A 55,337-nucleotide genomic window follows, 5' to 3' on the forward strand; every position below is an offset into this window, starting at 1 on the left:
AACTGCTAGTGCAAAAAATAGGCAAGACTTTGCACTGAGCCAAGCTGAAACCCGCGCCGTTGCTGGGTATGAAAACCGCCCAGTGCAAACTTTTGCCCTAATTTTGGTTTTGGGCGTTTTTCGGTGCGGCTTTGAGTAGGTAGTAGAGCTTCCGCCGACTGATCCCGAACTCGGCGCAGGTCTTCGAAGCATCGCCGTGTCGGTTGTAGTGGCTGACGATCTTGTCGATCAGGTGCTTCCTGTCTGCGGCAGGAATGTACAACCGCTGTCCGCCGTGAACGCTCTGCAAGAAGGCGAACGCGGCCTCTGCGTAGGGCATCGCCAGTTCCTCGCGGAGTCCCGTGTCGCGGCAGATCGCGCCCAGAATCTCCCCGAACAGCTCCTGGGCCTGGTCAGCTTCGCGATTCACAGGCGGCCACTCCAACCGGCGCTTCCGAAACCCGGCGCCGAAGTTGATGTTTCACGGGAAGCAGGTGACGCGGTCGACGAAGGCGGCGAACCTTGTGTTTCACGGGAAGCGTTGGGCGTAGAGAACAGATCCTCTGCCGGTGGGCCGAACTGCGCCTCCAAGGCTTCCCACTGCCACTCGCGCATGGCGTCGACTTTCACCGCGGGGCTCAGCGAGGCCCAGAGCGCATAGACGAGCGTGTCGAGCGGCTCGTTGCGCGCACCCTTCGGCGTGATCCACTGCTCGGCGTCCAGGTCGAAGTACTCGCAGGTCAATCCCTTGAAGTAAGTCGGCGGCAGCATGCCGGCGTCAGGCTTCATCGCGTTAAAGGGTTCTCCGCGACCACCGGGGAAACGGAGCATTCGCTGCTCGATGGGATCCGCGGTACCCGCTTTGTCAGCCTCCGCGCGGGCAGTCACCGCACTGCTGAGCCAGCCGAAAATGATGTGCTTGAGTACGCTCGTGCCGACACCCCACAAGCCCACGCTGCGTGCCACCGTCTTGTCCCGTTCGTTGACTTCCGTTTTCGCCGGGCGGTACACCGCTCGCTCCGACTTGTGCTCTGAGCGGCCACGCACCAGGTACACCGATTGCTTCCGAAACTCTTCGCCCACCTTGACCATGCGGTGGTGCCCTGAGAAGCCGACTTTCGACTTCACGAACTGGGCCACCATTTCCGTCCAGTTGCCCCCGTCTATCGCGAGCGCGCTGATGTGCATGTCGTGGCCGTGCACATTTCGCCAGAGCCCCTGCAGATGGGCGTCGAGATCCGCATAGCCATCGGGCCGTGACGGATCGCCGTCGACGACGGTGTAGTCCACCACGCGGGCATGCTGGCCACGTCCGATGCCGATGAGCTGCACTTCGAAGCGGTCATGTTGGCAGTCGACGCCGCACACCAGGACGAACGATCCCGCAGGCACCGCGCCGCGGTGCACGCCGGGTTCTGCGAGCGCTTCGATCTCCGACGAGTCTTGGGCCTTGCGCTCGCCCTCGTGGACTTCACCGCACACCAGGTTGTCGTAGGCGGCCTGCTTATCCGGGTTCGCTTCCGCGTCCGCACGTCGGCCCGCAATTTCGACCCAGCTCATTCCCAGACCTTCCGGCGTGTAGGCGGCCCAGCTGTGATAGCTGCGATGCAACGCCTCGGCGTCCGGATTCGTCGGAAGCCAGAAGGCGCCGTCCGGTGGCGAGGGATTCTCAACGGCCCCGCACATGCACTCGTCGGCGTAGGTCAGGTGGCCCTGGGCATCTCGGTTGCGGATGACGCGTACCGGTACCTCGCCGCACCCTGCGCACGCGGACCGCTCCACGAGCATTGCGGCCTTGTGGTGCTCTTCGATCACGCATCCATTCACCGCGCAGGCGAAGGTGCCGTTCGGCTGAAGTTGATCGCGCTGCAATCTCTGGTGCGCCAAGCAACTCGGGCAGCGCACCTGGTAGTACCGCTGGTCGCCGAGCTGGAATCCGGCATCGATCTTGCTGCGGCCCGCAACGGTCGGCGTGCACGCGCGGTAGATCTTGGCGCGATCGCCGTACGACATGGCGCGGGCAGCCAGCTGGTCGTCGGCGCCGCCCTGCCCGCCCAGGTCCGCGGGGTATTCGTCGAGTTCGTCCATGAACACGAATCGCGCCGTGCGTTGCCGCAGCTGGTTCGAGGAGTTCGCCCAGATGACCCAGAGCGTGCCACCGGGAAACCGCTTCTCCAGCGTGTTGTCGGATTCGATCTTTCCTGCGAGCGACGGCATCAGCTGCACGGCCGGCTCGAACTTGCTGGTCGACCAGCTGCGCGCCAGGTCCTTGACTGGCTGCGCGACGATCATCGAGTCGAGGCCGCGATCGATGACGTAGCAGGTCCAGTTGATTCCGATCTCGGTCGCACCGATCTGCGCGGACTTCTTGAAGTCCACTTCGCGGACCGGCGAGTGGTCGCTGAGCGCGTCCTGGATCTCGCGCAGCATCGGATTGCGGCTGGTGCGCCACGGGCCCGGCTCAGCGCCGGCGCCCTTGGCGATCATTCGCGTCTGGTCCGCGTGCTGGCTCACGGTCACGCGCGGTGGCACCGTCATGCCGCGCACCCACGCCTCGGTCACCGTCCGAGTGGCATCGGCAAGAATGACGTCGTAGTCGATCGAGAAGGAATCCAGCATCACGCGGCGGCCTCGCGGTGCGCCGGCGTCGGCTCCTTCGTGCGGTCGAACATCGCGGTAGCCGACTTCTGCAGGTCCTCGCAGACCTTCGCAACTTCCGCATCCAGCAACGCCTCGCAGGCGCGAGGATCTGTTTCCGCGGCGAGCTGGGAGCGGAGGCGGCTGGGGATGGAACGCAACCGTTCCAGCGCCTGACGCGCCAGCGTGAATACATCGCGGTCGACCTGATCGACTCTCACGAGCTGCTTGGCCGTTTCGCCGAGCTCGAGTTCTGCCATCCGGGCCCTGGCCAGGCGCTCGCGCCGCATGGCTTCGCGCAGGCTGAAAGGATCGACCTCAGGCGCAGCGCCGGCGGCCGTCGGTGCGGCGGTCTCGGCCGGGGCCTCTGTGGGCGCACTGCGGTCACCGCCGCGCGTGGGGTCGCTGGTCTCGTCGAGCAGCGCATCGGATGCCGCTACATCGATCAACTTGTCTTCGCGCTCGACCAGGCGCCGGTCGCGACGCATCCGACGGACGTAGGAGTCGCTGACCCCGCGGTGCGCGGCGTATTCCGCCGTGGTCATGAAGGGCTTGCCGGAACTCATGCAGCCACCCCGGGACCAGAACGGAACCCCGGAACCAAACACGGAACAAGAAACATGCACGCAAATCGCGAGCCATATTGCCCGCGGAACATCCGCCCAGGGAGGACCCGCGAATGTGCCTCGGTCTCGGTTCCGCTTGAGAGCTGCACGCCCGTCCAACGCCCTTCGAGGGTTGGACGGAGGTTGGACGCGCTGAGACCCGCGCCGTTGCTGGGCGCGTCATACCGTCCAACCATGTCCAACCGATTTGTTGTGTATAGAGAAAAGCGGGCTACTGTCTTTTGCTTACGCGGGTACGTGAAACAGGTTGGACGGTATGACGGCCCCGCGTCCCGCCTGCATTTGAGGTTGGACGGGGTTGGACATTCGGTTGGACGGGGTTGGACGGACCTATCCACGGCCTTCCTCCTGCGGACGGTAGTAGCACCACACGCGCTCACCGCGCTTCACGGGTCGGTACTTGTCCCAGCCCAGGCGCCGCATGATGGAGCCCACACGCGTCTGTGCCGTGCGGTCGTGGCGCGCCGTGTCGATCCTCAGGCAGTCGCCCAGCAGCTCAGCCACCGAGCATTCGTCCACGCGCCCATCTTTGTCGCGCTCTTCCATGCTGATGTGCTCGTAGTGGCTCGCGGCCGCCTTACCCTCCAGCCATCGCACGATCGTTTCGATCCAGACGTCCTCGCTGAAACGCGCGTCCTGCTCGCGCTTCGCGCCTGGGGGTAGCTGCCACCACTCGAAGCCATGCTTGAACAGGTGAACCGCCTCGGCCCACAGTTGGTCACGCGCAGCCACGACTGCCTGGATGTCGATCATGCCCACGGTGACGGGCAGGAAGCGCCGAGCGCCCGTGGCGTCACGCAGGTAGTCATCGCCATTGACCGTGCCGACGAACACGCACTCGCGACGGAATGACCTGGCGGTGCGCCCGTAGCTGGGGCGGTAGACGTCGAAGCGCGTGGTGATGGCCTGCTTGACCTTCGAGACGTCGGCCTTCGAGAACGAGTCCATCTCGCCAATCTCGATGGCCCAACGTCCGCGCAACGTCTGGTAGAAGTCCTTGTGTGCCGGCGACTCGGTTGCCTCGGCGTACCACTCGGCCGTGAACAGCTCCAACACCGACGTCGTCTTGCCCGCACCCTGCCCGCCCTCGAGCACCACCATGAAGTCGACCTTGGAGCCCTTGCTGGGCTGGGTCGGGTCCTGCCACAGGATGCGGGAGACTGCCGATACCATCATGCAAGGAGCAGCGCCCAAGGCGTACTCGCTCTCGCTCGCCCCGAAGAGGTCGACGAACATCCGCGACACGCGCGGTGTGCCATCCCAGACCAGGCGTTCGAGGTATTCGCGCACCGTGTGTCGCTTCTTGCGGCGGGCAATCGCCTCGACACCCTGCATCACCAGGTCGATACCGACAGCCATCGTGTAGCGATCCGGACTGCCCAGCCACGCCGAGAGTTCGAGAGCGTCTACCTCGGTGAATTCGTCGCGCGTACCTCCACTCCATGGCGGCAGGCGATCCAATGCGATGCGATTGCCGAATTCATCGAGCCAAAACAGATTCTTCAGCGCGGGGTCGTTGTCCAGGATGAGCATCACGTTGTGGCTCACACCCTTCACGGCGCCGGTGTTCGTGCGGACGAGACCTGCGCGCCAGTCACCCGGCGCGTTGAATCCACCGCCACCGGAGCCGTCGCTGCCGCCAGCATCGTCGCCTTTGCCACCGGCGATCACTTTCATCTTTTCGCGGGCCACGTTCATTGGTCTCCCGCAGGTTTCTGCCGGCGGTTCGCTTCGCGCCGTGCTTGCGCCAACAAGGACTGCGACTGCGGGATTTCTCGCACCAGGCGCTCGATCAACAGCAGGAGGTCCGCATCGGAGAGTCGCTGAACCGAGGCAGGTGGAAGTGGCTTCATGCTGCCCTCCGACTGTCGTCGAGCACGATGTCCAACTCGCACACGCGCGTTGCGGCCCAGGCCGCGAGCTGGCGTGGCGTCCAGCCGTCGACTTGCAGGGCGTCGGCGATGTCCCAGCCCTTGGGCTGGCCTTCGGGATCCACCAGGCGAATCGAACGCGCCCCAACGCGCCATGCAAGCTGCGCGACACCATCGAACAGGCGACCGGTGTAGTCCTCGCGACCCAGCATTGCTTCCATGCCCGGCTTGTCCGCGTCAGGCCAGAGCACCAGGTCGCGGCCTTTCAATGGCTCGAAGTTCACGTGCCGCATGCCTTTGCTGCCGCCGGGCCAGCTGATAACCGCATACGGTGGCAACGCGTCAGCGCCAGCTAGCGCGCATTTCTCGCCTTCGACGATCAGCACCGGCTTCTCGGGATACGCAGCAAGCCGATCGAGACCGAACAGTGGCCGCGGCTCGGGAAAAGGCCGCACGCACCATTGGGAGAGCCCGTCGGGCCCAATGCACCAGGTGACCTGTGGCGTGATCTTGGCTCCATCGCGCATTTCGATGCGGAGGACGTACCCCAGCAGCTTCCCTTCGGCGTTTCGATACGCATCAGCACGTGCGGGCGTGCAGGTCCAGTAACGGCCGCGCTTCGGATTGAACATGGTCGCCTTGCCGTCGGCCGCAATCAGCGGCGACGCATCATCCGGCACCACGCGCATGGGTATCCAGGTTGCACCTGCCGCAAGTGGACGTCCGTACGAAGTGCGTTTGATCCGGGCTGGCGCAGACTCGCCGCCTGAGAGCTGGGCGCAAGCCTCGACGAAACTCTTTCCCGTCAACGCCATCACGAAACCGATCGCGTTGTGGTGCGCCCCGCATCCAAAGCAATGCACGAACCCTTTGTCCGGGTTCACCGTGAAGCTTGGCGAGCGTTCGTCGTGGAAGGGACACAACCCGGTCCACTCCCGACCGGCCCGGCGCAGTTTGACCGTAGCGGCCACGAGCGCCACCAAGTCGATCTCAGCAAGCAGGGCGACGCTGTCGATTCGCTTTGCCGCGCCGGACGTCATGCTGCGCGCTCCAGCGGTAGCGGCTGCTGAGGATCGGTGAGCACGTCCTCGCGGCCAAGAACGCGAGCAATGCGCTGCCGCTCTTCCTCGGTGGGCGGGTTGAACAATTCCGCTGCCATCTCGCGCTCGCGCTTCAGGACCTCAGCGCGGTGAACGGGGTCACGGCGTCCTAGACGCATGTTCGCGCACCCCGCTTGCGTAGTTCGGCTTCGAAGGCCTCCTGGTGCATCACGCACAAGCGCGCACCGAGACTGCGACGCAGTGGACTGATGGAGTCACCGCATTCCTCGCATTCGCACAGGCCCACGCGCTGCCTGTTGAGCTGGTCACGAAGCGCGAATTCACGGTCCAACTGCTCGCGATCCTGTGCTCGATCGATCGAGTCACCCATGGGGCATCTCCTGCAGCAGGCCCGCGACATTGCGGCGCGTGGCAAGCACAGCTGAAATCAGGTCATCCGCCTCGGCAACGATGCGACGAGCGTGCGGCAAGTCCGATTCGGTGATCCGACCGTCCGACAAGGCAGGCCCGAGAGCCGTCACCAGCTCACCGAACTGGGTCGCCAGATCCGCCAGACCAATGGCTTCGCCGTGTGCGGTCGCCTCGATGCGTTTCTCGGAGTAGCGACCGCGGCGAGCGGCCAACTCACGCTCGCAGTCGCTGCGATAGGGTTCCGGCAAGGCGTCAACCCAAGCGTCCTCGAGATCGGCCGGCAACACCTTGACGGTGCCCTTCATATACCGATCGAGGATCTGCGCATTGCTCTTCGCGCTGGCAACCAGGTCTTCCCGAAACTTGACCTGGCGGAAATCCGGGTGCACCTGTTCGAGGTAGCGCTCGGCCACGTGCATAGCGAACGTCATCACGTTCTGTGCGGTCGCGTTGAGCATTTTTCGCGTGATGTCGTAGATCACCGATGACCGCGGTGGCAGGAAGTGAGAACTACGCTTCATGCGGAGAACCTCCGCGTTGCCACAAGCTGCGCGGTATGAAATCCGCGCCCTCCCCTTTCCGGTTCGTCGCATTGCGTGCCTGGTCCACCTCGAACGGTCCGGGAGACGTAGTCGCGTTGCTGATGTATCTGCGCGTCACGGCGACGCCAACGGTTCCATGCCGAGTCGCGCTCAATTCAAAAGTCGCTGCGCGAGGCATGTCAGGCCGCCTCCGCGCTGGGCGGATACAGGACATCAACCACACTGATGTCCAGCAGCTCCGCGTAACGCTTCGCCACGTCGACGTCAGGCCGGATCTCGCCGGCCTCGTACTTGGAGATGCTGCTTTGATCCCTGCCCAACGCCGCAGCGAGCTCGGCTTGGGTCAGCCCTTTTTTCTTTCGTGCTTCGCGCAGGAGAGTGCTCATGGACCCTAATATGCATTATCTGCATATTAGGCGTCAACTGCATGCGCATTCCGCCCTTTATGCGCCGGGCTCATACGCGGACACTGCCCGAATGGACAGGAATCAGCAGCTAGGGGCCGCACTGGCCCAGTTTCGCGCCGCAGCGGGCCTAAAACAGGTCGACGTTGCAGACCGCATGCAAGTGGACCAAACCACTATCTCGCGGATTGAGAGGGGGCGCCAAGGCGTCGACCAGGACACCCTAGCCCGGCTGGCCGAGATCTACGGCGTCAGGGTCTCGGAGATATTTGAGGCCGTGGAAACGGACCTCAAAGTCCGCGATTCTGGTGCAGCGACCTATCGCCCTCGAGCTGAGTCTGGAACGACGCTTGTTCCGCTCATCGGCTGGGTTCAAGCCGGAACCTTCACCGAGTCTGATGAACCCCTCGCACCCGAAGACGTGAAGGAGTGGGTTCCAACGCATGCTCGCGTGTCCACTCGAGCTTATGCGCTCCAGATTGAGGGAGAGTCGATGGTCAATCCTCGCGGAGCTCCCAGCTTCCCTCCGGGCACCAGAATCGTCGTCGATCCGAAAGCAACCGCTACCTCAGGCGATTTTGTAGTTGCCCAGATCGATGATGAACCAGCTGCCACATTCAAGAAATTGACGCAGGATGGCGGGCGCATGTACTTGACGCCTCTAAACCCTCAGTTCCCCGCGCTGTTAATCGACAAGACCGTGATCATTCTTGGCGTGGTGCGCACGATTGCCGAACACGCCTTCCGCAACTAGTCGAGGAGAGCATGGACGAATCAGACACCAAGGCTGTGGCCAGCCGAGCTCGCGAAGCAGTCGCGACATCCCGAGGCCGCGCCGCCGCTCGAAAGGATGTAAGAGCTCTAGTGGTGCTTGCCATTTTGGCTGGGGCGCTCTATTTGTGGTTTCGCTCGAATGAGCGCGTCACTGCGGATCCGGCGAGCGTTAACTGCGAACAGACCGACAGCCGTTGTATGGCCGCCAAAGTCGCGTCAAAGATCCAGATCCCCTGCAGTGACGCAATCACCAGTCAGGCACCTCCTGGTGCCGCATGGGACCACCTATTGGACGCACGGCTCACCTACACGAGCGTCTACGACCCCTCGACAGGGTCGCTGATCTTCAACGGCAATTCCCTAGAGCATCCCGCCAAAGGCCAGACGCCTGCGCGCCGCCTGTCCTACTTCTGCGTGGTCGATCGCTGGGGCGCCGTCCTAAAAGCGGACATCAACGACTAGGCGCATTTCGCCATATGCGCTTGACACATATGCGGTATATGCATATTGTCCCCCTGCCGGCCTCCCCGCCGGCAGGGTAGCCCCGGTGTTCCACCCCTAGAGCACTGGGGCTGCCCTCCACTTCGGAGGGCACATGCGCACTCGTTCCGTTCGCACTCGCATCGCGTACTGCATAGGTCTGACTCTCGCCACGCTGGCCGGGGTCGGCATCGCCATGTCTGCTGACCTGGTGCGCATCACTGCCTCGTCGGCCGGCGCGATTGCCATGGCTGGCGCGTGCCTGTTGGTCGGCGGTTTCGCGCTGGGCTTCGCCTGCGCGCTCTGGGCCGACAACGTCTCCCAACGCCGAGCCGCCTCACGCGACCTGCGATACGTCGCGCCGCCGGCGCCGCGCCCGAATCCCACCCTCTGGTCCTGACTCGGAGTCCGCCATGCATCTCTCGCATTGCACCACCGCGTTCGTCGCCACAACTGCACTACTCACCAGCAAGCCGTCGCGGTCCGATGCGACCGACATTTCCCGCGCGGTCGATCGCCACTGCCGGCAGATCGGATGTGACGAGTCCAACACCATCGCCGCGATCGCCTGGGCGATGCGCGAACCGGGACACACGCTGCTGGCCATCCGCGCCGGCAAGAAGCGCGCCGAGCAGCTGCGTCGCCGGCAACCCAACGAACCCGAGCTCGCGTGATCGTCATGTGCGACTTCGCCGCCGCCACCGCCCACCTTCGACAACTGGAGAAAGACAACATGGCTGATCAAGATGAAATCACCGGCCCGGATTTTCTGGACACCTACGCGGACCGCCTCGAGGCGAACGGCTTGAACATCGAAGCCGGACTCATGCGCAAACGCGCCCGCGAGTGGAGCCTCGAACGCCAGGCGTTCGCAGACGGCGCTCCGCCACCGGCCAACGTCAAACCGACGTCGGGCAAAGCGTTCAGCGCCAATGTGTCCCAGGTGAACTTCGACCAGGGCACGGTGACGTTGCGCCCCGAGGGCAAAGAATGGCTCGGACGCACGGCGGGCCGTTACCACCTGATTCCCGTCGCGAACGCCGCCTGAGGTCTGCCATGAATCTCGAATTCAGCAGCCTCAGCGAATTGCAGCGCGACGTCCTGCTCAGCGCGAGCAATGTGTCCCATCTCAAACGCGCCCGCGGTGGCTACGTCGCCATCGCCGGCGGCAAGGCTTTCACCACGCGCACTGTGTTCGCGCTGCAGCGCTGGGGCCTGCTCACGCTTCAGCAGGACGGCCAGCGCGCCATGATCACGCGCAGCGGAAACGAGCTGCTCAGGACGGGGCACACCACCGTCCTCGAGGAGCAAGCCGGATGACCTACTACGCGATCTGCGAAGGCGCCGACATCAAGATCTGTGGCACCTGCCGGCGTTTCGCCGAGTTCAATCCCGACGCCGCACAAGACCCTTTTCAGGCGCGCATGGCGCCGCAAGCAGACCTCGAGCGCTGCCCGGCTTGGATGCCGAAACCCGCGACGAATCCTCCCCGCGCCCACACCGGCGACTGACGCCGACTCCTTCGACAGGACCTCCGATGAATCTCACCACCCTCCCGCTTTCCGCGCTGCAACCGTCGCCGCAGAACGTCCGCAAGACCGGCGGCAAATCCATTCCCGAACTGGCCGCCAACATTCGCGCGGTCGGCCTGATGCATAACCTGGTCGTGCGCACAGGCATCGATGGCAAATACGAAGTCGTCGACGGCTCGCGCCGCGTGGCTGCGCTCCGCGTCCTCATCGAACAGGACCACCTGCCGGCGAGCTATGAGGCGCCGTGCGCAATCATGGCGGCCAACACCGACGAGCGCGCTACCGAAGCTTCGCTGTCCACGTTCATCATGCGCGAAGCACTGCACCCCGCCGACCAGTTCGAGGCATTTCGCGACCTGGTGGAGCGCGGTACGTCGATTGCAGACGTCGCGGCCCACTTCGGCGTTACGGAGCTGTTCGTGAAGCAGCGCCTGAAGCTGGCCAACGTCAGCCCCCGCCTGTTCGACCTGTATCGCCAGGGCGGTATGGACCTGGAGCAGCTGCAGGCGCTCGCACTGACGGACGACCACGAGGCACAGGAGAATGTCTGGGACAAGACCACGCACCGGCACGAGCGCGAGCCCATGGAGCTGCGTCGTCGACTCACGTCGGCCGAAGTGCGTGCCAATTCGGAGCTGGCCGTGTTCGTCGGCCTCGACGCCTATGTCGCCGCCGGCGGCGCGGTGCGCAAGGATCTATTCTCCACGAACGACGACGCTTATCTGACAGACCCCAAGCTACTGCGCGAGCTCGCCCAACAAAAGCTGGCCCTGGTCGCCGCGGCCGTCGAGAAGGAGGGCTGGTCGTGGGTGGAAGCGCATCTGACCCTCGATCACAGCCAGCTTTACGAATACCAGGCCCACCCGTCGCGCCCGATCGTGACCAAGCCCAGCAAGGAAGTCACCGATCGCAAAAAGGCCATCGCTGCGAGGCTCGAACAGATCCACCAGGAAGTCGGCGACCTCGAGCAAGTCGAGGAATGGGACGAGGAGGCGATCGACGCGCTGCGGCACGAAGAGGACACGCTCAAGCTCGAAGTCGAGCGGCTCGATCGAGACCTGGAGAAGTGGTCCGACAAAGCGAAAACCGAGGCCGGCGCTTTGGTGTTCCTCAGCCACTTTGGCCTGCAGGTGCACCGTGGCCGACTGAGGCCTGGGCAGCAGGCGAAGGGCGACAAGGTCACCGGCACTCCGAAGGCGGACAAGCCCGCCGCGCCGAAGAAGACCGAACTCGGCGAGCCGATGATCCGTCGCCTGTCGGCGCACCGCACGCTCGCGCTGCAGGCGCTGGTGTCGACCAACGTCGACGTCGCGCTGCCGCTCCTGATTCACGCGATGGCAAACCGCCTGCTGTTCAACAACAGCGGCGGCTCCGCGTTGCACATCAATCCGACCAACAGTTTCGAGTCACACGACCTGCACATCCGCGCCGGCGCGAAAGACCTGGCAGACGGCGTGGCATGGAAAGCGATGAAGGCGGGCGTCGACGTCTGGCTCAAGAAGGGCCTCCCGAAAAACTCGGACGCGATGCGCGAGTGGATCTTCAAGCAGAGCCGTGACACGCAGTTGCAGCTGCTCGCGTTTCTCACTGCATTGACGCTGGAAGCTGGGCACGGCAAGAACGGCCGCGTTCCGGCAGCGGACGCGATCGCCGGCATCTTGAAGCTGGACATGGCCAAGTACTGGCAGCCGACGCCGGATACGTTCCTCGCCCAGGTGCCGAAGGCTTTGGTTATCGAGGCCATCAAGGAAACCTGCGGCAAGGCCGATGCAGACAAGCTGTCCGATGCAAAACGCGACGAGGTCATCGCCAGCGCAGGCAAGTTACTCCAGGGCAAGGGCTGGCTGCCGAAGGTACTCCGCGGCCCGAACTACGGCGCGAAGCCTCAGCTTGCGGCGCCCGCACCCAAGTCGGCGAAAGCACCGGCGGCGAAGAAGGCGCCCGCGAAGAAGGCCAAAACCGCGGTCAAGAAGAAGCCAGCGAAGAAGTGACCGCACCGTCGGCCACCGCCTTCGCACCCCGACGTGTTCGGCGCCAGGCGCCGAGCACGTCCTCTCCCGCATATGACTGAGGCATCGGCGTGAACCACTCTCGGACTCTTTTCCTTTTGCTTGCCGAGTTCGGCACCGGGCAGATTCCCGTCGACCAATGCGCGCACCACTTCGGAATGTCGAGCGAAGAGGGAAAGCGTGCCGCGGCACGGCAGAGACTGCCCATCCCAACCTTTCGCCTGGGAACACAAAAGTCGCCCTGGCTAGTCTCGGCGGAATCCCTCGCAGAATACATAGACTTGCGTCAGACCACGGCGGCTGCCGAATGGCGGAAAATCAACGCTGCTTAGATACCCCCTGCTTAGTCTCTGCAAAAGCGACGAGCTTTTTGCTGGCTTCGAGCCCTTTCTCAGCACTCAACTGCGTGTGCTTTGAGAGATTTTTTAGATGGTCCCCAGAGATTTGCGGCACCGCCAGCGCCCAACGCTGCAATCCCGCATTTGCCATAGCAAAAAGTGCGTACGCGGACACCACCTCTCCGATCAGCTCACTGGGAACTGCATCGGGTCTATCACAGACGCGCGAGTAGAACAGTGGGGTTCCCGTCAGCTCCGCTTTGAGCAGAGCCGTATCCAAGGCGTGCCCTTCCTCTACAAACCGGGCAAACGCATTGGTGATTGCCTGGTTTTGCGCTGCCATCATTTTGAGTTCCGCGGCGAGCGCCAGAGACACTGCGACCTGCTCACGGAGTCGTTGTTCGGCGAGCTTCTTACGTTCGGTATGGGAACTCAGCCACGATCCAAGCATGGTGGCACCGGCTCCTAGTACCGAGCCGACGAGGCCAAAAACTGCAGCGATCCACGCATCGTTCATGAGGGCTCCATGGGAAGAGCCGCAGCACGCGTGCAGAGCGAACCTCCCCCGTCTTGGACAAAGAGCTTCAATTTCTTGGTTCTTAGGAGGAGGAACACGTCAGCGCAATCGACACAGACTTTCAACCATCTTCCGTCGGGAGGACGTTCGACGCATCGCTCGGACTATCCACGGCCCAGCGTTTTGATGAAATCCGCGAAAATTTTTGCCAGCTCCACATTGGGGGTTTTGATGTCGGCAACTTCCCACTTGTCGTCAGGCTTTTCCGTAATCATTTTCACGAGAGCCATCGCCAAGGTAAGCGGGATGGCCGCAAAGACGATAAGGACAATCCCAACCAACACGTACACGTGCCAGTTCCACGCGTGCGAAATAATAGCCGGGGCCTTTTCGGCATTGAAGAAGCCGATGAGGATTACAAGTAGCGCAACCAAGTACGCGAAACTCATGAGGCCCAATAGGCGAAATGCCGAACCACGAAGCTCGCGATTGGCCTTTAGGTTGAGCTCGACTTGGCTGCGATAGTCCTCTTTTAGCGCGGTCGACGGCAGAGGAAGCTGCTCGACCATCGAGGCGGCAGACGGATCGTTATTGTCACCGGCTTTCGCGACGTCGAGCTCGATCTCGGGAAAACGGCCGGTCGGAGCGTCGGACGTCGCTTCTAAGATATCGGCCGCAGGGGCCGCAATCTTAGGCGGCTCTGTTGGCACGGACCCATCATCGGATTTCTTTGGTTCCGATTTGCCCTTATGTGCATCGCTTTGCGGAGGCGAAGCAGCGCCTTCGTCAGATCCCTGCGCTCCGCCGCCATTCACGCTAATGCCGCCTCAGGTCGCGACTGGCTGATCTTCTGCTTGTAATGACGCTCAATAACGTCATCGGAGATTTCAGCAAAATATTGGGAGCTGCCACCTTGGAGGTGCCACGCCTCGTACCAAGGCGTGTCAAGTTGATGGGTCATGGCAGACAGCTGAATTCCGCTGAAACCGGCGTACGCCGACCACACGCTATCCAGCAAGGATTGCGTCTGAGCATCGAGTGTGTCTCTGGACCATGGAACGGAAGTCGTTTGCACCGGCTCGCTAACAGCGCCGCTGCCGTATCGCTTAACTTTGTCGTACAAGGATTTGACGACGGGGCCATAACGCCAAGCCTGCACGGTTTCGTTGATCAGCGGTTTGCTGAAGTAGCCTAGATGCCACCCATGGGCTATGTAGACCAGCTTGATCAATTGCATGGGCGTAACTGCCCGTCCCTCGCTCGAGGCCTTGTCGATAAAGAAGTTGGCGACTGTGGATGCCGAGTAGGCCATGCTCACCTCCAGAACGGGCCGGGACAAAAGCCCAGTTAACGAAACAATATAGGGTCGGCCTCGGCAAATTGCCAGCGGCAACATCGCACCACAAGCCGTTATGGCGTGTACCAGGTGCCGGTGGTTTTGTCGTTCACTTGGATGCCGGGAGCCGCTGCGATGACCATGCGAAGCCCAGCCAAGCAGCCTTCACGAGTGGTGTAGCCCTCGCCGGAATCGGCAATCTTGCGCGAATTGGCGGCGTACATAACCCAGCGGTACTGTCCAGCAGCGTCTTTATAAAGGACGAATTGCTTGGGTACGCCAGCGGTCATGGTCGGAACCTCATACTGGAGAGCATACGACGGAAAGGTCTCAATTCTTGGGGCATGGCCACGCGAGTTCAACGCATAGAGCTTGCCCTTTTCACGCTTCGCGAAATGTGAAGCGCCTCGTGCGTGCTACATACAACTTTGGCAAGCTCCGAAACCAATGATTTATATAGACCTTTTTTTTATGTCTGTCCAATCCATCATGGGGGCCACGGACAGGCGGTCGAACGGGGAGCGGGCGGGCGAAGTCATAACGACAGTCTAGCGGCCGCCTTGATTTCCAGCCCCTGTTGACAATTATTTATGTGTTTAATTATTATTCGCCGCATGACCCGCCCCCGCCCCGCTCTGCCCCGAAAACCCGGCCGCCCCCTCGCCGCCGATGCGGACCATCGCACGCGCATTCTCGATACGACCCTCGCGCAGTTCGTCTCCGAAGGCATCGCCGCGGTCACCCTGCGCGGCATCGCCAAACAAAGCGGCGTGACCCCCGCCCTGGTCAGCTACTACTTCGGCAGCAAGGAACAACTGGTCACCACCGTGATCGAGGAGCGGGTGCTGCCGGTATTTGCCGAGGCGGTGGCGATGCTCGGCAACGCTCCGCCTGCCGATCTGATCGCCGGCTTCGTGGCCGGGGTCGGCGCGATGGTTCAACGTCATCCCTGGCTGCCGGGACTGTGGGTTCGGGAAATCCTCATGGAAGGCGGAACGCTGCGCGAGCTCATCATCGAGCGCATGGCGCCGCAACTTCCGCGCATGCTCGCGGCGCGGTTCACTGAACTGCAACGCACCGGCGACCTCAATCCCGATCTCGATCCCCGCCTGCTCGTGGTGTCGCTCATGGGACTGACGCTTTTCGCCCACGCCGCCAGGCCGGTGTGGACACGGATATTCGCGGCCGACGACGTCGGTACAGAACAGATGCAACGTCACACGCTCGCCCTGCTCAGCCGGGGACTGGAACTGAAACATGAAAACTGATCATCGTCGGCTGCTCGCGGTCGCGCTCGCATTGTGCGTCTCCGCCTGTGGCACGAAATCCGCGCCGCCCCTGCTCGGCACGCTCGAGTGGGATCGCATCAGCCTGCCCTCGGAAGCAAGCGAGCCTGTGCAATCCCTGGCGGTGGCCGAGGGCGACGCCGTCGACGCCGGCGCGCTGCTGTTGACGCTTGATGGCCGCCGCATGGACCGACGTCTGGCGCAGGCCCAGGCCGTGGTCGCGCAGCAGCAGGCGCAGCTCGCCGAACTCACCAACGGTACACGCAGCGAACAACTCGACGCTGCGCGCGCCGCGCTGACGAGCGCAGAAGCTGGTCGCGCGGAAGCCCAGAAACAGTACGCGCGCCAGGCCGACCTCGCCGACAAACAGCTCGTCGCGCGTTCGACCCTCGATGCCGCGCGTGCCACCCGCGATCGCAGTCAGGCGCAGGTGTCCCAGGCACAAGCGCAACTGCGCGAACTAACCCACGGCGCCCGCCCCGAGCAGATCGCGCAGGCCGAGGCCGCAGTCAAATCAGCGCAGGCAGCACTGGAAGAATTGCGCCTGAGTCGGGCGCGGCTGGAAGTGCGCGCCCCGCGCGCCGGACGCGTCGACGCCCTGCCCTTCAAGGCCGGCGACCAGCCACCGCTCGGGGCGAGTGTGGTGAGTCTGCTGGTGGGCGAGGCGCCGTATGCACGCGTATTCGTTCCGGCCAGTCAGCGCGCGTCGCTGCGTCCGGGACAGAAATTTCTGGTGCGCGTCCGCGGTGTCGACGCGGAACAGCCTGCGCATCTGCGCAACATCAGCCGCGAGCCGGCATTCACGCCCTACTACGCACTAACCGGCGATGACGCCAGTCGTCTGGTCTACCGCGCCGAACTGGTGCTCGACGACGCCGCTGCGAAAAATCTGCCGGCCGGCCTGCCGCTGGAAGCCCGCATCGCCCCATGAACACGCCCGCCACCGGCAATGGCGGGCCGGTCATCCGAGCCCGCGGCCTGACCAAACGTTTCGGCGAACTCACCGCCGTCGATCACGTCGACCTCGCGATCGCGCGCGGTCAGGTCTACGGTTTTCTGGGCCCCAATGGCTCGGGGAAGTCGACCACCTTGCGCATGCTGTGCGGCTTGCTTACGCCGACCAGCGGCGAAGTCGAAGTCCTCGGCCTGCGCATTCCCGAGCAGGCCGAGGCGCTGAAGCGGCGCATCGGCTACATGACGCAGAAGTTTTCGCTGTACGAAGATCTGACGGTGCTGGAGAACCTGCAATTCCTCGCCGCCGTGCACGACTTGCCGCGCGCGTTGGCCAAGCAGCGCGTCGACGAAATGATCGAGCGCTATCACTTCGGCGATCGCCGTCAGCAACTGGCTGGCACGATGTCCGGTGGCCAGAAGCAACGCCTGGCACTCGCGGGCTCGGTGCTGCACGAACCGGAACTGTTGCTGCTCGACGAACCTACGAGCGCGGTCGATCCGGAGTCGCGTCGCGATTTCTGGGCGAATCTGTTCGAACTCGCCGACGCCGGCACTACCTTGCTGGTGTCCACGCACTACATGGACGAAGCCGAGCGCTGTCACCGCCTGGCCATCCTGGAAAGCGGACGGCTGGTCGCCGATGACACGCCGCAAGCGCTGTGCGCGGCGCTGCCTGGGCGCGTGTGGCGCATCCGCGTGACGCAGACGCGCGTTGCCGAAGCCGTCCTGCGCGGGCATCCCGGCGTGCTCGGCGTTGCGCAGATCGGCACGGATCTGCGCGTGCTCGCCGACAACGCGATCGACGAAGCCACCCTGCGCCGGCTGATCCCGAATACGGAGCAGGTCGTGATCGACACCGTGACGCCGAATCTCGAGGATGTTTTCGTCGCCGCCACGCGTCTGAGCCGAGCGGAGGCTGCATGAATTTCACGCGCCTGTTCGCCATCGTCGTCAAGGAACTGCGACAACTGCGTCGCGACCGCCTGACGTTCGGCATGATCCTCGGCATCCCGACGCTGCAATTGCTGCTGTTCGGGTTCGCGATCAATCTCGATATCCGCCATATCGACGCGGCCGTCGTGGACCAGTCCAATACCGTGCGCTCGCGCGAGGTGTTGGCGGACCTGGAAGCGACTGGCGTCATCAACCTCCGCCGCCAGGTACAGACGCCCGACGAGTTGCAGACGCTCATGCGACAAGGGCGCATCAGCATCGGCATCGTCTTACCGGCGGATTTCGAGCGCCGCCTGGAAACGCAGGACCGTCCGGCACTGCAGGTCATGGTCGACGGTTCCGACCAGACCGTACAGGCGGCCGCGCGGCAACTCGCCGTGCTGCCCCTGCCCGGAATCCGGCCGGCGTATCAGGGCGTCGAGGTCGTCAACTTCTACAACCCCGAGCGACGCGCCCCGGTGAATACGGTGCCGGGATTGATCGGCGTAATCCTGACGATGACCCTGGTCATGTTCACCGGCATGGCTTTGGTGCGCGAACGCGAACGCGGCAATCTGGAAATGCTGATCGCCACGCCGGTCTCGCCCTGGGAGCTGACGATCGGCAAGGTCTTGCCGTTCGTCGGTATTGGCCTGGTGCAGGTAACGGTCGTGCTGTTGCTGGGAAAGCTCGTGTTCGCGGTACCCATTCGTGGCAGCCTGCTGGAAGTGTACGTCGCTGCCCTGCTGTTCATCGTCGCAAACCTGTCGCTCGGCGTGTTCATCTCGACCCTGGCCAAAAGCCAGTTCCAGGCGATGCAGATGGCGTTTTTCACTCTGTTGCCGCAGATCCTGCTGTCGGGCTTCATGTTTCCGTATGCCGGCATGCCGCGCGCGGCGCAGTGGCTGTCGGAAATCCTGCCGATGACGCATTTTATCCGGCTGATCCGCGGCATTATGTTGCGCGACGCCGATCTGCTCGATCTTCCGACCGACCTGGGTGCACTGGCGCTGATCGCGACCGTGCTGCTGGTGGCTTCGACGCGACGGATCAGCAAACGGCTCGACTGAGATCGACCAACCGCCGTCAGGCCTGGCTCAAATGCGCGAGAGCCGCGGCATTTTCTTCCCAGTTGCGTCCGTCGAATGGCTCGACGGTGATCGCCGAAGTGACATCTTCATCGAGACAGCGTGCGTTGACATCAACGCCATCGGGATTGCTACGCGGGATGTAGAAACTCTTGATACCGCAGACACGACAGAACCGGTGTTTGGCGACGCCGGTGTTAAAGGTGTACTCGACGAGATATTCCTGTCCGGACAGCAGACGAAACTGGGCGGCCGGCACGATCAGATGCCAGAACCCGCTCATCCGGCACAGCGAGCAATTGCACTCCTGCACGACGAGCGTGGAATCGGCATCGACCTCGAAGCGGACGCGCCCGCAATGGCAGCCCCCGCGATAGGTGACTTTGTCCTGGTTGGAAAGATCGCTGGCCATGCGCGTACCGTCGAAGCTGCCTGAGGTATCGAGCTTAGCCGCGAACCGGATCAGGGCGCCATGCGCTGCAAACGCAAGGCTTCGCCATGGGCCTGCGGATGACCCTCGGTGTCGAGCAGCTCCAGCGAGCCGTCGTCGTGCAGCCAAAACGACTGGGCTCTGCCACGCGGGTCCAGCACGATGACCTCGGCGGAGGCGCCGTCAATCGCGACTGTCCGTTCCAGCCAGTCACCGGTCTGATCGAACGCATTCACTCCGCGCCCGCCAAGGTAAACCTCATGTAGGGCATAAGTGCGTCGACCCGCGGCCTGCCGCAATTGCAGGCGCGTGTCGATGCCCAGGCAATCACTGCAAGGCAGGACGCCCTGCCAAAGTCGCTCGCTGTCCTCGCCCGCTACGACCTCAGCCGGTGGTGGGGAGGTTGCCGCAGGCGTCTCGCCGCCCGCGTCTTGCGCAGAACGTTGGCAGCCCGCCAGAACCAGCAGCGGGACCAGCAGGACAACCAGCAGGGCGAAACGCTTCGGCATGACTCGACTCCTCGCGCATTGTCGGCATCGTACCGCCGAAACCGTGATGCGCTTCAAGCGCCGGATCAACCCCGCCGCCCGAGGGCAGACGTTCATGCGTTTGCCCAACCCGGAGGTGTCCCATGGTCCACGCCCACTCCCGCTTTCCCGCCCTGGCCTTGGATGGCAAGCGCATCGCTGCGAACAGCTTCGTCATTGCGTTGCATGCGGGCGCCCTGATGCTCCTGCTCGCTCCGATGCAATCCCCCGCGCCTGCCGTCGAGGACGACATCACGACGGAGGTTTCGTGGATCGAAGCGCTGCCTCCGCCTCCGCCTCCGCCGCCTCCGCCCGTCCAGACGGTGCGGCCGCAAACCGTTCCGCACCCCACCGCAGTCACGCGAACCACGCCGGTCGAGCCCACCGCGCAGATCACCTACGAGGACGGTACCGAAGTCTTCGTGCCCGACACCGGCGAGGCGGACACGAGCTTCGATCCTGGCCCGCCGACGCTCGCCGCCTTGACGGCCGATCGCGCGCCGCCGCCGCCCTATCCGGCGATGGCACAACGACGCGGCATCACCGGGACGGTCGTGTTGCTGATCCTCGTCGGCCCGGACGGCAGCCCGATCGACGTCGCGATCGAGCAAAGCAGCGGTTCGAAACTGCTCGACGAAGCCGCGCAGAAATTCGTGAAGGCGCGCTGGCACTTCAATCCGGCCTTGCAGGGCGGTGTCGCGATCAGCGCCTACGCCCGGGTGCCGATCAACTACACGATGGACCGCTGACCACGGCGGCGGCGCCGGGACGGACTCGTTTCCGTCCCAGTGCCGCCTCGTCGCGAGGAAACTCGCCGCTTCACGTAGCTGAGGGATAGGATGAGGGCCAGACCACCCGGAGAAACGCCATGCGCCTGGCTCCCGTCGCCCTCGCCGCCACCGTCGTGCTCTTGCTGGGCACCGCCACCGCATCCGCCGATTCGTGGAAGGACAAACTCCGACAGGCCGTCGCCCAACCCGGCACCGCCAACGGCGTCAGCCAGAACGAAGCCGCGGGCGGCATCAAGGAAGCCCTGGCGCAAGGCGTCAAACGCGCCATCACCCAACTCGGACGCAGGGACGGCTTTCAGGGCGATCCCCTTGTCCGCATCCTGGTCCCGGAAAAAATCCGCGGACTCACCGACACCGCGCGCCGCCTCGGGGCGGGTCGCAAAGTCGACGAATTCGAGTTGTCGATGAACCGCGCCGCCGAACAGGCGATCCCGGTCGCCGCCGACATCTTCTCCGATGCCGTGCGGCAGATGACCGTGCAGGATGCGCTCAACATCGTCCGCGGCGCCGATGACGCCGGCACCCAATATTTCCGCCGCGTCACCGAGAACAGCCTGCGCGCGAAATTCCAGCCCATCGTCGCGCGCGCGACCGCGCAGACCGGCGTCACCCAGCGCTACAAGTCGATCGTCGGAAAAAACCAGAACGTGACCCAATTGCTCGGCGGCGGCCAGAGCCTCGATCTCGACAGTTACGTCACCACCAAGGCGATGGACGGCCTGTACTTCTACGTCGCCCAGCAGGAGAAGGAGATCCGCCGCGATCCGCTCAAGCGCACCACGGCCCTGCTGAAGAAAGTCTTCGGCTAGGCGACTAGCTCCAGAGCGGACGCAACATCAGAAACACCGCCAGCGCACCCGCCAGCGCGCTGGCGATCGCCGCCGCGAACGAGCCCAGGTAGAGCGCCTTGCCCATGAAGCGCTGTCGCGGCGTGAACGAATGGTAGTTGGCGCCATACGCCGACAGGGATGACAGGCTCAGCATCACGAAGAAGGCGCAGGACATCGCCATCACCGCCGCCACGATCAACCAGATCCACCACGTCATCGTTCGTTCTCTCGTTGTTGGCACCGGGCCCGTCGCAGACCGGAGCGCGTCGACTCAGGGCAGGAACACCGCATCGTTCGCGGCCGAGGCAGCGTTCGTCGCGCGCGCACGGCGCAGCACGCCGATGTTGAAAGTCAGGTAGTAGCCGATCAAGGCTGCCGCGAGGGTCAAGGTCAGGGGCGAAAACGACGCCGCCGGATCGCCGCCGAACGAGATCAGCGAACCGACCTGCAGGAACCGATACGCCAGCCGGCCTAAGAGCACGGCGCTCAGGGCCATGCCCATCACGGGGTTGGGTGTGTAGAAGAACACGCCGCCCTCTGCGCGGAAGGTCGCCAGGCGCAGCCCCCAGACCGCCAGGCCTGCCCCCGCAGCCAATCCCGCGAGCGCGCCCAAGCCCAGCACCGGCTTGACCAGGCCCGTGGTCAGCAACAGCAGGGCGACGGCCGCCAGCATCACGATCCGGAAGATCATCCAGGCCGGCCGGACGCGCTGCCTGCCGAAGTTCCGCCGGAAACGCCGATACAGACTGAAAGCGAGCAAGGGACCCACGACGAAAGGCAGATAGTGCGCAGCCATGCAGGCGATTCCGGACAGACGAAGCCGCGATTATGGCCTGCGAAACGACGCCTGCGCAGGGCCCAATCCCGGTTCGTGCGGGCCGTTCCATTCACGTCGCCGTTCGTCGTGCAGGTAAAATATCGCTTTCCCCCGGAGCCGCCCATGTCCCTGACCCCCGAACTCAAGGCCCGCATCGAAAGCACGCTGCAGGCAAACCGCGTGGTGCTCTTCATGAAGGGCGACCCGGCTTCGCCGCGTTGCGGTTTTTCGGCCAAGGCGGTGGGCATCCTCAACGACCTGCTGCCGGACTACGGCAGCGTGGACGTCCTGGCCGATCCGGAGATCCGCGAAGGCATCAAGGAATTCGGTCAATGGCCGACGATTCCGCAGCTCTATGTCGACGGCGAGCTCGTCGGGGGCAGCGACATCATCGAACAGATGCTCAACTCCGGCGAGCTGCACGAGGTGCTCGGTGTGGCGCCGCCGGATCGCCGCGTCCCCGAGGTGCACATCAGCGCCGCCGCCGCCGAGGCCATCGGCCGGGCGATGGCCAATGCCGAAGCCGGCATCGGTCTGCACCTTTCGGTCGACCCGCGCTTCAACGCGCAGTTCCAGCTCAAGCCGGTGACCGGCCAGGAGATCGTCGCCGAGGCCGCCGGCCTGCGTCTGCATTTCGATCTGGCCAGCGCGCCGCGCGCCAACGGCATCCGCATCGACTGGATCGACGACGCCCGTGGTGCCGGCCTGGCGGTCGACAACCCCAATGCGCCGCCGGCCGTGAAGACGCTGTCCGTGCAGGATCTTCACGACCGCATCATCGCCGGCAGCGTCGATGTGGTCGACGTGCGGCCAGCTGACGCCCGCGCGCTGGCACCCTTTCCGTATCCGCACGAAGTGCTCGACGAGGACAATCACGCCCGGCTCGCTGCCCTGCCCAAGGACCTGCCCCTGGCCTTCCTGTGCCATCACGGCAACTCCAGCCGCCAGGCCGCCGAGCACTTCCGTGGCCTGGGCTTTCACGACCTCTACAACGTCGAGGGCGGCATCGACGCGTGGTCGGCGCAGATCGACCCGAAGGTGCCGCGCTACTGAGCGGGTCCCGCAATCGCAGGTGAACACCGCTTTCGCCAACCGTGACGACTGGCAGGCTTACGGTTAGAGTAAAGACGCTAGCTTTCTGTCAGACGGCAACCCGGCGTCCGGCAGCTCCGCTCCGCAATGGTCTCGAGGGGTCCACGATGAGAACAGTTCTGTTGTTGGCGATCTGCATCGGCCTGGCTGGCTGCGGCGGCAGTGCGGGCGGTGGCAGCAAGGGTGACCTCGCCGCCAAGTCCTGCGACGTCTATGCCAAAGGCCAGCTCGGGGACAAACCCTATCAGCTCGATCTGGCCGCGCTGGCGACGAGCATGAAGGACCAGGGCGACGGGTCGATGCTGCTCACTGCGCCGATCGTCATCGAACCCGGCCTCACCGCCGAGAGCAAGCAATCGCTCGAATGCCAGGTACGCTTCACCGAAGGCAAGGAATTGCCGGACGTGATCAAGATGCAATTCATCTGGTAAAGAAACCCGGCGCAGGCCGGGTTCTTTTTCTCGGCGGCCGCAATCGCCCGCCGTGCACAAAGCGCTGACTATTCGTCGAAACGCAGGTGCTTGACCGATTTGCCGTGGCGGCGGATCAGCTTGAGCGCTTCGATGCCGACGTTGATGTGCGCCTCGACGAAATTTTCGGTGACCTTCTTGTCCGAGGCTTCGGTTTTCACGCCTTCGGGAATCATCGGCTGATCGGAGACCAAGAGTAGTGCGCCAGTCGGTATCGAATTCGCGAAACCGGTGGCGAAGATCGTCGCCGTTTCCATATCGATCGCCATGCAACGCGTCTTGCGCAGGTATTCCTTGAATTCCTCGTCGTGCTCCCAAACGCGGCGATTGGTCGTGTAGACCGTGCCGGTCCAGTAGTCGTGGCCAAGGTCGCGAATCATCGTCGACACCGCGCGCTGCAGCGCGAACGCAGGCAAGGCCGGCACTTCCGGCAGCAGGTAGTCGTTGGAGGTGCCTTCGCCGCGGATCGCCGCGATCGGCAGGATCAGGTCGCCCAGCTCGTTCTTGCGCTTGAGGCCGCCGCACTTGCCCAGGAACAGCACCGCCTTCGGTGGTAGCGCGCTGAGCAGGTCCATGACCGTAGCGGCGTTGGCGCTGCCCATGCCGAAGTTGATCATCGTCATGCCATCGAAGGTCGCGCTCGGCATCGGCCGATCCAGGCCGACGATTTGTGCGCCGGTCAGACGCGCGAAGGTCTGCAGGTAGCCGCCAAAATTGGTCAGCAAAATGTGTTCGCCGAACGCCTCCAGCGGCAGACCGGTGTAGCGCGGCAGCCAGTTGCTGACGATCTCGTTCTTGTCTTTCATTCTCTCTCTCCGTTTTTCGCGGCCATTTTGCCACGTCCCGTTCGCGCGGTATGCCGAAAGTCACTGTTGGCAAGGCCCCAGCCGAGGGGCTAGGGTGGCCCGTCCCTCGGGGAGAGACCCATGTTCCGACCTTTGCTTGTCGCCGCGCTTGCGGCGCTGACGGCGACCGCGTCCGCGGCCCAGCCCGATCCGTATCCCAGCACTTATCGCGCGATCGCTTCCGGTCCCGTGCTGATCCAGAACGCCACCGTGCTCACCGGCAGCGGCGAGCGCCTGGACGAGGCCGATGTGCTGATGAGCGACGGACGCATCGTCGCGATCGGGCGGGACCTCGAGGTACCGGCGAATGCGCAGATCATCGACGGCCACGGCAAATGGGTCACGCCCGGCATCATCGATGTGCATTCCCATCTGGGCGTGTACGCCAGCCCCGGCGTCAACGCCAGTTCCGACGGCAACGAGATGACCAGCCCCGTCACCGCGCAGGTCTGGGCCGAACACGCGTTGTGGCCGCAGGACCCCGGTTTCTCGACGGCGCTGGCCGGCGGCGTGACATCGATGCAGATCCTGCCCGGTTCGGCCAATCTCATCGGCGGACGCGGCGTCACGATCAAGAACGTCGCGGCGACCACCTATCAGGCGATGAAATTCCCGGGTGCGCCCTGGGGCCTGAAGATGGCCTGCGGCGAAAACCCCAAGCGCGTGTACGGCGGCAAGGGCGGATCGCCGATGACGCGCATGGGCAATGTCGCCGGCTATCGTGCGGCCTTCCTCGAAGCGCAGAACTACCGTCGCGCCTGGGACAAATACGACAGCAGCGACCGCAGCGGCGATCCGCCGACACGCGATCTGCGCATGGAAACCCTGCGCGGCGTGCTCAAGGGCGAGATCCTCGTGCACATCCACTGCTACCGCGCGGATGAGATGGCGATCATGCTCGACCTCGCCAAGGAGTTCGGTTTCCACATCGCCGCATTCCATCACGGTGTCGAGGCGTACAAGCTCGCCGACCGCCTGGCCGCCGAAAATGTCTGCGGTGCGCTCTGGGCCGACTGGTGGGGCTTCAAGATGGAATCGCTCGACGGCATCAAGGAAAACATCGCCCTGGTCGACCGGCCGGCGAACGGTTGCGCGATCGTGCATTCCGATTCGGCCGAGGGTATCCAGCGACTGAACCAGGAGGCGGCGAAAGTCATGGCGAGCGCGCATCGCGTCGGCATCGAGATTCCGCCCGAACGCGCGATTCGCTGGCTGACCAGCAATCCGGCGCGCGCGCTCGGCATCGAGGCGCAGACCGGCAGCCTCGCGCCGGGCAAGATGGCCGATGTCGTGGTGTGGAACGGCACGCCGTTCAGCGTCTACGCGCATGCCGAAAAAGTGTTCATCGACGGCGCGCTGATGTACGACCGATTCGACCGGTCGCGACAGCCGCGTTCGGACTTCATGCTCGGCCAGGAGGTCTCGCCATGACGCGCCTGACTTTTCCGCTGCTCGCCCTGCTCGCGTTCGCCGGCACGGCCCAGGCGCAAAACCTGCTCATCCGCCACGCGACCGTGCACACCGCCGGTGCGCGCGGCACGCTCAAGGATGCCGACGTGCTCGTGCAGGGCGGCGTCATTCGCGCCGTCGGGCCGGGCCTGCTCGCTCCGCCCGGCGTGTCCGTGATCGATGCCGCCGGCAAGCGCCTCACCCCCGGCCTGTTCGGCGGCCTGGGCGATATCGGCCTGGAAGAAGTGTCGGCCGAAGAAAGCACCGTCGACGGTGCACTTACTCTCGCTGGCGAAGGCCAGCCGCAAATGCGTCCGGAATTCGATGTGACGCTTGCGTACAACCCGAACTCGATCCTGATTCCGGTCGCGCGCCTGGACGGGCTGACCTTCACCGCGATCGCCGCCAACAGCGGTGGCAGCCTTATCGCCGGTCAGGGCGGCATCGTGCGTCTGGACGGCGATTCCCTGCCCCTTCCTGGCCGCCGCCTGCTGTTCACCAGCATCGGCAGCCGCGCCGATTCGCTCAGCGGCAAATCGCGCGCAGCGCAGTACATGATTCTCGACCAGGCGATCCGCGAAGCGCGCGGACTCACGCCCTACGGCTCGCCCAACGCCCTGCTCACGCCGGCCGGACGCGAAGCGCTGGCGAAATATCTCGTCGGCGGCCGCACTGTAATCACGGTCGATCGTGCATCCGATATCCGTCAGGTACTCGCTTTCAGCCGCCGCCAGGGCCTACGTCCGGTCATCGTCGGCGGTGCGGAATCGTGGCAGGCCACGCGTGAACTCAAGGCCGCGAACGCGACCGTCTTCATCGACGCGCTGGAGAACCTGCCCGCGAGTTTCGATCAGCTCGGCGCACGCCTGGATACCGCCGCCTTGCTGGAAAAGGCGGGCGTGAAAGTCGCGTTCTATCGCAACGATGATGCCTCGCCGAATGCGCGCAAGATTCGTCAGGCTGCCGGCAATGCCGTCGCCAATGGCCTGTCCTGGGAAGCGGGACTGGCCGGCCTCACGCGCGTGCCCGCCGAGGCCCTCGGCGTCGGCGACCAGGTCGGGCGCATCGATGTCGGCCTCGTCGGCGATCTGGTGCTCTGGGACGGCGACCCGCTGGAAGTGACCTCGTTGCCCCTGCAGGTGTGGATGGCCGGCAAGGCGATGCCGATGACGTCGCGACAGACCGAACTGCGCGATCGCTACCTGCCCGCTCCCGGGGCCTTGCCGCGCGCCTATTCGCGCTAGGCCGGAGCGATGGACGCGCGCTGGTATTTCGATTTCATTTCGCCCTTCGCGTACCTGCAATGGCCGAAAGTGCGCGCGCTCGCGGAACGGCAGGCGATCGCGTGGCGGCCGCTGCTGTTCGCCGGCTTGCTCGATCATCTCGAGCACAAGGGGCCGGCGGAAATTCCAGCCAAGCGCCTGTTCACCTATCGCCACGTGACCTGGCTCGCACGCCAACGCGGCGTCGCACTGAGGTTTCCGCCCGCGCACCCGTTCAATCCGCTGCTGGCCTTGCGCCTGTGCGTCGCGGCAAACAGCACGCCCACCGCGATCGGCGCCATCTTCGATTGGATCTGGGGCCAAGGCCGCGCGGCCGACAGCCTCGAGGCGATCGCGCCGCTCGCGGCCACACTCGGTATTGCCGACCCAGCACAGGCGCTGTCCGATGCCGCGGTGAAGACCACGCTGCGGCAGAATTTCGATGAAGCCGTCGCCGCGCAGGTCTTCGGCGTGCCGACCCTGAGCCTGGACGGCCAGCTGTTTTGGGGCGACGACGCCTTCGATTTCGCGACCGCCTTCCTCGCCGATCCCGGCCTGCTGTCCCAAGCCCCTTTCCACGACCTGACGCAGCTGCCGATCGGCAGCGCGCGTCGCTGACCCCCTGCGAGACTTCGATGAAACTGCTTCCGCTGACCGCCGCCGTATTGCTGATCCTGTCTGCGAGCGGCACGCTCGCCGCCGACAAAAAACCCGCCCCCTGGAATGTCGGCGCCAGTCATGGTCCCGAAAAGACGGTCGCCTTTTCGACCGATGAAGGCACCTGGCTGGATCTGGATGTGAGTCCCGACGGCCGCACGATCGCGTTCTCCCTGCTCGGCGACATCTATACCCTGCCGCTCGCCGGCGGCACCGCCACGCGCATCAGCAGCGGTCGCGCCTGGGACGTGCAGCCGCGGTTTTCGCCCGATGGCCGCGAGATCGCGTTCACTTCCGACCGTGCCGGCGGCAACAACCTGTGGCGCATGAAATCCGACGGCAGCGGCGCGACCCAGGTCACCGAGGAAAACTTCCGCCTGTTCAACAATCCGGTGTGGACGCCGGACGGCCAGTTCCTGATCGGCCGCAAGCACTTCACCTCCGAACGTTCGCTCGGTGCCGGCGAGTTGTGGCTGATCCATCGCGACGGCGGCGACGGCTTGCAGCTGACCAAGCGCAAGAACGACCAGATGGATCTGGGCGAGCCGGCGGTGAGTCCCGACGGCCGCTACGTCTACTACTCCGAGGATGTCAGCAGCGGCGACACCTTCGAATACAACAAGAACGTGCACGCGGTGATTTACGCGATCAAGCGTCTGGACCGCGAAACCGGCGAAACGCGCACCCTGGTCTCGACCCCGGGCGGTGCGATCCGCCCGCAGCCCTCGCCCGACGGCCGGCGCCTGGCCTTCGTCAAACGCGTGCGCGACAAGACGGTGCTGCACGTGCTCGACCTGGCCTCGGGCGAGGTCAAGCCGGTCTGGGATGGTCTCTCGCACGATCAACAGGAAGTCTGGGCGATCTTCGGCCCGTATCCGAATTTCAACTGGACGCCGGATTCGAAATCGGTGGTGATCTGGGCGCAGGGCAAGCTGTGGCGCGTGGACATGCAGACCGGCGTGCCGAGCGAAATCGCCTTTCGTGCCGAGGTGCAGCAGACCGTCACGACCGCGCTGCGCTTTGACCATCCGCTCGACGGCGCGCAGTTCACGCCGAAGATGCTGCGCGACGGCGCGACCAGCCCCGATGGCCGCACGCTGATCTTCCATGCGGTCGGGCATTTGTGGATGAAGGCCTTGCCGGGCGGCACGCCGCAGCGTCTGACCGGCGATGACAGCCGGTTCGAGTACCAGCCCAGCTTCAGCGCCGATGGCCGCAAGCTGCTGTACACGACCTGGAGCGATCAGGCCCAGGGCGCGATCGTCGAACTGGATCTGGCCAGCCAGCAGACGCGCACGCTGAGCACCGAACCGGGTTTCTACTACGCGCCGCATCACTCGCCCGACGGTCGCCGCATCGTCTATTCGCGCCAGTCCGGCAATGGCCTCACTGGCAGCCTGTGGAGCGGCACGCGCGGCGTGTTCGTGATGAACGCCGACGGCAGCGACCCGGTACGCATCGCCAACAGCGGCAGCGATCCGCAATTCACCGCCGGCGGCACGCGCATCGCCTACCTCACCGGCAGCGACCTCGACAAGAAACTCATGAGCGTTGGCGTGCATGGCGAATTGCCGCGCGAGCTGGCCTCGCTCAAGTACGCCGATTTCGTCAGCCTCAGTCCGGACGGAAAACAAGTCGCGTTCACCGAGGCGTTTCGTGCCTACGTGATGCCGCTGCCGGCCACCGGCAAGAGCATCGAGTTGTCCAAGGACGCCGCGGTGCCCGTGACCAAGCTCGCGGGCAACGGCGTCGGCTCCCTGCACTGGTCGGCCGACGGCCGGACCGTGCACTGGTTCGAGGGCGAGCGCTATTTCAGCCAACCGGCGGGTGGCGGCGCGGCGACGCCGATCGCGGCCGGCCTGCAGGTCGCCAGCGATACCAGCACCGACACCGTCGCCTTTGCCGGCGGTCGTGTGGTGACCATGCGCGACGCACAGACGCGCCAGGAAGTCATCGAGGACGGTGTAGTGATCGTACGCGGCGACAGCATCGTCGCCGTCGGGCGCAAGGGTGATATCGCGGTACCCGCCGGCGCGCGCCTGGTCGATACCACCGGCAAAACGCTGTACCCGGGCATCGTCGACGTGCACGCGCACGCCGCGCATTTCGCCAACGGCGTGATCGCGCAGCAGAACTGGGCGTACTACGCCAATCTCGCGTTCGGCATCACCACGATGCACGACCCGTCGGCGACCACCGAAACCGTGTTCTCGCAGTCGGAACTGCTCAAGGCCGGCACCCTGGTCGGGCCGCGCGTGTTTTCCACCGGCACGATCCTGTATGGCGCCGACGGCGATTTCCGCGCGACGGTCAATTCGCTCGACGACGCCCGCGGCCATCTGCAGCGGCTCAAGAACGTCGGCGCGTTCAGCGTCAAGAGTTACAACCAGCCGCGCCGCGAACAACACCAGCAGATCAACCAGGCCGCGCGCGAACTGGGCATGCTCGTGGTCGAAGAAGGCGGCTCCACGCTCAACCACAACCTGCCGATGATCCTCGACGGCGTCACCGGCATCGAACACAACGTACCCGTCGCGCCGCTGTATCGCGACGTGGTCGAGCTGTGGCGACAGACCGATGTGCGCAACACGCCCACGCTGATGGTGAGCTACGGCGGCATCAACGGCGAATACTGGTGGTACGCGCGCGACAACGCCTTCGACAATGCGCGCCTGCTGAAATATTTCCCGCGCGAAACCCTCGACGCACGCTCGATCCGTCGCGAAATCGGCCCGGACTGGGACTACTACCATCTGGAAGTCGCCAAGCAGGCCAAGCGCCTGCGCGATGCCGGCGTACGCATCCAGGTCGGCGGCCACGGCCAGCTGCAGGGCCTGGGCACGCAATGGGAAATCTGGATGCTGACCCAGGGCGGCATGACGAACTGGGAAGCCCTGCGCGCGGCAACCATCGACGGCGCCGACTACCTGGGCCTGTCGCGCCAGCTCGGTTCGATCGAAACGGGCAAGCGCGCCGATCTCGTGGTGGTCGCCGGCAATCCGCTGGAGAACATCCGCGCCAGCGCCGACGTCGCCTATGTCATGGTCAACGGCCGCCTGTTCGACGGCGAGACGATGGCCGAGATCGGCGGGCGTCAACGGCCCGCACCGACCTTCTACTGGCAGCGGCATGGCAGCGGCGGTCTTAGCGTGGGCCAGGAAAACGGTCCGGCCGCCGACGTGGACGTCGACAACGATTGAGCGTTCACACGCCCTGATCGGATCGGCCGCGATACTCGTGCGGCCGCTCCGGTCATGCCGGGGCCATCCCTTTCCGCAGCGAGACCCGGCCATGGCTACCCGTTTCTATCTTCGCCTTCCCAATCCCGCGCAGGCGCGCGGCAGCGATCCCGACCTCGCGTTCCACAGCGACGGCGCCGAGGGCTTCGCCGAAGAACTGCAGGCTGCCCTGCGCACGCCGGTCCTGTTCGAGCGCTGGCGGCGCAAGCAGGACGATCCGGACGCGATCGACGACGCGTTCGCCGCAACCGATCCGGTCGCGATCGTCCGCGGCGAGCAGCACGACCTGTCGATCGACCTGATCGTCACCACCAGCCTGCCCGGCGACGTCTTCAAACAGCGCCTGCGCTGGCTCGCCGGCGGTGGCTGGCAGCTGCGCGACGTCAGCGCCGCCTGAGGGCTGCAAGGGCGGCACCGGTTCGTGGACAATGGCCGCCTCGCCAGGAGGTCGCATGCCCATCGCCGGACTCGGACTGCACATCATCATCGCGATCTTTTTCGCGACCCATGCGATCCGCAGCGGGCAGGACCGTTACTGGCTGTGGATCCTCTTCATGTTCCCGGGCCTGGGCAGCCTGGTTTACGCCTTGACGATCTGGCTGCCGGACGCGCGGCACAGCCGGCAGGGCCAGCAAGTGGTGCGCGGCGTGCGGCGCATCCTCGATCCGAGCCGCGAGTTGCGCGAAGCACAGGAACAGCTCGACATCGCTGCCACGCCCGAGCATCGCCTGCGCCTGGCCGATGCATTGCTCGGCGCGGGTCGCGCCTCGGAATCGGTCGTGCAATTCCAGGCCGTGCTCAGCGGCATCTATGCCAAGGACGCCGCGATCACCGTGCGCTACGCCGAGGCGCTGCTCGAAGCGGGCAAGGCCGGCGAGGCGCGCACGACGCTGGAAACCCTGATTAGCGAGCAACCCGGCTTCAAATCCTCCGACGGTCACCTGATCTATGCCCGCGCGCTCGCCGCGCTCGACGAACGCGTCAAGGCGCGCGAGGAGTTCGAGGTGCTGGTCGGTTATTTCGGCGGACTGGAGGCGCGAGCGCGTTACGCCGGCGTGCTGCAGGCCTGGGGCGACCGCGAGCGCGCCCGCGCCTTGCTCGATGAAAGCCTTACGCTCGCCAAACGCATGCCCGGCTACGCCCGCGACTTGAACAAGCCCTGGCTGGCGGAACTCAAACGTCTCGATGGCGTGCTGCGTGCCGCGTAGGCACGCAACGACTCAATACGCGAATTCCTTGAACACCGGTTCCACCGAGCCGTTCCACTCGCCGTGGAACAGCGCGAGCTTGCGTTCGGCCGGCGTCTGGTTGGCCATCGCGAACTCGATCAGCGGCTCGAGGAACACCGCCTCGCTGGCGCCGTTGCGATTGAGGCGATTGCGCCGCGCCAGGCCCTGACCGGAAATCTTGAGCGCCTCGATGGCGATGTCGCGCAGCGTGCCGTTGCGATGCGGCACCTTGAAACCGAGCTTGGGCACGCCGTCGCGCAGCGCATTGCGCTCGGCCATCGTGAAATCCTTGACCAAGTCCCAGGCCGCATCGAGCGCCTCATCGTCGTAAAGCAGGCCGACCCAGAACGCCGGCAAGGCGCACAGACGATTCCAGGGGCCGCCATCGGCGCCGCGCATCTCCAGATACTTCTTCAAGCGCACTTCCGGGAACGCCGTGGTCATGTGGTCGCCCCAGTCCTTGAGCGTCGGCAGCGCGCCGGGCAGGTTGGGCAATTTGCCGGCGAGGAAATCGCGGAAGCTGCGGCCGGCACAATCGATGTATTCGCCGCCGCGGTAGGTGAAGTACATCGGCACATCGAGCAGGTAGTCGACATAACGCTCGAAACCAAAGCCCTCCTCGAACACGAAATCGAGCATGCCGGTGCGATCGGGATCGGTATCGGTCCAGATATGCGAGCGGTACGACAGAAAGCCGTTCGGCTTGCCTTCGGTGAACGGCGAATCGGCGAACAAGGCCGTCGCGATCGGCTGCAGTGCCAGCGAGACACGGAATTTCTTCACCATGTCCGCTTCGGAGGAGAAATCAAGATTGACCTGCACCGTGCAGGTGCGCGTCATCATGTCCAGGCCGAGGCCGCCGACCTTGGGCATGTAATCGCGCATGATCTTGTAGCGGCCCTTGGGCATCCAGGGCATCTCGTCGCGGCGCCACTTGGGCTGGAAGCCCATGCCGAGGAAACCCAGGCCGAGTTCTTCGGCGACGGTTTTCACTTCGTCCAGATGCTGCATGGTCTCGCAGCAGGTCTCATGGATGTTCTCGAGCATCGCACCGGAGAGTTCGAACTGGCCGGCCGGCTCGAGCGTGATCGAGCCGCCGCCGCGCGTGAGCGCGATGACCTTGCCCTTCTCCTCGACCGGCTCCCAGCCGAAGCGGGTCAAGCCGCGCAGCATCGCCTCGATGCCGCGTTCGCCTTCATAGGTCGGCGGACGCAGGTCGTCGAGACGAAAGCCGAACTTCTCGTGCTCGGTACCGATGGTCCATTGCTCGCGCGGACGGCTGCCGGACGCGTGGAAGTCGACCAGCTGGCGCTTGTCGGTGATGGGCAGTTCCTGGACGTTGCTCGGACCGGACAAAGGGGCGTCCTCGGAGGGATGGATACGTCACATGGGGGCCAGGCTCTACAATCCCAACCCGTGGCCGCCGCCAGCCCGCTGGCGAATTCCGCCAGAAGCGACCACCGTGCTGGCAACCTTGTGTCCGGAGTGTACCCGTTGCCAGTGAAGGCCTCGTCCGTCGCCCTGCTGCTGATGTCGCTGTGCGCACCGGTCGCGGCGCAGACGCTGGAACGCGGCAATGGCCCGGAGCCTTCCACGCTCGATGCGCACCGTTGCCCGGAAGTGACCTGCGGCAACATCCTGCGCGACCTGTATGAAGGCCTGGTCGCCGAAGACGCCCACGGCCGCCTCATTCCCGGCATGGCCGAGCGCTGGGAGCTGTCGGCCGACGGTCGTCGCTGGACCTTCCATCTGCGCGACGGCCTGCGCTGGTCCAATGGCGAGGCCCTGACCGCGGAGCAGATCGTCGCGAGCTTCCGACGCGCCTTCGCACCCGCGACGGCGGCGCCATTTGCCGTGCATTTCGACGCGATCGCGAATGCCACGGCCGTGCAGCAGGGAAAGCTGCCGCCCGAGCAGCTCGGGATCTCGGCACCGGATGCGCGCACGATCGTATTCCGGGTCGAACGCAGCGTCGCCCTGCCGCAACTGTTGTTGCTGCCGATCGCCTATCCGGTCTATCTGCCGGCAGTGGCGAATTTCGGCGCGCAGCACACACGGCCCGGTCATCTGGTCAGCAATGGCGCCTATCGCCTCGTCGCGTGGACCCCGCAGGCGCAGCTGACCGTCGAGCGCAACGCGCATTTCCGCGACGTCGCGCCGATCCCGCGCGTGCGCTTCCAGGTCACCGAAGATGCCGCCAGCGAACTGCAGCGCTTCCAGGCCGGCGGCCTGCACCTGACCGAAACCGTGCCCCCGCAACCGCTGCCGCAGCTGCGCGCGCGTTTCGGCACGCAACTGCGCATCAGCCCCTACCTGGGCGCGATGTGGATCGGCCTGAACCTGCAACAGCCGCCGCTGAAGAACAACCCGGCCCTGCGCGAAGCCCTGTCGCTGGCGATCGATCGCGACAAGCTCACGCGTTACATCACCGGCCTCGGCGAATCTCCGGCCTACGGCCTGGTGCCGCCGGGGGTCAGCGACTATCGACCTGCCTCGCAGCCCTGGTCACGCGCCACGCAGGCACAACGCGAAGCACTCGCGCAGCGCCGCTATCGCGAGGCCGGTTACGGCGCCGACCGGCCGCTGCAGATCGAGCTGCGCTACAACACCTCCACGCCCTTGCGCCGCATGAATCTGGCGATCGCGGCGATGTGGCGCGAGGTGCTCGGCGCGCGCGTGACCTTGCGCAATGAAGAATGGAAAGTGTTCGTTGGCAATCGCAAGCAGCGCGTGATCACCCAGGCGTTTCGCGGCGGCTGGATCGCCGATGTCGACGATGCGCGCAACTTCCTCGCGAATTTCCACAGCGACGGCGTCACCAACTGGAGCGGCCTGCAGGATCCGGCCTTCGACGCGCTACTCGCCGCCGCCGATGCCGCGCCGGACCTGTCCGCGCGCGCGCAGCAACTGCATCGCGCCGAAGCGCGTCTGCTCGCGCAGCAGGCGATCGTGCCGGTGTATTTCTACACGTCCAAACACCTGGTGCGCCCGGACGTGCTCGGCTTCGAAGCCAACCCGCTGGACCATCACCCGAGTCGTTTCCTTCGCCTGCAAGAGCCGAAACGATGAGCGGCATGACGCGCCTGCTCGCCCGCGTCGGCGAAGCTCTGCTCACACTCTGGCTGCTCGCCACCCTGTGTTTTTTCCTGCTGCGCGCCGCGCCGGGCGGCCCTTTCGACAGCGAGAAAGCCGCCCCGCCGGAAGTACAGGCCGCGCTGGATGCGCAGTACCACCTCGACCAACCCTTGTTCGCGCAATACGGACACTGGCTGGGCGCGGTGCTGCGTGGCGACCTGGGGCCCTCGTTCCAGTATCCCGACTACACCGTCAACGAACTGATCGCCAACAGCCTGCCGGTCTCACTCCTCAACGGCGGTTGCGCCTTGCTGCTGGCACTGTTGTTCGGGCTCACGCTCGGCGTCTGGGCCGCACTGCGTGCCGGGTCCGGCATTGATCGCGTGCTGATGTTCGGCGCCGGCTTGGGCTTGGCGATGCCCAAGTTTGTCGTCGCGCCTGTGCTGATCCTGTTGTTCGCCGTGACCTTGCACTGGCTGCCTGCGGGCGGCTGGGACGGCGGCTGGCGCAGCGCCGTCCTGCCAATCATCGCGCTCGCGCTGCCGAACCTCGCGTATTGCGCGCGACTCACCCGCGCCAGCCTGCTCGAAGTGCTCGACGCCGACTATCTGCGCGCCGCACGCGGCCGCGGCCTGTCGGAAACACGGCTGCTGTTCGCGCATGCGCTCAAGCCGGGGCTGCTGCCCGTGGTCGCCTGGCTGTCGCCGGCCCTGATCAATGTCGTCAGTGGCTCGGCCGTGGTCGAACAGGTGTTCGGCATTCCCGGCATCGGCCGCTATTTCGTGCAGGGCGCACTCAATCGCGACTACACCCTCGTGCTCGGTGTCGTGCTCGTGGTCGGCGCCGCGATCGTGGTGATCAATGCGCTGGTCGATGCGCTGCGCGCTTGGCTCGATCCGCGCCTGGACGATCAGGCCTAGGTCGCGTCGTCGCGACTTAAAGGCCCAACCAGCCGGTGACCACCGCGCGCGCCTCGTCGACGCCGATGCGCGTGTCGCCGGAGAACAGCTGCACGCTGGCGGTATCGCCGAAATCCGCTGCCAGCTGTTTGCGCACCGCCTGCAGGGCATTGCCTTGCTGGCCGCGACCGAGCTTGTCGGCCTTGGTCAGCAGGCAGTGCGCGGGCAAGCCGCGCGTGCGGGCGAAGTCGAGCATCTGCAGGTCGTATTCGCGCAACGGGTGCCGGATGTCCATGACCACGACCAGACCGGCCAGCGCCTGCCGGCTTTCGAAGAAACGGTTGATGAAACTCTGCCAGTGCGCGCGCAGGTGCGCCGGCACCTTGGCGTAGCCATACCCGGGCAGATCGACCAGGTAGCGGTCCTTGCCGACCTCGAAATACACCAGCTGCTGGGTGCGTCCCGGGGTCTTGGAGGTGCGCGCCAAGCTGTTCTGGTTGCACAGGGCGTTCAGCGCGGTCGACTTGCCGGCATTGGAGCGGCCGGCGAACGCGACCTCGCGCCCGGTATCGGGCGGAAGCTGGGTCGGCAGGTGGGCGGCCAGACGATAGGTGGCCGAAGACAGGACATTGGACATGCCGCCATGGTACGCGAGCCGGCGGGCCGCCCGAACACGGCGCGCCCTCCGGGGCCGGGTTTCATTGACCATGCCGGTCTGCGACTGGGATAATCCGCCGCTGTCCTGCGTGCCCGCAGGCCCTGTATTCCGCGACTTTCCGCTTTCTCGGAGCTTGTCCATGAAGTTCTTGCGCATCCTCGGTGTCGCCAGCGCCGTGCTCGTCACGACTGCCGTCGCCCAACAGGCCGCCACCGTGACGCCGGCCCCCGAGCCCGCCGCGGCACCGGTGGTCGCTCTGGCCGACGCCAAACCGGCGACCTTCGGCGACGCCAAGGCCGGCCAGGCCAAGGCCGGCGCCTGCGCCGCCTGCCACGGGCTGGACGGCAATTCCGCTGATTCGCAGTACCCCAAGCTCGCCGGCCAGCACGAGCGCTACATCTGGCGCCAGCTGAAGCTGTTCAAGAGCGGCGAGCGCAACAACGCCATCATGATGGGCATGGGTGCGCCCCTGTCCGAACAGGACATGCGCGACATCGGCGCGTTCTTCGCCACCCAGAAGGTCGTGCCCGGCGTCGCCGACGACACCAAAATCGCGACCGGTCCCAACCAGGGCCGCAAGTTCTACGAAGTCGGCGAGCGCATCTTCCGCGCCGGCAAGCCCGCCGCTGGCGTCCCGGCCTGCCTGGCCTGCCACGGCCCGAGCGGCCGCGGCAACCCGGGCCCGTCCTATCCCTCGCTCGGCGGCCAGCACGCTGCCTATACCGTGGCCAAGCTGCAGGGCTTCCGCGGCGGCGAAACCTGGGGCAAGGACGCGAACGCCAATGTGATCATGCCGGCGATCGCGCGCAATCTCAGCGACGAAGAGATCCAGTCGCTGGCGACCTATATCCAGGGCCTGCACAACAGCGCCGACGACGCGGCTGTCGCGGCGAAGTAAGCGGTCACTGAACTTTCGCCATGTGCGACAGTCAGCACCCATCAGGCCGGCGACAGCGTGTCGCCGGCTTTTTCATTTCTGCGAGGAGTATCCCCATGTCCCGCCGTATCCTGGCCGCCCTGTTGATCGCTGCGGCCCTGGCCGCCTGCACCAAGCCCGCGCCCACGCCCGACACGACCGCCACGCCGACGACCGAGGCCACGACCCCCGAGGCCACGCCGTCGACCGAACCCAGCACGCCGGCAACCGAGGGCACCCCGGCCCCGACGTCCGCCGTCGACACCGCCGCGATCACCGCCGAACTCGCCGCGCTCGGTGCGGATGCGCCGCGCCTGGGCACCGATTTCGAGATCCTGACCACGCCGCAGCCGACCTGGGGCCAGGGCGGCGTCGAAGTCGTCGAGGTCTTCAGCTACATGTGCATCCATTGCGCGCACTTCCAGCCGTCGGTGGACGCCTGGACGCCCAAGCTGCCCAGCGGCGTGCGCTTCGAATACGTGCCGGGCGTCTTCGGCGGTCCCTGGGACAGCTTCGCGCGCGCGTTCTACGCCGCCGAGATCCTCGGCGTGCGCGAGCGCACGCATGACGAGATCTTCAAGGCCGTGCACATCGACCACGTGCTCAAGACCGGCACGCTGGAAGAAATCGCCGACCTGTACGGCAAGTACGGCGTCGACCGCGACAAGTTCCTGGCCACGATGAACAGCTTCGCGGTGACCGGCAAGCTCAACCGCGCCAAGCAGTTCGCGCTGCGCACCGGCGTCACCGCGACGCCGACCTTCATCGTCGCCGGCAAGTACCGCGTCATGGCGACGCCGGACCGCAGCTTCGAAGGCATGCTCAAGACCACCGACTTCCTGATCGCGCGCGAACTGGCCGAAGCGGCCAAGGCCGCCGCCGCACCGCCGGCCGCCACGCCGGAACCCACGGCGCCGGCGGCTCCCGCGAAGCCGTAAGCAGCCGCGGCGAAGGGTCCCCGGGCCCTTCGCCGACGCCTCCGACTCTCCATCGCTGACCTCGCAGGAACGCCCATGCTTCGTCGCCTGATGCTCGCCCTGATCCTGCTGCTGCCCTTGTCGGCCCTTGCGGCCACGCCGGCGGCAGCGCCCGAACCGCGCCTGGGCATCGACTACGAAGTGCTCGAAACGCCGCTGCCGACCTATCGACCGGCTGCGGGTCAGATCGAGATCGCCGAGGTCTTCAGCTACGCCTGCATCCACTGCGCGCATTTCCAGCCGCTCGTGAACGAATGGAAAGCCAAATCCATGCCGCGCGGCACGCGCTGGGAATACGCGCCGGCGCCGATGGGTGGCGTGTGGAACAACTTCGCGCGCGCCTTCCTCGCCGCCGAATTGCTCGGCGTGCAGGCCAAGACGCACGACAAGGTGTTCAAGGCCGTGCACGAATATCACCAGTTCCAGACCGGCAGCCTGGAAGAAATCGCCGACTACTACGGCAAGCTCGGCGTCGATCGCAACAAATTCCTCGCCACGATGAACGGCCCGGTCGTCGAAGAGCGCCTCGAGCACGCCCGTCGCTTCGCCGTCGATGTCTCGATTCGCGGCACGCCGACCCTGGTCATCAACGGCAAGTACACCGTGCTCGCGACCCAGGACCGCGGCTTCGAAGGCATGCTGCAGACCACTGAATTCCTGATCGCACGCGAGAAAGCCGGCCAGCGGCCCGCCGCTGCGGGCAAACACTGAGTCCGCGCGCGCCGCACGCACCTGGCGCGCCTTCACATCCCACTGCTTGCCCTCGCGCGGTCAGGGCGCGAGGATGTTGACCATGTCCGTCCCCGCCGTCACGCCGCTGCGTCTGCTCAGTTGCAACATCCAGGCCGGCTCGAGCACACGCGCATACCGCGAATACGTCACGCGCAGCTGGTCGCACGTGCTGCCGAACGGCAAGCGCGCCAATCTTGACAGCCTCGCCGAACTGTTCGGCCCCTTCGACGTGGTCGGCCTGCAGGAAAGCGACCCGGGCAGCCTGCGCTCGGGCTTCGACAACCAGAGCGATTATCTGGCCGAACGCGCGCAGTTTCCGTATTTCAGCCATCAGGCGAACCGGCGCATCTCGCGCATCGCCGGCAGCGGCAACGCCCTGCTCAGCCGCCTGCCGCCGACCGACCTGCTCGACTACGCCCTGCCCGGCCGCGTCGCCGGGCGTGGCGTGCTGATCGCGAACTTCGGCGATGGCGACGAGGCCTGGCAGCTCGCGGTGACCCATCTGTCGCTCGGCGCACGCTCGCGCCAGTTGCAGATCGCCTTCCTGGCCGAGCTGTTGTCCGAACAGAAACGCCTGGTGCTCATGGGCGATTTCAACTGCGACGTCAACGCGCCCGAGATGCAGTCGCTGTATCGGCGCACGCGCCTGCAGCCGCCGCCGGCCTGCGTGCCGAGCTTTCCGAGCTGGGCGCCCGAGCGCGCCCTCGACCACATCCTGACGGCTGGCTTCCGCACCTGCGACTACCGCGCGATCCCGGCCGCCGGTTCGGACCACCTCGCCGTCGCGATCACGCTGAGCCCCTGAGCTACGCGCGCCGGTTGGGCCGCCGCGGCGGATGCCCTACTCTTGGCGCATGTACCTCACGCACTACGGCCTGACCGAGCCGCCGTTCGCCATCACCCCCGACCCGCGTTTCGTGTTTCTCAGCGAACGCCACCGGGACGCGCTGGCGCACCTGCTGTACGGCATCGGCCAGGGCGGCAGCGGCGGCTTCGTGCAGCTCACCGGCGAAGTCGGCACCGGCAAGACCACGTTGTGCCGGCTGTTGCTCGAACAGCTGCCCACGAACGTGCGCGTCGCCCTCGTGCTCAATCCGCGCCAGACCGCGCTGGAACTGCTGGAAACGATCTGCGAGGAACTGCATCTCAAACTGCCCGGCAAACGCCGCAGCCTGAAGATGCAGATCGATGCGCTCAACCAGTATCTGCTCGAAGCCTATGCACAGGGATTGCGCGTGGTGCTGATCATCGACGAGGCGCAGGAGCTGTCGCGGGAAACACTCGAACAAGTGCGCCTGCTCACCAACCTGGAAACGCCGACGCAGAAACTGCTGCAGATCGTCCTGCTCGGCCAGCCGGAACTGCGCGACACGCTCGCGCGCCCCGGCCTGCGCCAGCTGGCGCAGCGCATCACCGCGCGCTACCACCTCACGCCGCTCGTGGCGGAAGAATCCGAAGCGTATCTGCGCCATCGTCTCGCGATCGCCGGGGCGAAGACCTTCGTGTTCGACGAGTCGGCCGTGCGCCGGCTGCACACCTTGTCCGGCGGCGTGCCGCGCCTGTTGAACGTGCTGGGTGAACGCGCCTTGCTGGCGGGTTACGTGCACGGACGCGAGCGCGTCGATAGTGCGCTGGTCGATCTGGCCGCGAGCGAAGTATTGCCGCCGGTGGAAGCGCCGAAGATCCGCTGGCGCTGGCTCGGCTGGAGTTTGGGCGCGGGTGCGTTTGGCGTGCTCGCGCTATGGCTGACCTTGCGCGCGGGAGTGGCCTGAGATGTCGCTGATCCTCGATGCCTTGCGCAAGTCCGAAGCCGAGCGCCGCCGCGGGCAGGCCCCGGACCTGTTTGCGCCGACACCGTTGTCGCGCAAGCCCTCGTCGCCGGGTCGCGATGTGCGCGGCATCCTCGGCCTCGTCGGCGTGCTCGTGCTCATCGCCGTCGTGTGGTGGTGGCGCGATGCCTCCGCACCGACCGCCGCGCCAGTCGCTCCGGCGGTGACTGCCGAGGCCACGATCATCGCGCCGACGCCGGTCACCGTGGCGTCGAACCGCGTGGAACCAGCGCGCGATGCGCACACGGATACGCCGGTCGCAAAACCTGTGCCGCCGCCGGCGACGGTTCGCGAGTCGACCACCGACACGCCGCCGCCCGCGGCAAGCATCGCGCCAGCCGTGCCGCCCGCACCCATCGACCTTCCCACGATCGCCGAACCCGTCCCCGAGGCCGAGGCCTTGCCCACCTTGTCCGCGCTGTCGACGGAAGAACGCGCGTCGCTGCCCGCGCTCAAATTGAGCATGCACTACTGGTCGGAAACGGCGGAACGGCGTTTCGCGATCATCGACGGCCAGCGTGTCACCGAAGGGTCAAGTCTGGGCGGCAGCATCGTCGCGCAGATTCGCCGCGATGGTGTCGTGCTCGACCTGCGCGGCCGCCGCTATTTGCTGCCTCGCCCCTAGGACGACCACGGATGGTTTTCGTTCACCTGCCCCGCCGCAAGCAACCAAAACTTCGTTGGGCCGCGTCCCTGTTGGCGGTCATCGCGATCGCCGCGTACGTGTGGCTGGCCTGGGGCCCGGGCAGCGGCGGCGACGCCGCGCATCAGGCGCAGTTGCTGCGCTGGGGCACGCTGTCGGGCGACGCCGGGCATTGGCAGCAGCTGTGGCGCAATGGCCGCGCGTTCAATCTGATCACTGCCTTGTTCATCCACGCGAGCCTGTGGCATCTGCTCGGCAACGGTCTGTTCCTGATCATCTTCGGCGTGCCGGCCGAACGCGCGCTGGGATCGTGGCGATTGCTCGCGCTGTTCCTGGTCGGCGGCGCCTTGGCCAATCTCGCCGCCGCGATGCTCATGGGCGCGACGACCCAGGTCATCGTCGGTGCGAGCGGCGGCATCTCGGCGCTGATCGGTGCGTACCTGGTGCTGTTCCCGCGCGCGCGCCTGGGCATCGTCGTGCCCCTGGGCCTGTGGCTGGAATTCGTGCGCGCCCCCGCCGCCCTGCTGATCGGCCTGTGGGCGACCTTGCAACTGATCTTCACCTTCGTCGGCCCGACCTTCGGCGCCGTCGCCTGGTGGGCGCATCTGGCCGGCTTCATGGTCGGCGTGATCATGGCGCTGTTCTTCCGCCCGGCGTTGAATCGCAGCAAACGCGGGCGCTGAGATGCCGTCTGCGCCGCAACCATCTCAATTTGGCAGCTTGCTCGACTGGCTGCGCGCGTGGGTCGATTACCAAATCGCCTTGGCAACGCCGACCGGCCAGATCAATACGGTCGAGCTACCGTCTGGGCGCGCACTGTCGCTGATTGGCTCTTTGGGATTGTCTTCGGCTCTCACCCGCGACGGCGAGATCTGGATCGATCGGAACGAAGATCTTTTCGAAGCGACTCCGAATTGGCGCCCTGCAAACCAAGACGAACGCTGCGCCGTGCTGGCTTGCTCACAACGCCGGCTTTATCCCGAACTCGGTGTCCTGTTGCCTCAGCGACCGATCGACGCACCCGACTGCAGGCATTGCGCAGGTCGGGGAACCATCGGGGACATCGCCGTATGCGAGCACTGTCTCGCGCTGGGCTGGGTATCTCCAGAGGAACGCAAGCCGTAGGTCATTCCGACTAGAACTATTTCTTAAGCCAGATGCGCGGATCCTGCGGCTGGCCGTTGCGGCGCAGTTCGAAATACAACGCGGGCCGGCCCTGGCCGCCGGAGCTGCCGACGGTCGCGATCGGCTCGCCGGCGCGCACGCTGTCGCCGGTGTTCTTGAGCAGGGCGTCGTTGAATGCATACAGCGTCATCCAGCCGTTGCCGTGGTCGAGGATCAACAGCAAGCCGTAACCCTTGAGCCAATCGGCATACGCGACGCGGCCGGCATTGACCGCGCGCACTTCCGCCCCGGCGGTGCCCGCGATCAGCAGGCCCTGGCTGGTGTGACCATCGGGCATGACGCCGCCGTAGCCGGCCAGCACCGTGCCCGACAGCGGCAGGTTCATCGGGCCGAGCGGGATATTCGCGTTGCCCACGGTGGGCGGCACGCGCGCGCTCGGCGTGCGTCCGGTCGGCGCACGCGGCGTCACCGGCTTGGGCATCTGCGCCATGAGCTTGCGCAGGCGCTCGAGCAGGGCAACGGTGTTCTTTTCATCGCGGCCGAGCGCGTTGATGCGTGCGCTGCGATCGCGGTAGCGCGCCTCGATCGACGACACGAGCTTGCCGCGTTCGCGTTTCTGCGCGGCCAGATCGGCCAGCTGTGCCTGCTGCTGTCCGCGCGCGACTTCCAGCGATTGCTGGCGCGCCTGCACCTGCTCGGCGACCTGCGCCAGCGATTGCAGCTCGGTGGTCAGGCCGGCGATGCGCTGCTGGCGATCGTTCTGGAAATAGCGGTGATAGGCGAGCACGCGCGCGCGATCGCTCATGCGTCCTTGTTCGAGCAGCAGCTTGAGTTGCTCGTGCTTGCCCAGCGCGTAGGCCGAGCGCACGAGGCGCGCGAGTTCCTCGCGCTGCCGGCTGAGCTTGCTTTCCAGTTCGAGCTGACGCTGCTGCAGGCGCACGAGTTCGGCTTCCTGCACGGCGATCTGCGCTTCGGTCTCGCGCAGCGCCCGTTGCGAGGTCGACACCTTGCCGTCGACGCTGCGCAGCTCGCCGGCGGCGGCATCGCGTTCGCTATCGAGGCGGCGCTGTTCTTCGCTCAGCGCCTTGATCTGCGCGCGCACGTCGCCGAGCTGCTTCTGCGCCGCGGCCTGACGCTGCGCGCGCTGCGCCGGCGTCTCCGCGGCGTGCGCGACGCCGACGGCGAAAACCAGAAGCGCACTCAGGACAAGAACTCGCACTCAGCCCGGTTCCACGAGCGAACGTCCGGTCATTTCCGCCGGGGCGGGCAGGCCGAGCAGATCGAGCAGGGTCGGCGCGATGTCGCGCAAGGCACCGCCATCGCGCAGACGGAAGGAACGGCCGAGGTAGACCAGCGGCACCGGGCCGACGGTATGCGAGGTATGCGGTTCGCCGGTGAGGGGGTCGCGCATCATTTCCAGATTGCCGTGATCGGCGGTCACGATCATCTCGCCGCCGACCGCTTCGAGCGCGGCGCGAATCTCGCCAAGCGCGACATCGACCGCTTCCGCCGCCTGGATCGCCGCCGCGAGCAGGCCGGTATGCCCGACCATGTCGGGATTGGCGATATTGCACACGATCACATCGTGGCGCTGCGCGCGAATGTCTTCGCACAGCGCGGCAGTGAGTTCGGGGCAGCTCATCTGCGGCTGCAGGTCGTAGGTGGCGACTTTCGGCGAGGGAATCAGCAGACGGTCTTCGCCGGGCTCGGGCTGTTCGCGGCCGCCGCTGAAGAAGAAGGTCACGTGCGCGTATTTTTCCGTTTCGGCGATGCGCAGCTGGGTCAGGCGATGTGCCGCCAGCACTTCCGACAACACGTTGCGCAAGGTCTCCGGCCCATAGGCGACGGCGGCCGGCAGACGCGCGTCGTATTCGCTCAGACACACGAAGCGCGACAGGGCGATCGGGCGCTGGCGCACGAAGCCGGAGAAATCCGGCTGCACAAAACACGCGCTCAGCTCGCGCGCGCGGTCGGCACGGAAATTCATGAACACCACGGCGTCGCCGTCAGCGAATTTCGCGCCCGCGCCGATCACGGTCGGTTTGACGAACTCGTCGGTTTCGCCGCGCGCGTACGCGGCATCGAGCGCGGCCAAGGCATGGTCCGCGTGATACTCGGCGCTGGCGTCGGTGATCGCGTAGTAGGCCGTCTGCACGCGATCCCAGCGCTGGTCGCGGTCCATCGCGAAATAGCGGCCGGTGACCGTGGCGATCGTGGCGTTGCCGGCCGCCGCACACGCGGCCTGCAAGGCGCGCAGGCTCGCGTCGGCCGATTTCGGCGGCGTGTCGCGCCCGTCGAGGAAGGCATGCACGGCCACGCGCGCCACGCCCTGGCGACGCGCGAGTTCGATCATCGCGAAGATGTGCGCCTCGTGGCTGTGCACGCCACCCGGCGACAGCAGGCCGAACAGATGCAGGCAGCCCTGGTCCGCGTTCGCTGCCGCGCATGCGGCGAGCAATTCGGCATTGGCGAAGAAACTGCCATCCTCGATCGCGGCATCGATGCGGGTGAGGTCCTGGTAGACGATGCGGCCCGCGCCGATATTCATGTGTCCGACTTCGGAATTGCCCATCTGCCCGTCCGGCAGGCCGACGAAGCGACCTTCGGTATGCACGAGCGTGTTCGGGCACTCGGCCAGCAGCCGTCGCCAGTTCGGCACTTCGGCCAGGGCGATGGCATTGTCGGCGCGTTCGAGGCGGTGTCCCCAACCGTCCAGGATCAGCAACAGCAAGGGTTTGGGGCGGGCCATGAGCACTCCTGACGTTCGGCACGGGACGATTGTAGCGAACAGGCCTAGAAAGGGGCTGCGGACGCGACGCCCCGGGGATCGCGCGGGCCTGTAAACCAAATCCCGCGTCCCGGCATCCGATCCGTACCACCCATGGAGATACCCGCATGCGCCGCACCCTGCTTGCCCTTGCCCTGAGCCTCGCCGCTGCCAGCGTGGCCGCACACGACGACCAGCACCGTGACATCGACCGCGTCAACGGCGGCGTCACTGCCGAAGCCGGGCAGACCTACGGCGACCTCAGCACGGTCAACGGCGGCGTCAGCATCGAAGCGGGCGCGATCGTCGACGAGGCCGAAACCGTCAATGGCGGCATCACCATCGCCGACAATGCCCAGCTCGGCAGTGCGACCACCGTCAACGGCGGCATCCATGCCGGCCAGCACATCGTGGTGAAGAACGACGTGGAGACCGTCAATGGCGGCATCCGCATTTCCTTCCTGTCCCAGGTCGGCGGCGACGTCAGCACCGTCAACGGTGGCATCACGATCCAGCAGACCGAGGTCAACGGCCGTCTGAACACCGTCAACGGCGACATCACCGTGGGCGCCAAGTCGCATGTCCGCGGCGGCATCCTGGTCGAAAAGCCCAACCACGGCTGGAACTGGAGCGGCAAGCCGCGCATCCCGCGCATCGTGATCGGTCCCGACGCCGTGGTCGACGGCGAGCTGCGCTTCGAGCACGAGGTCGAGCTGTTCGTGCACACCAGCGCCAAGGTCGGCACGGTCACCGGCGCGACCGCCAAGCCCTATACCGACACGCTGCCGGCGCGCGCCGACGGCCGTTGACCGCCTGCGGCTAGAATGCGGGTCTCGCCTGGAGACCCGCATGTCCCGAGCCCTGCTCTGCCTCACCCTCGCGCTGTCGCTGTGCGCCTGCCAGCACAGCGCGATGCACACCACCGAATCCTCCCTGGTCGCCGCGAACAATCGCGCCGGCCATGCCTTCGGCCCGGAGATTTCCGCCGAAGACTTTTCCGCGCACGTGAAGGTGCTGGCCTCCGATGATTTCGGCGGCCGCGCCCCCGGCAGCGAGGGCGAAGAAAAAACCGTGCAGTACTTGCGCGAGCAGTTCGAACGCCTGGGCCTGCAGCCGGGCAATGGCGACAGCTATTTCCAGACCGTGCCCATGGTCGAGACCACGCCCGATGTCGCGCACAGTCATGTCGTGCTGCGCCAGGGCGGCAAGAAGCGCACGCTGAACTTCGGCGACGAGGTGATGATGGGCACGCGCACCGGCCAGACCGAGGTCGCGGTCACCAACAGCGACCTGGTCTTCGTCGGCTACGGCGTCAATGCGCCCGAGCAGGGCTGGAACGATTACGCCGGCATCGACGTGAAGGGCAAGACGGTCGTGATCCTGATCAACGATCCGGGCTTTCATGCCGGTGACGCCAGCCTGTTCCAGGGCCGACGCATGACCTACTACGGCCGCTGGACCTACAAGTTCGAAGAGGCCGCGCGCCAGGGCGCCGCCGCCGCGATCATCGTCCACGACACCGCCGGCGCCGCCTACGGCTGGGACGTGGTGAAGAACAGCTGGGGCGGCCCGCAGTTCGATCTGCGCATGAGCGACGAACCCGAACCGCGCTTGCCCGCGCAGGGCTGGATCAGCGCCGAGGCCGCAAAAACCCTGTTCGCCGAGGCCGGGCTCGATCTCGCGCAGTTGTATGTCGCGGCCGGCAAACGCGGCTTCCACGCGGTGCCGCTGACCGGGACGCGCCTGGACGTGAGCTTGCGCAGCACGATCCGCGAATCGAGCTCGCGCAATGTCGTGGCAAAACTGCCAGGCACGAAATATCCCGACGAGGCCATCGTCTACAGTGCGCACTGGGATCACCTGGGCACGCATGCCGACGAGGCGGGCGATCACATCTACAACGGCGCGATAGACAACGCGACCGGCGTCGCCGGCGTGCTGGAAATTGCCGAGGCCTTCACCGTGGCCAAGCCGGCGCCGGAGCGCACCCTGGTGTTCCTGCTGGTGACGTTGGAGGAATCGGGCCTGCTGGGTTCGAAATACTACGTCGCGCATCCGCTGGTACCGCTGGCGCAGACGGTCGCGGTGATCAATATCGATGCGATGCCCGTGGTCGGGCCGACGCGCGATCTGGTCGTGGTCGGCCTGGGCAATTCCGAGCTCGACGACGTGCTGCGTCCGATCACCGACAAGCAGGGCCGCGTGCTCATCGAAGAAAGCGCGCCGGAGAAAGGCCAGTTCTTCCGCTCGGATCATTTCAGTTTCGCGCGCGCGGGCGTGCCGGCGCTGTATGCGAAAGGCGGCATCGACCATGTCGAGAAGGGCCGTGCCTACGGCCTGTCCGTGCTCGATGACTACACCGCCGAGCACTATCACAAGGCCGCCGACAACTTCGACCAGAATTGGGATCTGCGCGGCATCGTGCAGGACCTCGCGGCGCTGTACGGCGTCGGTCGCGAACTGTCGCGCACGCGCGCCTGGCCCAACTACCGGGAAGGCAATGCGTTCCGGGCGGTGCGGGATGCGTCGCGCAAGGAGGCGGCCGCGACGCATTGAGCGTTTGCGGTCGCCAGCAAGCTGGCTCCTGCCAAAGCGAAATGTAGGCGCCAGCTTGCTGGCGACCGAACTCAGGGTGCCGCGTTCGCGAACCCCAGCAGCGCTTCGGCAACATTGCCCGGCTGCGCCATCATCGGCATATGGCCGCAGCCGGCGAGCAGCACAGTCTGGCTGCGCGCCAGGCCGCGATGGAAAATCTCGGCCGCGCTGACGTCGATGACACGATCGTCGCGGCACCACAGCAGCAGCACGGGCGCCTGGATCTTCGGCAGTTCCGCTTCCAGCGAAAACGCCTCCGGGCCGCGTCCGATGCGATCGAGGATGCCCTGCTCGAATGCGACATCGGCGCGACGACGGCGCACCAGCGCCTCGGTCGCCGGCCAGGGCACGAAGGGCGGATCAGTGAACACGATGCCCAGATAGCGGCGCAGTTCGGCGCGCGTGGTCACTTCGAAAGGATTGCGGCCAGCAAGCACTTCGCGACCGAATTGATTTTCCTCGAACTTCACGCCCGCCGACGACATCAGCACGATACGTCCGACCTGCGTGGGATGCCGTGCCGCGAGCAGACCGACGATCTGCCCGCCCATCGAATGGCCGACGAGCAGGGCCGGCTGCTCATGGAAGGTGGCGAGAAATTCGGCGAGGCGATCGGCCTGCGCGCCCGGACCATAGTCGGCATCCGCCTGGCGTTCGCTCTCGCCCCAGCCGGGCAGGTCGGGCGCGATCACGCGATGCGTCTTCGCCAACTCGCGCATCACCGGCAGCCAGTTCTCCTTGCTGCCGGTGAAGCCGTGCACGAGGACGATCAGCGGGCCCTGGCCCGCCTCGAGATAGTTCCAGCGATGCCCGGCTGCCACGAGGGTGTGCTGGCTGGCGCCGGCCAGCCAGCGCTGCCGCGCGAACTCGGCTTCGAGCACGCGCTCGGGCATCGTCACCGCGACGCCCACCGTCGTCAGCGCCAGCCCCAGGGAAACTGCCAGCGCGACGCGGCTTTTTTTCACGCTCAGGGCGCTTTCTTGTCGGCGAGCACGCCTTCGACCGATCCGATCGTGATCGGATGCAGGGCCGGACGCGCCTTGGCGAACACCTCACGCGCGAAGGCCAGGCCATCGGGCGTCTTCGCCAGCTCGCTGTAGATCGGCATGACCAGCTTGCGTCGGCCGATCGTGGCCAGGAAGTCGGCGATCGCCGGGCGGGCCGCCGTGTAGCCGCTGCGGATCGTCAGCGGATACCAGCGCTGCGCGATTTCGGCGTTCGGCGTGCCGGTGAAGTGGTAGGCGGCATCGAGCTGTTCGATCTGCTCGGCGCTGAGCTTCTCGGGCATGCCTTCGATGAAGCGCACCCATTCCTGCGTACCCCACTTGGACGCGTCGATGTCGGCCGGCGTCATGTGGCCGGCCAGCCAGTGCGTGCGCGACTCGTCGATCACGTCGAAACGCGCGGCCTTGGCCGGCGTGGCGAACGCGGGAATGCCCGGCTCGTGCAGCCAGGTGTGGATTTCCTCGGCCGTGGCCTTGCCCGGATTCTTGGCGACGAGTTCAGCATTGAGGAAGCGCTCGAACTCGGCGCTGTCCTGGCTGGTGAAAGCGTGTTCGTCGAACCACTTGCGCAGGAACGCATCGAAGGTGCCACGGCCGTAGCGCTGTTCCAGGAAGCTCAGGAACCACTGACCCTTGGTGTAGGGCACGCCGCTGAGCGCATTGTCGGGATCTTCGCCGGTCAGCGGATCGAGCGCGAGCAGCTGGTTCTTCGGCAGGGTTTCCTTCAGTTCCTCGGTCAGGCCGTTCTGCGCGATCACGAACTCCATCTGCGCCAGGTCCGAGCCATACACGGCTTCGGTGATGCGGTTTTCGACATAGCTGGTGAAACCTTCGTTGAGCCAGATGTCCTTCCAGCTCGAGTTGGTGACCAGGTTGCCCGACCAGCTGTGCGCGAGTTCGTGCGCGATGAGGCTGACCAGCGACTTGTCGCCGACGATAACGGTCGGCGTGGCGAAGGTCAGGCGCGGATTTTCCATGCCGCCGTACGGGAATGAGGGCGGCAGCACGAGCACGTCGTAACGGCCCCAGCGATACGGACCGTAAAGCGATTCGGCCGTGACGATCATCTTCTCGGTGTCTTCGAATTCCTTCGCGGCCTTGTCGGCCATCGCCGGCTCGGCCCAGACGCCCGCGCGTTCGGACACCGGACGGAATACCAGATCGCCGGCGGAAATCGCCAGCAGATAGGACGGGATCGACTGCGGCATCTTGAAGCTGTAGTCGCCGTCGCGCGGCGCCTTCGGATCGTTGTCGGCGCTCATCAGCGCCATGACGTCCTTGGGCGTGGTGATGTGCGCGTCATAGGTGAAACGCACGCCCGGGGTGTCCTGCAGGGGTACCCAGCTGCGCGCGTGGATCGCTTCGGACTGGCTGAACATGAAGGGCGTCTTCTTGCCCAGGGTCATCGACGGGCTCATCCACTGCAGGCCCGACGCGGTCGGCGACGTGCTGTAGGTGATGCGCACTTTCGGCGCCTGCGCGACCGGCGTGATCGTGAGCTTGCTGCCGTAGATCGGATGCGCGGCGGCGAATTCGAATTTCGCGTCCTGCCAGGTCGTGCCGTCACCGGACTCGACCTTGGTGACGTTCAGATCGCGGCTGTCGAGCACGAGCGCGGTCGCGGTCTTGTCTTTCCAGTCCAGGTCGAGCGTGGCGGTACCGGCCAGCGTCTTCTTGTCGAAGTCCACGGCGAGGTCGAGGTCGAGATGCTTGATGACGACCTTCTGGGGTTCGGCAAAAGAATTCTCGTCGCGCACGGGCGGAGCCTCGGCAGATCCGGTGCTGCTTGCGGGCGGCGCGGGCGTAGCTTCCGGAGTGGACGGTTTCTGGCAGGCCGCGAGCGGCAGCAGGACGGCAGCGAGCATCAGGACAGGCAGGCGCATGGTCGGTTCGTCGGTGTCGGGTGGGAGAGCCGGAGTTTATCGCGCCAGGCACGGAAAGGTTTAAATGACTAATGCCATGGGACGTGAAGACGGGCCGGCCCTAGCCTTGGCGCACCTTTCCTACCGACCGGTGCCACATGCGCCTGCCCCGCCCCCTGATCCTTCTTTCTGCGGTGCTGGCCGCCGCGGGCCTGCCCGGTCGGGGCCTCGCCGCCGAGGCTACGAATGTCGCCCATGTCGACGGTCGGCCGACGATGGACGGCAAGCTCGACGAGGCGCTGTGGCAGCAGGCGACGCGCTTCGAGCTGCCCTACGAGACCAATCCGGGCGAAAACACCCCCGCCTCGGTGAAGACCACGGTCTACATGGCCGAAAACGGCACCCATCTGCTGCTCGCCTTCGTCGCCGAAGATCCCGATCCGAGCCAGATCCGCGCCTATCTGCGCGATCGCGACAGCGCCTGGGACGACGACTTCGTCGGCGTCGTGCTCGACACCTTCGACGACCAGCGCCGCGCCTACGAAATCTTCGCCAACCCGTTGGGCGCGCAGATGGACCTGATCATCGAGGAACAGAGCGGCAACGAGGACGAATCCTGGGACGGCCTGTGGGAATCGGCGGGCAACATCAACGCCACCGGCTACATCGTCGAATTCGAGATCCCGTTCTCGACCCTGCGCTTCCAGAACAGCCAGCAGGCGCAGCAGTGGGGCATCGACGTGCTGCGCTTCCGCCCGCGCGACAACCGCTACCGGATGTCCAACAACGTGCGCGACCGCAACAACCGCTGCTATTCCTGCGGTTTCGCCAAGTTCCGCGGTTTCGCCGGCGCCGAAGCGGGCAAGAATCTGGAAATCGCGCCGACCCTGACGATGAGCTACGCGCAGGAACGACCGTCGGCCGGCGTGCCGTTCACCAGCGAAGGCATCAAGTTCGATCCGGGCCTCGACGTGAAGTGGGGCCCGAGCCCGAACCTGACCTTGAATGCGACCTTGAATCCGGATTTCTCGCAGGTCGAGACCGACGAGGCCGAACTCGACGTCAACAACACGTTCGCGCTGTTCTTCCCGGAGAAACGTCCGTTCTTCCTCGAAGGCGCCGATTATTTCAGCACGCCCAACGACCTGGTCTACACGCGCAACGTCACCGACCCCGACATCGGTCTGCGTGCGACCGGCCGCAGTGGCCAGCAGACCTACGGCGTGTTCGTCGCGCGCGACACCGTGACCAACCTGCTCAAGCCCGGCGTCTACGGCTCGCGCCTGGCGCGTTACGACATCGCCTCCAACGACGCGGCGCTACGCTATCGCTACGATCTCGCCGGCAATTCCAGCGTCGGCGTGCTGGCGACCGAACGTCGCGGCGACGACTACACCAACAGCCTGCAGGCCGTCGATGGCCGCTGGCAGCACGACAAGCATTCGATCGAAGCGCAATACATGCAGTCGCGCACCCAGGATCCGGGCGAGGCCGGCATCGAGGGAAACGCCTACTACGCCGAATACATGTACCGCTCGCGCGAGTGGACGGGCTTCGCGGGCCGCAATCATTTCGACGACGGCTTCCGCGCCGACCTCGGCTTCATCGGCCAGGTCGGCTATGAGAAGGACTTCGGCGGCCTGACGCGACATTGGTGGGGCGACAAGGGCGACTTCTTCAACCACATCACGGTCAATGGCCGCTGGAACGAGAGCCGCACCAGCGATGGCACGCTGATCGAGCTGGTCCGCGAAAGCTGGGTCGGCGCGAATGCGGCGCGGCAGAGCTACATCGAGTTCGGCCATGTCGAGCGCGACCGGATCTGGCGCGGCGTGCGTTTCGACGAGCGCATCAACCGCATCTACGGCAGCATCAAACCTGTCCGCGGCGTGAGCCTGGAACTGTTCACGCGCCACGGCAGCAAGGTCGACCTGGCCAATGTGCGCATGGGCAAGATCACCACGATCCAGCCGAGTGCGAATTTCAACCTCGGCCGCTCGCTGACGCTGTCGGTGGATCACAACTACGAGCGGCTGAGCCGCGATGGCGGCGATGTGTACGTCGCGAACCTGACCGACCTGCGCCTGTCGTGGCAGTTCGACCTGCGCCAACGTATCCGTCTGGCGGTCGTGCGCAGCGACGTGAAGCTCGACCCGTCGCTGTTCACCGACCCGGTGCCGGAGCGCCAGCGGGCGATCGGCACGCAGCTGATCTATTCGTACAAGGTCAATCCGCGCACGGCGCTTTACGCCGGCTACGCGGATGGCTACGAAGGCGACGAATTCCAGCCGATGTACCAGCGCGCCCGCGCGCTGTTCTTCAAGGTCGGCTACGCCTGGGAACGCTGAGAACTCCCTCTCCCTTTGGGAGAGGGCCGGGGTGAGGGCAGCAAGTCGCAGCAACTTCCGATTCGCCGCACCAGCCCCCTTACCTCCGCCTTCCAAGTCGCCGCACGTTACCGGCTTGGTTGGAAGGCGGAGGCAAGGGGGCTTGATTCGACTCGGCCGCTTGCTGCGAGAGCGATGCTCTAGACGCTGTAACCCGAATGAATCGCGACGATGCCGCCGCTGAGGTTACGGTGCGAGCAGCGCGCGAAGCCGGCCGTGGCCATCATCGCCTGCAGCTCTTCCTGCGGCGGATGTTTGCGGATCGACTCGGCGAGGTACTGGTAGCTGCCGGCGTCGTTGGCGAAGAGCTGGCCGAGTTTCGGCAGCACCTTGAAGGAGTGGAAGTCGTAGATCGGCCGGAACCATTCGGGCTTGACCTGCGAAAACTCCAGCACCAGGGCGCGGCCACCGGGCTTGAGGATGCGGCGCATCTCGTTGAGGCCGGCCTGCTTGTCGGTGACATTGCGCAAACCGAACGCGATCGTGACCAGATCGAAACTCGCATCGGGAAACGGCAGCGCTTCGGCATTGAGCTGCACATAACGCAAGCCGCGCACGAGGCCGCGATCGGTCAGTCGGTCGCGACCGACATTGAGCATCGCGGCATTGATGTCGCCGATGATGACTTCGCCAGTGTCGCCGACGCGCTCGTGCAGGAGCACGGCGATGTCGCCGGTGCCGCCGGCGAGATCAAGCACGCGATCGCCGCGCTTCACGCCCGAGGTGCCGACGAAGTAGCGCTTCCAGACCCGGTGCACGCCCAGCGACATCAGGTCGTTCATGAGGTCGTACTTGGCCGCGACCGAAGAGAAGACTTCGCCGACGAGCTTCTTCTTCTGCTCGACGGGCACGTCGCGGAAACCGAAATGGGTGGTCTTGTCGTCCATGCCGCGATTATCCCACGGCGTTCGCGGGAACGCGCGGGTGGCCGGAAAGCCTGGCGTGACGCGGCAATCAGGCGGCGAGCAGCCCACGCGGCTTGAGCACATGACCAGGGAACAGGCCGGCGCCGGGCGCCACGCCGAGCTGCGCCTGCGCCAGCTCGCCGAGCACATCGCGGAAGTCGGTGGTGATCGCCAGGTCGCGGCCTTCGAACAGGTGTTCCGGGGCCAGGCCGGGCCAGTCGCCCAGGACCTTGCCGCCGTTCACGCCCGCGCCGAGCACGAACATCGTATTGCCGTGACCGTGATCGGTGCCGCGCGAACCGTTCTCACGCAGGGTGCGGCCGAACTCCGACATCGTGACCACGACCACGTCCTCGCGTGCCGGACCCAGGTCGGTCAGAAACGCCGCGATGCTGCCGCCGAAATCGCGCAGCCCATTCGCGAGCTGGCCCTGCGCCGCGCCCTGGTTCACGTGCGTATCCCAGCCGCCGGCTTCGGCGAAACCCAGACGCAGACCGACGTCGGCCTTGATGAGTTGCGCGAGCTGGCGCAGCGAGGTGCCCAGCGC

General features: G+C 65.5%; 60 protein-coding genes (1 of these 60 running past the window's edge). 36 read left to right on the plus strand and 24 right to left on the minus strand.

The window, feature by feature from the left end; genetic code table 11:
• Positions 1–97: 97 nt before the first annotated feature.
• The 7 genes from G467_RS0108385 to G467_RS0108420 all read right to left on the minus strand — a co-directional run bounded on the left by G467_RS0108385 (position 98) and on the right by G467_RS0108420 (position 7,513).
• Positions 98–409 carry a hypothetical protein gene (locus G467_RS0108385; RefSeq protein ID WP_026802495.1) on the minus strand — a complete coding sequence of 104 codons (312 nt, stop codon included), beginning with the start codon at positions 407–409 and terminating at the stop codon, positions 98–100.
• Positions 406–2,598, minus strand: coding sequence for a terminase gpA endonuclease subunit (locus tag G467_RS0108390; protein WP_022969290.1), 2,193 nt, complete (start codon positions 2,596–2,598; stop codon positions 406–408). The genes G467_RS0108385 and G467_RS0108390 overlap by 4 nt, the downstream gene beginning before the upstream one ends.
• On the minus strand, positions 2,598–3,182 hold the full coding sequence (locus G467_RS16020) for a hypothetical protein (protein WP_022969291.1): 585 nt from the start codon (positions 3,180–3,182) through the stop codon (positions 2,598–2,600). The genes G467_RS0108390 and G467_RS16020 overlap by 1 nt, the downstream gene beginning before the upstream one ends.
• Positions 3,183–3,572: 390 nt before the next feature.
• Positions 3,573–4,940 (minus strand): virulence-associated E family protein, encoded by a 1,368-nt coding sequence (locus G467_RS16025; RefSeq protein ID WP_022969292.1) that lies wholly within the window; start codon positions 4,938–4,940, stop codon positions 3,573–3,575.
• A 151-nt stretch (positions 4,941–5,091) separates the two neighbouring features.
• Positions 5,092–6,153: a CHC2 zinc finger domain-containing protein gene (locus G467_RS0108405; RefSeq protein WP_022969293.1), complete on the minus strand. Its 1,062-nt coding sequence runs from the start codon at positions 6,151–6,153 to the stop codon at positions 5,092–5,094.
• A gap of 383 nt (positions 6,154–6,536) precedes the next feature.
• Positions 6,537–7,067, minus strand: a complete 531-nt coding sequence (locus tag G467_RS0108415; RefSeq protein ID WP_245559059.1) for a hypothetical protein — start codon at positions 7,065–7,067, stop codon at positions 6,537–6,539.
• Positions 7,068–7,306: 239 nt separating this feature from the next.
• Positions 7,307–7,513 carry a helix-turn-helix transcriptional regulator gene (locus tag G467_RS0108420; RefSeq protein ID WP_022969296.1) on the minus strand — a complete coding sequence of 69 codons (207 nt, stop codon included), beginning with the start codon at positions 7,511–7,513 and terminating at the stop codon, positions 7,307–7,309.
• Between G467_RS0108420 and G467_RS17475 the strand changes: the two genes are divergently transcribed.
• The 9 genes from G467_RS17475 (at position 7,512) to G467_RS18500 (ending at position 12,658) form a co-directional block, all read left to right on the plus strand.
• Positions 7,512–8,285 (plus strand): helix-turn-helix domain-containing protein, encoded by a 774-nt coding sequence (locus tag G467_RS17475; protein ID WP_051130438.1) that lies wholly within the window; start codon positions 7,512–7,514, stop codon positions 8,283–8,285. The genes G467_RS0108420 and G467_RS17475 overlap by 2 nt on opposite strands.
• Before the next feature lie 11 nt (positions 8,286–8,296).
• Positions 8,297–8,767 carry a hypothetical protein gene (locus tag G467_RS0108430; RefSeq protein ID WP_155844857.1) on the plus strand — a complete coding sequence of 157 codons (471 nt, stop codon included), beginning with the start codon at positions 8,297–8,299 and terminating at the stop codon, positions 8,765–8,767.
• Between the two features lie 133 nt (positions 8,768–8,900).
• Entirely contained in the window at positions 8,901–9,185 is a 285-nt protein-coding gene (locus tag G467_RS0108435) for a hypothetical protein (protein ID WP_155844858.1), read from the plus strand.
• A 13-nt stretch (positions 9,186–9,198) separates the two neighbouring features.
• Positions 9,199–9,459 carry a hypothetical protein gene (locus tag G467_RS0108440; RefSeq protein ID WP_022969299.1) on the plus strand — a complete coding sequence of 87 codons (261 nt, stop codon included), beginning with the start codon at positions 9,199–9,201 and terminating at the stop codon, positions 9,457–9,459.
• 5 nt (positions 9,460–9,464) lie between these two features.
• Positions 9,465–9,833 carry a hypothetical protein gene (locus G467_RS0108445; protein ID WP_022969300.1) on the plus strand — a complete coding sequence of 123 codons (369 nt, stop codon included), beginning with the start codon at positions 9,465–9,467 and terminating at the stop codon, positions 9,831–9,833.
• An 8-nt stretch (positions 9,834–9,841) separates the two neighbouring features.
• Positions 9,842–10,105 (plus strand): hypothetical protein, encoded by a 264-nt coding sequence (locus tag G467_RS0108450; RefSeq protein ID WP_022969301.1) that lies wholly within the window; start codon positions 9,842–9,844, stop codon positions 10,103–10,105.
• A complete protein-coding gene (locus tag G467_RS0108455; RefSeq protein WP_022969302.1) occupies positions 10,102–10,296 on the plus strand; it encodes a hypothetical protein in 195 nt (64 codons plus the stop codon). Before G467_RS0108450 ends, G467_RS0108455 begins: the two co-directional genes overlap by 4 nt.
• 26 nt (positions 10,297–10,322) lie before the next feature.
• Positions 10,323–12,308 (plus strand): ParB/RepB/Spo0J family partition protein, encoded by a 1,986-nt coding sequence (locus G467_RS0108460; RefSeq protein WP_022969303.1) that lies wholly within the window; start codon positions 10,323–10,325, stop codon positions 12,306–12,308.
• An 89-nt stretch (positions 12,309–12,397) separates the two neighbouring features.
• Positions 12,398–12,658: a pyocin activator PrtN family protein gene (locus G467_RS18500; RefSeq protein WP_162140748.1), complete on the plus strand. Its 261-nt coding sequence runs from the start codon at positions 12,398–12,400 to the stop codon at positions 12,656–12,658.
• Here G467_RS18500 and G467_RS0108465 read toward each other — a convergent pair.
• The 4 genes from G467_RS0108465 to G467_RS17820 form a co-directional block, all read right to left on the minus strand.
• Complete coding sequence (locus G467_RS0108465; protein ID WP_022969304.1) at positions 12,645–13,181, minus strand: hypothetical protein; 537 nt, start codon at positions 13,179–13,181, stop codon at positions 12,645–12,647. The genes G467_RS18500 and G467_RS0108465 overlap by 14 nt on opposite strands.
• 164 nt (positions 13,182–13,345) lie before the next feature.
• On the minus strand, positions 13,346–13,996 hold the full coding sequence (locus G467_RS0108470; RefSeq protein WP_155844859.1) for a hypothetical protein: 651 nt from the start codon (positions 13,994–13,996) through the stop codon (positions 13,346–13,348).
• Complete coding sequence (locus G467_RS0108475; protein ID WP_022969306.1) at positions 13,993–14,493, minus strand: Panacea domain-containing protein; 501 nt, start codon at positions 14,491–14,493, stop codon at positions 13,993–13,995. The genes G467_RS0108470 and G467_RS0108475 overlap by 4 nt, the downstream gene beginning before the upstream one ends.
• Positions 14,494–14,591: 98 nt before the next feature.
• On the minus strand, positions 14,592–14,807 hold the full coding sequence (locus tag G467_RS17820) for a YegP family protein (protein WP_081644623.1): 216 nt from the start codon (positions 14,805–14,807) through the stop codon (positions 14,592–14,594).
• Between the two features lie 324 nt (positions 14,808–15,131).
• On the opposite strand from G467_RS17820, the gene G467_RS0108490 reads away from it, so the two are divergent.
• From G467_RS0108490 to G467_RS0108505, 4 genes are read left to right on the plus strand one after another with little or no spacing between them, the layout of a single operon-like run.
• Entirely contained in the window at positions 15,132–15,785 is a 654-nt protein-coding gene (locus G467_RS0108490; RefSeq protein WP_022969309.1) for a TetR/AcrR family transcriptional regulator, read from the plus strand.
• On the plus strand, positions 15,775–16,734 hold the full coding sequence (locus G467_RS0108495; RefSeq protein WP_022969310.1) for an HlyD family secretion protein: 960 nt from the start codon (positions 15,775–15,777) through the stop codon (positions 16,732–16,734). The genes G467_RS0108490 and G467_RS0108495 overlap by 11 nt, the downstream gene beginning before the upstream one ends.
• A 32-nt stretch (positions 16,735–16,766) precedes the next feature.
• Positions 16,767–17,681 (plus strand): ABC transporter ATP-binding protein, encoded by a 915-nt coding sequence (locus G467_RS0108500; protein WP_026802500.1) that lies wholly within the window; start codon positions 16,767–16,769, stop codon positions 17,679–17,681.
• Positions 17,678–18,760 carry an ABC transporter permease gene (locus tag G467_RS0108505; protein ID WP_022969312.1) on the plus strand — a complete coding sequence of 361 codons (1,083 nt, stop codon included), beginning with the start codon at positions 17,678–17,680 and terminating at the stop codon, positions 18,758–18,760. The genes G467_RS0108500 and G467_RS0108505 overlap by 4 nt, the downstream gene beginning before the upstream one ends.
• A 16-nt stretch (positions 18,761–18,776) precedes the next feature.
• Here G467_RS0108505 and G467_RS0108510 read toward each other — a convergent pair whose 3' ends face one another.
• Positions 18,777–19,190: a GFA family protein gene (locus G467_RS0108510; RefSeq protein WP_022969313.1), complete on the minus strand. Its 414-nt coding sequence runs from the start codon at positions 19,188–19,190 to the stop codon at positions 18,777–18,779.
• 50 nt (positions 19,191–19,240) lie between these two features.
• Entirely contained in the window at positions 19,241–19,717 is a 477-nt protein-coding gene (locus G467_RS17480) for a copper resistance protein NlpE (protein WP_022969314.1), read from the minus strand.
• 122 nt (positions 19,718–19,839) lie between these two features.
• Here G467_RS17480 and G467_RS0108520 point away from each other — a divergent pair, with 122 nt between their 5' ends.
• Positions 19,840–20,484, plus strand: a complete 645-nt coding sequence (locus tag G467_RS0108520; RefSeq protein ID WP_022969315.1) for an energy transducer TonB — start codon at positions 19,840–19,842, stop codon at positions 20,482–20,484.
• A gap of 119 nt (positions 20,485–20,603) precedes the next feature.
• Positions 20,604–21,335, plus strand: a complete 732-nt coding sequence (locus G467_RS0108525; protein ID WP_022969316.1) for a DUF4197 domain-containing protein — start codon at positions 20,604–20,606, stop codon at positions 21,333–21,335.
• Positions 21,336–21,339: 4 nt separating this feature from the next.
• Here G467_RS0108525 and G467_RS0108530 read toward each other — a convergent pair whose 3' ends face one another.
• On the minus strand, positions 21,340–21,573 hold the full coding sequence (locus G467_RS0108530; RefSeq protein WP_022969317.1) for a hypothetical protein: 234 nt from the start codon (positions 21,571–21,573) through the stop codon (positions 21,340–21,342).
• Positions 21,574–21,627: 54 nt separating this feature from the next.
• Positions 21,628–22,152: a CcdC protein domain-containing protein gene (locus tag G467_RS16045; protein WP_022969318.1), complete on the minus strand. Its 525-nt coding sequence runs from the start codon at positions 22,150–22,152 to the stop codon at positions 21,628–21,630.
• A 144-nt stretch (positions 22,153–22,296) separates the two neighbouring features.
• On the opposite strand from G467_RS16045, the gene grxD reads away from it, so the two are divergent.
• Entirely contained in the window at positions 22,297–23,226 is a 930-nt protein-coding gene (gene grxD, locus G467_RS0108540) for a Grx4 family monothiol glutaredoxin (RefSeq protein ID WP_022969319.1), read from the plus strand.
• Positions 23,227–23,372: 146 nt separating this feature from the next.
• Positions 23,373–23,696, plus strand: a complete 324-nt coding sequence (locus G467_RS0108545) for a hypothetical protein (RefSeq protein WP_155844860.1) — start codon at positions 23,373–23,375, stop codon at positions 23,694–23,696.
• A 68-nt stretch (positions 23,697–23,764) separates the two neighbouring features.
• Here the strand turns inward: G467_RS0108545 and G467_RS0108550 are convergent, their stop codons facing one another.
• Positions 23,765–24,541, minus strand: a complete 777-nt coding sequence (locus tag G467_RS0108550) for an AMP nucleosidase (RefSeq protein ID WP_022969321.1) — start codon at positions 24,539–24,541, stop codon at positions 23,765–23,767.
• Between the two features lie 120 nt (positions 24,542–24,661).
• Here G467_RS0108550 and G467_RS0108555 point away from each other — a divergent pair, with 120 nt between their 5' ends.
• The 6 genes from G467_RS0108555 to G467_RS0108580 all read left to right on the plus strand — a co-directional run bounded on the left by G467_RS0108555 (position 24,662) and on the right by G467_RS0108580 (position 32,395).
• Positions 24,662–26,011: an amidohydrolase gene (locus tag G467_RS0108555; protein ID WP_022969322.1), complete on the plus strand. Its 1,350-nt coding sequence runs from the start codon at positions 24,662–24,664 to the stop codon at positions 26,009–26,011.
• Positions 26,008–27,273 carry an amidohydrolase family protein gene (locus G467_RS0108560; RefSeq protein ID WP_022969323.1) on the plus strand — a complete coding sequence of 422 codons (1,266 nt, stop codon included), beginning with the start codon at positions 26,008–26,010 and terminating at the stop codon, positions 27,271–27,273. Before G467_RS0108555 ends, G467_RS0108560 begins: the two co-directional genes overlap by 4 nt.
• Before the next feature lie 9 nt (positions 27,274–27,282).
• Positions 27,283–27,909, plus strand: a complete 627-nt coding sequence (locus tag G467_RS0108565) for a 2-hydroxychromene-2-carboxylate isomerase (protein ID WP_022969324.1) — start codon at positions 27,283–27,285, stop codon at positions 27,907–27,909.
• A 17-nt stretch (positions 27,910–27,926) separates the two neighbouring features.
• Positions 27,927–31,148, plus strand: a complete 3,222-nt coding sequence (locus tag G467_RS0108570) for an amidohydrolase family protein (protein WP_022969325.1) — start codon at positions 27,927–27,929, stop codon at positions 31,146–31,148.
• 91 nt (positions 31,149–31,239) lie between these two features.
• Positions 31,240–31,584: a hypothetical protein gene (locus G467_RS0108575; protein ID WP_022969326.1), complete on the plus strand. Its 345-nt coding sequence runs from the start codon at positions 31,240–31,242 to the stop codon at positions 31,582–31,584.
• Between the two features lie 55 nt (positions 31,585–31,639).
• Positions 31,640–32,395, plus strand: coding sequence for a tetratricopeptide repeat protein (locus tag G467_RS0108580; protein ID WP_022969327.1), 756 nt, complete (start codon positions 31,640–31,642; stop codon positions 32,393–32,395).
• 12 nt (positions 32,396–32,407) lie between these two features.
• Here G467_RS0108580 and G467_RS0108585 read toward each other — a convergent pair whose 3' ends face one another.
• Positions 32,408–33,772, minus strand: a complete 1,365-nt coding sequence (locus G467_RS0108585; RefSeq protein WP_022969328.1) for a glutamate--cysteine ligase — start codon at positions 33,770–33,772, stop codon at positions 32,408–32,410.
• Positions 33,773–33,916: 144 nt separating this feature from the next.
• Between G467_RS0108585 and G467_RS0108590 the strand changes: the two genes are divergently transcribed.
• Together G467_RS0108590 and G467_RS0108595 are read left to right on the plus strand one after the other, a co-directional pair.
• A complete protein-coding gene (locus G467_RS0108590; protein WP_022969329.1) occupies positions 33,917–35,485 on the plus strand; it encodes a peptide ABC transporter substrate-binding protein in 1,569 nt (522 codons plus the stop codon).
• Positions 35,482–36,411 carry an ABC transporter permease subunit gene (locus G467_RS0108595; protein WP_026802504.1) on the plus strand — a complete coding sequence of 310 codons (930 nt, stop codon included), beginning with the start codon at positions 35,482–35,484 and terminating at the stop codon, positions 36,409–36,411. The genes G467_RS0108590 and G467_RS0108595 overlap by 4 nt, the downstream gene beginning before the upstream one ends.
• A gap of 16 nt (positions 36,412–36,427) precedes the next feature.
• Here the strand turns inward: G467_RS0108595 and yihA are convergent, their stop codons facing one another.
• Positions 36,428–37,027: a ribosome biogenesis GTP-binding protein YihA/YsxC gene (gene yihA, locus G467_RS0108600; protein ID WP_022969331.1), complete on the minus strand. Its 600-nt coding sequence runs from the start codon at positions 37,025–37,027 to the stop codon at positions 36,428–36,430.
• Between the two features lie 160 nt (positions 37,028–37,187).
• Between yihA and G467_RS0108605 the strand changes: the two genes are divergently transcribed.
• The 8 genes from G467_RS0108605 (at position 37,188) to G467_RS18035 (ending at position 43,270) form a co-directional block, all read left to right on the plus strand.
• Positions 37,188–37,946, plus strand: a complete 759-nt coding sequence (locus G467_RS0108605) for a c-type cytochrome (protein ID WP_022969332.1) — start codon at positions 37,188–37,190, stop codon at positions 37,944–37,946.
• A gap of 95 nt (positions 37,947–38,041) precedes the next feature.
• Positions 38,042–38,902 (plus strand): thiol:disulfide interchange protein DsbA/DsbL, encoded by an 861-nt coding sequence (locus G467_RS16050; RefSeq protein WP_022969333.1) that lies wholly within the window; start codon positions 38,042–38,044, stop codon positions 38,900–38,902.
• Between the two features lie 75 nt (positions 38,903–38,977).
• A complete protein-coding gene (locus G467_RS0108615; protein WP_022969334.1) occupies positions 38,978–39,652 on the plus strand; it encodes a thiol:disulfide interchange protein DsbA/DsbL in 675 nt (224 codons plus the stop codon).
• An 82-nt stretch (positions 39,653–39,734) separates the two neighbouring features.
• Positions 39,735–40,478 (plus strand): endonuclease/exonuclease/phosphatase family protein, encoded by a 744-nt coding sequence (locus G467_RS0108620; RefSeq protein WP_022969335.1) that lies wholly within the window; start codon positions 39,735–39,737, stop codon positions 40,476–40,478.
• Positions 40,479–40,509: 31 nt separating this feature from the next.
• Complete coding sequence (locus G467_RS16055) at positions 40,510–41,445, plus strand: ExeA family protein (RefSeq protein ID WP_022969336.1); 936 nt, start codon at positions 40,510–40,512, stop codon at positions 41,443–41,445.
• A gap of 1 nt (position 41,446) precedes the next feature.
• Positions 41,447–42,127 (plus strand): general secretion pathway protein GspB, encoded by a 681-nt coding sequence (locus G467_RS0108630; RefSeq protein WP_022969337.1) that lies wholly within the window; start codon positions 41,447–41,449, stop codon positions 42,125–42,127.
• Positions 42,128–42,138: 11 nt separating this feature from the next.
• Positions 42,139–42,828, plus strand: a complete 690-nt coding sequence (locus G467_RS0108635) for a rhomboid family intramembrane serine protease (RefSeq protein WP_022969338.1) — start codon at positions 42,139–42,141, stop codon at positions 42,826–42,828.
• 37 nt (positions 42,829–42,865) lie between these two features.
• Positions 42,866–43,270, plus strand: coding sequence for a hypothetical protein (locus tag G467_RS18035; RefSeq protein ID WP_155844861.1), 405 nt, complete (start codon positions 42,866–42,868; stop codon positions 43,268–43,270).
• A gap of 16 nt (positions 43,271–43,286) precedes the next feature.
• Here the strand turns inward: G467_RS18035 and G467_RS0108640 are convergent, their stop codons facing one another.
• Together G467_RS0108640 and gpmI are read right to left on the minus strand one after the other, a co-directional pair.
• Positions 43,287–44,489: a murein hydrolase activator EnvC family protein gene (locus G467_RS0108640; RefSeq protein ID WP_022969339.1), complete on the minus strand. Its 1,203-nt coding sequence runs from the start codon at positions 44,487–44,489 to the stop codon at positions 43,287–43,289.
• The gene (gpmI, locus tag G467_RS0108645; RefSeq protein WP_022969340.1) at positions 44,490–46,019 is read right to left on the minus strand and encodes a 2,3-bisphosphoglycerate-independent phosphoglycerate mutase; all 1,530 of its coding nucleotides are present in this window, start codon (positions 46,017–46,019) and stop codon (positions 44,490–44,492) included.
• A 146-nt stretch (positions 46,020–46,165) separates the two neighbouring features.
• Between gpmI and G467_RS0108650 the strand changes: the two genes are divergently transcribed.
• Both G467_RS0108650 and G467_RS16060 read left to right on the plus strand, forming a co-directional pair.
• Positions 46,166–46,846: a DUF4097 family beta strand repeat-containing protein gene (locus G467_RS0108650; RefSeq protein ID WP_022969341.1), complete on the plus strand. Its 681-nt coding sequence runs from the start codon at positions 46,166–46,168 to the stop codon at positions 46,844–46,846.
• Positions 46,847–46,886: 40 nt separating this feature from the next.
• Positions 46,887–48,593, plus strand: a complete 1,707-nt coding sequence (locus tag G467_RS16060) for a M28 family metallopeptidase (RefSeq protein WP_022969342.1) — start codon at positions 46,887–46,889, stop codon at positions 48,591–48,593.
• Between the two features lie 71 nt (positions 48,594–48,664).
• On the opposite strand, the gene G467_RS0108660 is transcribed toward G467_RS16060, so the two are convergent.
• Both G467_RS0108660 and G467_RS0108665 read right to left on the minus strand, forming a co-directional pair.
• A complete protein-coding gene (locus G467_RS0108660) occupies positions 48,665–49,597 on the minus strand; it encodes an alpha/beta fold hydrolase (RefSeq protein ID WP_022969343.1) in 933 nt (310 codons plus the stop codon).
• 2 nt (positions 49,598–49,599) lie between these two features.
• Positions 49,600–51,519 carry a M1 family metallopeptidase gene (locus tag G467_RS0108665; RefSeq protein ID WP_022969344.1) on the minus strand — a complete coding sequence of 640 codons (1,920 nt, stop codon included), beginning with the start codon at positions 51,517–51,519 and terminating at the stop codon, positions 49,600–49,602.
• Positions 51,520–51,656: 137 nt separating this feature from the next.
• Between G467_RS0108665 and G467_RS16065 the strand changes: the two genes are divergently transcribed.
• Complete coding sequence (locus G467_RS16065; RefSeq protein ID WP_022969345.1) at positions 51,657–53,846, plus strand: carbohydrate binding family 9 domain-containing protein; 2,190 nt, start codon at positions 51,657–51,659, stop codon at positions 53,844–53,846.
• A 179-nt stretch (positions 53,847–54,025) separates the two neighbouring features.
• Here G467_RS16065 and ubiE read toward each other — a convergent pair whose 3' ends face one another.
• Both ubiE and G467_RS0108680 read right to left on the minus strand, forming a co-directional pair.
• Positions 54,026–54,772, minus strand: a complete 747-nt coding sequence (gene ubiE / locus G467_RS0108675) for a bifunctional demethylmenaquinone methyltransferase/2-methoxy-6-polyprenyl-1,4-benzoquinol methylase UbiE (protein ID WP_022969346.1) — start codon at positions 54,770–54,772, stop codon at positions 54,026–54,028.
• Positions 54,773–54,839: 67 nt separating this feature from the next.
• Positions 54,840–55,337 carry the final stretch of a DUF1501 domain-containing protein gene (locus G467_RS0108680; protein ID WP_022969347.1) on the minus strand. 741 nt of this gene lie beyond the right edge of the window, so only the last 498 of its 1,239 coding nucleotides appear in the window; its start codon lies beyond the right edge, outside the window; it ends in the stop codon at positions 54,840–54,842.

Origin of the sequence: Arenimonas oryziterrae DSM 21050 = YC6267 (assembly GCF_000420545.1) — a bacterium.
Lineage (GTDB): Bacteria > Pseudomonadota > Gammaproteobacteria > Xanthomonadales > Xanthomonadaceae > Arenimonas > Arenimonas oryziterrae.

Excerpts from the sequence above, each read along its gene's own strand:
- G467_RS0108390 (WP_022969290.1), bottom strand. The coding sequence starts at position 2,598 with ATGCTGGATTCCTTCTCGATCGACTACGACGTCATTCTTGCCGATGCC.
- G467_RS16020 (WP_022969291.1), bottom strand. The coding sequence starts at position 3,182 with ATGAGTTCCGGCAAGCCCTTCATGACCACGGCGGAATACGCCGCGCAC.
- G467_RS16025 (WP_022969292.1), bottom strand. The coding sequence starts at position 4,940 with ATGAACGTGGCCCGCGAAAAGATGAAAGTGATCGCCGGTGGCAAAGGC.
- G467_RS0108405 (WP_022969293.1), bottom strand. The coding sequence starts at position 6,153 with ATGACGTCCGGCGCGGCAAAGCGAATCGACAGCGTCGCCCTGCTTGCT.
- G467_RS17475 (WP_051130438.1), top strand. The coding sequence starts at position 7,512 with ATGGACCCTAATATGCATTATCTGCATATTAGGCGTCAACTGCATGCG.
- G467_RS0108420 (WP_022969296.1), bottom strand. The coding sequence starts at position 7,513 with ATGAGCACTCTCCTGCGCGAAGCACGAAAGAAAAAAGGGCTGACCCAA.
- G467_RS0108430 (WP_155844857.1), top strand. The coding sequence starts at position 8,297 with ATGGACGAATCAGACACCAAGGCTGTGGCCAGCCGAGCTCGCGAAGCA.
- G467_RS0108435 (WP_155844858.1), top strand. The coding sequence starts at position 8,901 with ATGCGCACTCGTTCCGTTCGCACTCGCATCGCGTACTGCATAGGTCTG.
- G467_RS0108440 (WP_022969299.1), top strand. The coding sequence starts at position 9,199 with ATGCATCTCTCGCATTGCACCACCGCGTTCGTCGCCACAACTGCACTA.
- G467_RS0108445 (WP_022969300.1), top strand. The coding sequence starts at position 9,465 with ATGTGCGACTTCGCCGCCGCCACCGCCCACCTTCGACAACTGGAGAAA.
- G467_RS0108450 (WP_022969301.1), top strand. The coding sequence starts at position 9,842 with ATGAATCTCGAATTCAGCAGCCTCAGCGAATTGCAGCGCGACGTCCTG.
- G467_RS0108455 (WP_022969302.1), top strand. The coding sequence starts at position 10,102 with ATGACCTACTACGCGATCTGCGAAGGCGCCGACATCAAGATCTGTGGC.
- G467_RS0108460 (WP_022969303.1), top strand. The coding sequence starts at position 10,323 with ATGAATCTCACCACCCTCCCGCTTTCCGCGCTGCAACCGTCGCCGCAG.
- G467_RS0108465 (WP_022969304.1), bottom strand. The coding sequence starts at position 13,181 with ATGAACGATGCGTGGATCGCTGCAGTTTTTGGCCTCGTCGGCTCGGTA.
- G467_RS0108475 (WP_022969306.1), bottom strand. The coding sequence starts at position 14,493 with ATGGCCTACTCGGCATCCACAGTCGCCAACTTCTTTATCGACAAGGCC.
- G467_RS17820 (WP_081644623.1), bottom strand. The coding sequence starts at position 14,807 with ATGACCGCTGGCGTACCCAAGCAATTCGTCCTTTATAAAGACGCTGCT.
- G467_RS0108490 (WP_022969309.1), top strand. The coding sequence starts at position 15,132 with ATGACCCGCCCCCGCCCCGCTCTGCCCCGAAAACCCGGCCGCCCCCTC.
- G467_RS0108495 (WP_022969310.1), top strand. The coding sequence starts at position 15,775 with ATGAAAACTGATCATCGTCGGCTGCTCGCGGTCGCGCTCGCATTGTGC.
- G467_RS0108505 (WP_022969312.1), top strand. The coding sequence starts at position 17,678 with ATGAATTTCACGCGCCTGTTCGCCATCGTCGTCAAGGAACTGCGACAA.
- G467_RS0108510 (WP_022969313.1), bottom strand. The coding sequence starts at position 19,190 with ATGGCCAGCGATCTTTCCAACCAGGACAAAGTCACCTATCGCGGGGGC.
- G467_RS17480 (WP_022969314.1), bottom strand. The coding sequence starts at position 19,717 with ATGCCGAAGCGTTTCGCCCTGCTGGTTGTCCTGCTGGTCCCGCTGCTG.
- G467_RS0108520 (WP_022969315.1), top strand. The coding sequence starts at position 19,840 with ATGGTCCACGCCCACTCCCGCTTTCCCGCCCTGGCCTTGGATGGCAAG.
- G467_RS0108525 (WP_022969316.1), top strand. The coding sequence starts at position 20,604 with ATGCGCCTGGCTCCCGTCGCCCTCGCCGCCACCGTCGTGCTCTTGCTG.
- G467_RS0108530 (WP_022969317.1), bottom strand. The coding sequence starts at position 21,573 with ATGACGTGGTGGATCTGGTTGATCGTGGCGGCGGTGATGGCGATGTCC.
- G467_RS16045 (WP_022969318.1), bottom strand. The coding sequence starts at position 22,152 with ATGGCTGCGCACTATCTGCCTTTCGTCGTGGGTCCCTTGCTCGCTTTC.
- grxD (WP_022969319.1), top strand. The coding sequence starts at position 22,297 with ATGTCCCTGACCCCCGAACTCAAGGCCCGCATCGAAAGCACGCTGCAG.
- G467_RS0108545 (WP_155844860.1), top strand. The coding sequence starts at position 23,373 with ATGAGAACAGTTCTGTTGTTGGCGATCTGCATCGGCCTGGCTGGCTGC.
- G467_RS0108550 (WP_022969321.1), bottom strand. The coding sequence starts at position 24,541 with ATGAAAGACAAGAACGAGATCGTCAGCAACTGGCTGCCGCGCTACACC.
- G467_RS0108555 (WP_022969322.1), top strand. The coding sequence starts at position 24,662 with ATGTTCCGACCTTTGCTTGTCGCCGCGCTTGCGGCGCTGACGGCGACC.
- G467_RS0108560 (WP_022969323.1), top strand. The coding sequence starts at position 26,008 with ATGACGCGCCTGACTTTTCCGCTGCTCGCCCTGCTCGCGTTCGCCGGC.
- G467_RS0108565 (WP_022969324.1), top strand. The coding sequence starts at position 27,283 with ATGGACGCGCGCTGGTATTTCGATTTCATTTCGCCCTTCGCGTACCTG.
- G467_RS0108570 (WP_022969325.1), top strand. The coding sequence starts at position 27,927 with ATGAAACTGCTTCCGCTGACCGCCGCCGTATTGCTGATCCTGTCTGCG.
- G467_RS0108575 (WP_022969326.1), top strand. The coding sequence starts at position 31,240 with ATGGCTACCCGTTTCTATCTTCGCCTTCCCAATCCCGCGCAGGCGCGC.
- G467_RS0108580 (WP_022969327.1), top strand. The coding sequence starts at position 31,640 with ATGCCCATCGCCGGACTCGGACTGCACATCATCATCGCGATCTTTTTC.
- G467_RS0108595 (WP_026802504.1), top strand. The coding sequence starts at position 35,482 with ATGAGCGGCATGACGCGCCTGCTCGCCCGCGTCGGCGAAGCTCTGCTC.
- yihA (WP_022969331.1), bottom strand. The coding sequence starts at position 37,027 with ATGTCCAATGTCCTGTCTTCGGCCACCTATCGTCTGGCCGCCCACCTG.
- G467_RS0108605 (WP_022969332.1), top strand. The coding sequence starts at position 37,188 with ATGAAGTTCTTGCGCATCCTCGGTGTCGCCAGCGCCGTGCTCGTCACG.
- G467_RS16050 (WP_022969333.1), top strand. The coding sequence starts at position 38,042 with ATGTCCCGCCGTATCCTGGCCGCCCTGTTGATCGCTGCGGCCCTGGCC.
- G467_RS0108615 (WP_022969334.1), top strand. The coding sequence starts at position 38,978 with ATGCTTCGTCGCCTGATGCTCGCCCTGATCCTGCTGCTGCCCTTGTCG.
- G467_RS0108620 (WP_022969335.1), top strand. The coding sequence starts at position 39,735 with ATGTCCGTCCCCGCCGTCACGCCGCTGCGTCTGCTCAGTTGCAACATC.
- G467_RS16055 (WP_022969336.1), top strand. The coding sequence starts at position 40,510 with ATGCCCTACTCTTGGCGCATGTACCTCACGCACTACGGCCTGACCGAG.
- G467_RS0108630 (WP_022969337.1), top strand. The coding sequence starts at position 41,447 with ATGTCGCTGATCCTCGATGCCTTGCGCAAGTCCGAAGCCGAGCGCCGC.
- G467_RS0108635 (WP_022969338.1), top strand. The coding sequence starts at position 42,139 with ATGGTTTTCGTTCACCTGCCCCGCCGCAAGCAACCAAAACTTCGTTGG.
- gpmI (WP_022969340.1), bottom strand. The coding sequence starts at position 46,019 with ATGGCCCGCCCCAAACCCTTGCTGTTGCTGATCCTGGACGGTTGGGGA.
- G467_RS0108650 (WP_022969341.1), top strand. The coding sequence starts at position 46,166 with ATGCGCCGCACCCTGCTTGCCCTTGCCCTGAGCCTCGCCGCTGCCAGC.
- G467_RS16060 (WP_022969342.1), top strand. The coding sequence starts at position 46,887 with ATGTCCCGAGCCCTGCTCTGCCTCACCCTCGCGCTGTCGCTGTGCGCC.
- G467_RS0108665 (WP_022969344.1), bottom strand. The coding sequence starts at position 51,519 with ATGCGCCTGCCTGTCCTGATGCTCGCTGCCGTCCTGCTGCCGCTCGCG.
- G467_RS16065 (WP_022969345.1), top strand. The coding sequence starts at position 51,657 with ATGCGCCTGCCCCGCCCCCTGATCCTTCTTTCTGCGGTGCTGGCCGCC.
- ubiE (WP_022969346.1), bottom strand. The coding sequence starts at position 54,772 with ATGGACGACAAGACCACCCATTTCGGTTTCCGCGACGTGCCCGTCGAG.